This window comes from Novipirellula galeiformis, assembly GCF_007860095.1.
In the GTDB taxonomy this organism is placed as follows: Bacteria; Planctomycetota; Planctomycetia; order Pirellulales; family Pirellulaceae; genus Novipirellula; species Novipirellula galeiformis.
This window is the reverse complement of sequence record NZ_SJPT01000004.1, coordinates 1-57,671: the sequence shown is the minus strand read 5'-3', so window position 1 is coordinate 57,671 and position 57,671 is coordinate 1. Positions and strand designations below refer to the sequence as shown.

General features: G+C 55.4%; 40 protein-coding genes (1 of these 40 running past the window's edge). 19 read left to right on the top strand and 21 right to left on the bottom strand.

Annotation, left to right across the window (positions count from 1 at the left end):
• The 7 genes from Pla52o_RS11195 to Pla52o_RS11165 all read left to right on the top strand — a co-directional run.
• Positions 1–1,145, top strand: the 3' portion of a protein-coding gene (locus Pla52o_RS11195; protein ID WP_146594721.1) for a type II secretion system protein. It extends 94 nt beyond the left edge of the window; only the last 1,145 of its 1,239 coding nucleotides appear in the window; its start codon lies beyond the left edge, outside the window; its stop codon occupies positions 1,143–1,145.
• Entirely contained in the window at positions 1,142–2,305 is a 1,164-nt protein-coding gene (locus Pla52o_RS11190; RefSeq protein WP_146594720.1) for a pilus assembly FimT family protein, read from the top strand. Before Pla52o_RS11195 ends, Pla52o_RS11190 begins: the two co-directional genes overlap by 4 nt.
• Positions 2,302–3,507: a hypothetical protein gene (locus tag Pla52o_RS11185; RefSeq protein ID WP_146594719.1), complete on the top strand. Its 1,206-nt coding sequence runs from the start codon at positions 2,302–2,304 to the stop codon at positions 3,505–3,507. Before Pla52o_RS11190 ends, Pla52o_RS11185 begins: the two co-directional genes overlap by 4 nt.
• A gap of 65 nt (positions 3,508–3,572) precedes the next feature.
• Positions 3,573–8,957: a hypothetical protein gene (locus tag Pla52o_RS11180; RefSeq protein WP_231612264.1), complete on the top strand. Its 5,385-nt coding sequence runs from the start codon at positions 3,573–3,575 to the stop codon at positions 8,955–8,957.
• Positions 8,954–11,002 carry a PulJ/GspJ family protein gene (locus tag Pla52o_RS11175; RefSeq protein WP_231612263.1) on the top strand — a complete coding sequence of 683 codons (2,049 nt, stop codon included), beginning with the start codon at positions 8,954–8,956 and terminating at the stop codon, positions 11,000–11,002. Before Pla52o_RS11180 ends, Pla52o_RS11175 begins: the two co-directional genes overlap by 4 nt.
• Positions 11,003–11,150: 148 nt before the next feature.
• Complete coding sequence (locus Pla52o_RS11170) at positions 11,151–11,675, top strand: hypothetical protein (protein WP_146594718.1); 525 nt, start codon at positions 11,151–11,153, stop codon at positions 11,673–11,675.
• Between the two features lie 991 nt (positions 11,676–12,666).
• Entirely contained in the window at positions 12,667–13,779 is a 1,113-nt protein-coding gene (locus tag Pla52o_RS11165) for a GTP-binding protein (RefSeq protein WP_146594717.1), read from the top strand.
• A gap of 71 nt (positions 13,780–13,850) precedes the next feature.
• On the opposite strand, the gene Pla52o_RS11160 is transcribed toward Pla52o_RS11165, so the two are convergent.
• The 4 genes from Pla52o_RS11160 to Pla52o_RS11145 all read right to left on the bottom strand — a co-directional run bounded on the left by Pla52o_RS11160 (position 13,851) and on the right by Pla52o_RS11145 (position 20,220).
• Complete coding sequence (locus tag Pla52o_RS11160; protein WP_146594716.1) at positions 13,851–14,666, bottom strand: HAD-IIB family hydrolase; 816 nt, start codon at positions 14,664–14,666, stop codon at positions 13,851–13,853.
• Positions 14,667–14,674: 8 nt separating this feature from the next.
• Complete coding sequence (locus tag Pla52o_RS11155; protein ID WP_146594715.1) at positions 14,675–16,681, bottom strand: alpha-amylase family glycosyl hydrolase; 2,007 nt, start codon at positions 16,679–16,681, stop codon at positions 14,675–14,677.
• On the bottom strand, positions 16,662–18,875 hold the full coding sequence (locus Pla52o_RS11150) for an HAD-IIB family hydrolase (protein WP_146594714.1): 2,214 nt from the start codon (positions 18,873–18,875) through the stop codon (positions 16,662–16,664). Before Pla52o_RS11150 ends, Pla52o_RS11155 begins: the two co-directional genes overlap by 20 nt.
• A gap of 385 nt (positions 18,876–19,260) precedes the next feature.
• Positions 19,261–20,220 (bottom strand): PfkB family carbohydrate kinase, encoded by a 960-nt coding sequence (locus Pla52o_RS11145; RefSeq protein WP_197169175.1) that lies wholly within the window; start codon positions 20,218–20,220, stop codon positions 19,261–19,263.
• Positions 20,221–20,858: 638 nt separating this feature from the next.
• Between Pla52o_RS11145 and Pla52o_RS11140 the strand changes: the two genes are divergently transcribed.
• Both Pla52o_RS11140 and Pla52o_RS11135 read left to right on the top strand, forming a co-directional pair.
• Positions 20,859–21,704 carry a DUF1559 domain-containing protein gene (locus Pla52o_RS11140; RefSeq protein ID WP_231612262.1) on the top strand — a complete coding sequence of 282 codons (846 nt, stop codon included), beginning with the start codon at positions 20,859–20,861 and terminating at the stop codon, positions 21,702–21,704.
• 357 nt (positions 21,705–22,061) lie between these two features.
• Positions 22,062–22,424, top strand: coding sequence for a hypothetical protein (locus Pla52o_RS11135; protein WP_146594711.1), 363 nt, complete (start codon positions 22,062–22,064; stop codon positions 22,422–22,424).
• A gap of 201 nt (positions 22,425–22,625) precedes the next feature.
• Here Pla52o_RS11135 and Pla52o_RS11130 read toward each other — a convergent pair whose 3' ends face one another.
• A complete protein-coding gene (locus tag Pla52o_RS11130; RefSeq protein WP_231612261.1) occupies positions 22,626–23,057 on the bottom strand; it encodes a 6-pyruvoyl trahydropterin synthase family protein in 432 nt (143 codons plus the stop codon).
• Between the two features lie 293 nt (positions 23,058–23,350).
• Between Pla52o_RS11130 and Pla52o_RS11125 the strand changes: the two genes are divergently transcribed.
• Complete coding sequence (locus Pla52o_RS11125) at positions 23,351–24,310, top strand: SMP-30/gluconolactonase/LRE family protein (RefSeq protein ID WP_146594710.1); 960 nt, start codon at positions 23,351–23,353, stop codon at positions 24,308–24,310.
• Between the two features lie 279 nt (positions 24,311–24,589).
• Here Pla52o_RS11125 and Pla52o_RS11120 read toward each other — a convergent pair whose 3' ends face one another.
• From Pla52o_RS11120 to Pla52o_RS11110, 3 genes are all read right to left on the bottom strand, one after another.
• Positions 24,590–26,641, bottom strand: a complete 2,052-nt coding sequence (locus tag Pla52o_RS11120) for a cytochrome c3 family protein (RefSeq protein WP_146594709.1) — start codon at positions 26,639–26,641, stop codon at positions 24,590–24,592.
• A gap of 81 nt (positions 26,642–26,722) precedes the next feature.
• Positions 26,723–27,544 carry a hypothetical protein gene (locus Pla52o_RS11115; RefSeq protein ID WP_146594708.1) on the bottom strand — a complete coding sequence of 274 codons (822 nt, stop codon included), beginning with the start codon at positions 27,542–27,544 and terminating at the stop codon, positions 26,723–26,725.
• A 5-nt stretch (positions 27,545–27,549) separates the two neighbouring features.
• Entirely contained in the window at positions 27,550–29,355 is a 1,806-nt protein-coding gene (locus tag Pla52o_RS11110) for a cyclic nucleotide-binding domain-containing protein (protein ID WP_146594707.1), read from the bottom strand.
• A gap of 467 nt (positions 29,356–29,822) precedes the next feature.
• Between Pla52o_RS11110 and Pla52o_RS11105 the strand changes: the two genes are divergently transcribed.
• Positions 29,823–30,662, top strand: coding sequence for a hypothetical protein (locus Pla52o_RS11105; protein ID WP_231612260.1), 840 nt, complete (start codon positions 29,823–29,825; stop codon positions 30,660–30,662).
• 305 nt (positions 30,663–30,967) lie between these two features.
• Here Pla52o_RS11105 and Pla52o_RS11100 read toward each other — a convergent pair whose 3' ends face one another.
• Positions 30,968–32,062 carry a hypothetical protein gene (locus Pla52o_RS11100; protein WP_146594706.1) on the bottom strand — a complete coding sequence of 365 codons (1,095 nt, stop codon included), beginning with the start codon at positions 32,060–32,062 and terminating at the stop codon, positions 30,968–30,970.
• Between the two features lie 335 nt (positions 32,063–32,397).
• Here Pla52o_RS11100 and Pla52o_RS11095 point away from each other — a divergent pair, with 335 nt between their 5' ends.
• Positions 32,398–35,961, top strand: coding sequence for a LamG domain-containing protein (locus Pla52o_RS11095; RefSeq protein ID WP_146594705.1), 3,564 nt, complete (start codon positions 32,398–32,400; stop codon positions 35,959–35,961).
• Between the two features lie 263 nt (positions 35,962–36,224).
• Here the strand turns inward: Pla52o_RS11095 and Pla52o_RS11090 are convergent, their stop codons facing one another.
• Positions 36,225–37,415 (bottom strand): SGNH/GDSL hydrolase family protein, encoded by a 1,191-nt coding sequence (locus Pla52o_RS11090; RefSeq protein WP_146594704.1) that lies wholly within the window; start codon positions 37,413–37,415, stop codon positions 36,225–36,227.
• Positions 37,416–37,640: 225 nt separating this feature from the next.
• Entirely contained in the window at positions 37,641–37,949 is a 309-nt protein-coding gene (locus Pla52o_RS11085; RefSeq protein ID WP_146594703.1) for a hypothetical protein, read from the bottom strand.
• A gap of 179 nt (positions 37,950–38,128) precedes the next feature.
• Here Pla52o_RS11085 and Pla52o_RS11080 point away from each other — a divergent pair, with 179 nt between their 5' ends.
• On the top strand, positions 38,129–39,097 hold the full coding sequence (locus Pla52o_RS11080; protein WP_197169173.1) for a metallophosphoesterase: 969 nt from the start codon (positions 38,129–38,131) through the stop codon (positions 39,095–39,097).
• A gap of 722 nt (positions 39,098–39,819) precedes the next feature.
• Here the strand turns inward: Pla52o_RS11080 and Pla52o_RS11075 are convergent.
• From Pla52o_RS11075 to Pla52o_RS26855, 4 genes are all read right to left on the bottom strand, one after another.
• Positions 39,820–40,797, bottom strand: a complete 978-nt coding sequence (locus Pla52o_RS11075) for a hypothetical protein (RefSeq protein WP_146594701.1) — start codon at positions 40,795–40,797, stop codon at positions 39,820–39,822.
• Positions 40,798–40,966: 169 nt separating this feature from the next.
• Positions 40,967–43,993 (bottom strand): DUF4838 domain-containing protein, encoded by a 3,027-nt coding sequence (locus Pla52o_RS11070; RefSeq protein ID WP_146594700.1) that lies wholly within the window; start codon positions 43,991–43,993, stop codon positions 40,967–40,969.
• Between the two features lie 88 nt (positions 43,994–44,081).
• Positions 44,082–45,371 (bottom strand): M14-type cytosolic carboxypeptidase, encoded by a 1,290-nt coding sequence (locus Pla52o_RS11065; protein WP_197169172.1) that lies wholly within the window; start codon positions 45,369–45,371, stop codon positions 44,082–44,084.
• Between the two features lie 59 nt (positions 45,372–45,430).
• Positions 45,431–45,574 carry a hypothetical protein gene (locus tag Pla52o_RS26855; protein WP_197169171.1) on the bottom strand — a complete coding sequence of 48 codons (144 nt, stop codon included), beginning with the start codon at positions 45,572–45,574 and terminating at the stop codon, positions 45,431–45,433.
• A 169-nt stretch (positions 45,575–45,743) separates the two neighbouring features.
• Here Pla52o_RS26855 and Pla52o_RS11060 point away from each other — a divergent pair, with 169 nt between their 5' ends.
• The 4 genes from Pla52o_RS11060 to Pla52o_RS27770 all read left to right on the top strand — a co-directional run bounded on the left by Pla52o_RS11060 (position 45,744) and on the right by Pla52o_RS27770 (position 50,758).
• Positions 45,744–46,181, top strand: a complete 438-nt coding sequence (locus Pla52o_RS11060) for a hypothetical protein (protein WP_146594698.1) — start codon at positions 45,744–45,746, stop codon at positions 46,179–46,181.
• Between the two features lie 252 nt (positions 46,182–46,433).
• Positions 46,434–47,726, top strand: a complete 1,293-nt coding sequence (locus tag Pla52o_RS11055) for a Gfo/Idh/MocA family protein (protein ID WP_146594697.1) — start codon at positions 46,434–46,436, stop codon at positions 47,724–47,726.
• Between the two features lie 1,081 nt (positions 47,727–48,807).
• Positions 48,808–50,061 (top strand): group II intron reverse transcriptase/maturase, encoded by a 1,254-nt coding sequence (gene ltrA, locus Pla52o_RS11045; protein WP_146594696.1) that lies wholly within the window; start codon positions 48,808–48,810, stop codon positions 50,059–50,061.
• Between the two features lie 10 nt (positions 50,062–50,071).
• Positions 50,072–50,758: a group II intron maturase-specific domain-containing protein gene (locus Pla52o_RS27770; RefSeq protein WP_315852942.1), complete on the top strand. Its 687-nt coding sequence runs from the start codon at positions 50,072–50,074 to the stop codon at positions 50,756–50,758.
• Positions 50,759–51,111: 353 nt separating this feature from the next.
• On the opposite strand, the gene Pla52o_RS11035 is transcribed toward Pla52o_RS27770, so the two are convergent.
• From Pla52o_RS11035 to Pla52o_RS11010, 6 genes are all read right to left on the bottom strand, one after another.
• Positions 51,112–51,321, bottom strand: a complete 210-nt coding sequence (locus tag Pla52o_RS11035; protein ID WP_145121246.1) for an addiction module protein — start codon at positions 51,319–51,321, stop codon at positions 51,112–51,114.
• Positions 51,322–51,553: 232 nt separating this feature from the next.
• Positions 51,554–52,132, bottom strand: a complete 579-nt coding sequence (locus Pla52o_RS11030) for a hypothetical protein (protein ID WP_146594695.1) — start codon at positions 52,130–52,132, stop codon at positions 51,554–51,556.
• A gap of 855 nt (positions 52,133–52,987) precedes the next feature.
• Positions 52,988–53,617, bottom strand: a complete 630-nt coding sequence (locus Pla52o_RS11025; RefSeq protein WP_146594694.1) for a hypothetical protein — start codon at positions 53,615–53,617, stop codon at positions 52,988–52,990.
• 40 nt (positions 53,618–53,657) lie between these two features.
• Entirely contained in the window at positions 53,658–54,005 is a 348-nt protein-coding gene (locus Pla52o_RS11020) for a hypothetical protein (protein ID WP_146594693.1), read from the bottom strand.
• 863 nt (positions 54,006–54,868) lie between these two features.
• Complete coding sequence (locus Pla52o_RS11015) at positions 54,869–55,627, bottom strand: hypothetical protein (protein ID WP_146594692.1); 759 nt, start codon at positions 55,625–55,627, stop codon at positions 54,869–54,871.
• A gap of 43 nt (positions 55,628–55,670) precedes the next feature.
• A complete protein-coding gene (locus Pla52o_RS11010) occupies positions 55,671–56,189 on the bottom strand; it encodes a four helix bundle protein (protein ID WP_146594691.1) in 519 nt (172 codons plus the stop codon).
• Between the two features lie 272 nt (positions 56,190–56,461).
• Here Pla52o_RS11010 and Pla52o_RS11005 point away from each other — a divergent pair, with 272 nt between their 5' ends.
• Both Pla52o_RS11005 and Pla52o_RS11000 read left to right on the top strand, forming a co-directional pair.
• A complete protein-coding gene (locus Pla52o_RS11005) occupies positions 56,462–57,370 on the top strand; it encodes a site-specific integrase (RefSeq protein WP_146594690.1) in 909 nt (302 codons plus the stop codon).
• A gap of 3 nt (positions 57,371–57,373) precedes the next feature.
• Positions 57,374–57,671 (top strand): transposase zinc-binding domain-containing protein (locus Pla52o_RS11000; RefSeq protein ID WP_197169169.1); only part of this gene is annotated, 298 nt, incomplete at its 3' end.

Here is a 57,671-nt window from a genome sequence, read left to right as displayed (position 1 = left end):
GGATGGTGGTCTCAGCGGTCAGTGGCGTCACCTCGAGTGCTCGGCACGCGCGGACCAAGAACATCGTCGCCGTGATCGATAGCGTGATCCAAGAACAATACGATTCCTATAAGTACCGACCGTTAGCGGTTGAGGTGCCGGATCTGTTTAAAGCCACGGGCACCAACGCGCTCAAATCGGATGAGATTGGGCGTGAAGTCTTGGCGCGGGAAGCGATGCGGGTGCGGTTGATGATGGTTCGCGATCTGCAACGAATGGAATTGCCCGAGCGTTTTTCGGACTTTCTGAATCCTCCAGTCGACATTCTGGCTGCCTGCAATCCTGTCAAAATTGATGGTACGACCGGAGTAATCACCGGGACTCGCCAGGACCCCACGAGCCGGGCTCCATTGCCGGTTTCGTGGCGTGGGCCGGATAATCCGAAACGACAAATCTACAACAATCGTTACGTCTCAACGGCGACGGTCGAGCACCAAAGCGCGGAGTGTTTGTATTTGATCATGGCGACGAGTTTCGTTGGCGGGACGCCAGCGATTGACGCGATCCCCACTTCGAATATTGGCGATACCGATAGCGATGGGATGCCGGAGATTCTCGATGGTTGGGGACGGCCGCTTGGCTTTGTTCGCTGGCCGGTCGGGTACTTTGATCCAAATGGAAACATCGACACCTCGGCGACGGATGACTTCGACCTGTTTCGCGTCGACTTTGTGAATACCGGGACAAGCGACGCGGTTAAAGCGTTGGATGTGAATACTTCAAGTGGTTACGCACGCGAGTCACCCTGGCCGCTGCGGCCATTGATTGTCTCGGCAGGCGATGATGCTGAATTCGGCATCGCCCTGGATCCCGTCGGCTCAGCGGGGACGCCACTTCCAGCGTTCAATTATGTCGATTCGAGTTCCTGGAATCGATGGCCCATCGACGCTGCCCATATGGGGGTGGAAAGCGGTGGCCGCACGCCGCCGAGCGATTACTACATTTTTGCGGATCCCTACCTGCGTCGTTTCATCGCTGCGAATGATCCTACGGCGACGGGCCGCAGCGGTACGGCGCGACGTTTGCCAGGTGAAGTTTTGTCGGCAACGGATACATCCGAAGCGGCGGACAACGTGACCAACTACGAATTGCAGGTCGTGAAATGATTGATCTACGTCATCGCTCCGCAGCGATCGGCTCTACTCCCGTCGGCCGCTTCCGTAAAGACGCCAAGATGCGGCGACCGATGCTTCGTTGTTCGCGAAGCAATGAAGCGTTCACGTTGGTTGAGCTGTTGATTGTACTTTCGATTTTTCTTGTCCTGACGGCCGTGGCGCTGCCTACGGTGCGAAGTTTGGTCAGCGATCAGAAGGCCTCGAAAATGGCCCGTTCGATCACGGCGTTCTTCGATGAAAGTCGAGGGCTCGCAATCTCCAAAGGTCAATACGTTGGCGTGCGAATTGAGCGACTGAAGAATACCAACACCTTTGATTTTGGTACATCGGCTTCGATGCGCCTGCGTCGCCTATCGGGAGTCCCCCCGTACCGAGGCGATACCCCCGGTGCAAACGTGACGGTCACGGTGAACATCGGAACGGGGAAAGCCCTGTTGGAATTTCCTATCAACGATAGTTTTCTGTTGACTCTTTATGGCGATCCAAACGCACCGATTAAGAGTGGAGATCTAATTGAACTCGCCGGTGGAAGAACGTTTCCTCTGGAATTCCAGTCCATTAATGCAACGCACGTGGTCGCGAGTATCGATTTGCTCGGCAATCAAGCGAGCAGCTATTCAACGGGCGACATTCCAACGTTCCCATTGGGGCCTCGTTATATCGCAAATGGAACAGGTAAATACGCGATCCATCGTTCGCCGGTGGTTTCATCATCGGCTCCCTTGTCGTTAACACGCGGGTTGGCGATTGATCTGAACTACTCTGGAATCGGAGTCAGCGGAAATCAATTTGCGCCGGTGACATCCGCAGTCAATGAATCGATCGACATTCTGTTCGGGCCCGATGGACGGGTGGAGTATGCGTCCACAAACGGCATCGGTGGCAAAGGGCCGCCTGAGGGCATGATCTATCTGTGCTTGGGCACATCGGATGGTGTCCAGGATTCCGGATCCTTGTTCTCGACGCAAAAGGGGGCGGTGGCAAATGTGATGGACCCTGACTCGATCTGGATCGTGATCAACCCCAGCTCGGGGCGCGTCTTTGCCTCTCCCTTTGCGATGATCTCAGGCACGCCCGCAAACATGGCGGCGGCGTTGACCACCGCTCGCAGTTTCGCGCGTCTCTCGGACACACTGGATAAAGAACCATGAGCAAACCCAATCCAAAGTCATTGCTGAGACGTGCCGTCACGCTGGTCGAAGTCATCTTCGCTATCGGCGTGATCCTGATCGGTCTGCTGGGGCTGTTGTCGCTGATGCCACTGGCCGGCAAACGCAGTCAACATGCCGTGGGGCTAAGCGTTGCGGCGTCGATGGGTGAGAATGTGATCGCCGAGTTGAGCTCGCGAAAACTGCTCCGCGACGGTGCGCTCAGCTCGCTTGACGCTCGAACCCTTGACTATGATCCGTCACTCGCTCCCGATCAACAACTGGCTCTCGTGGGAGCGACGCGAACCCCGATCAATGCGTTTTGCATCGACCCAATGTACGCTGCCAAGGCGTCGACGGGGACCTTGTTTGCCGGGTTCAACGATCGCTTTTTCCCTTACTTCGCCGAGACTCAGGATCCGATGCTCAACCCGTCGAGCACTGGAACGGCGTGGCCAGCGTCACAACCACGATTGCCGCGGATTGGCTTTGGGACGACCAACGCCGAAATCACGCGAACGGTGGTCGAAAATTCGAACGATTTGAACATCACCATGCCTAAGGACCGGACGCTGGATTCGCGACTGATGGCGCTGCAATCCAACAGCGGACTGCAATATGGCAGGCGTGTCCCCTCGGGGGAATACAGTTGGATTGCCACGGTCAATCGCCTTGGCACGAGCCGCTTCGCTTCGTTGAGCGTGGTGGTGATGAAGAACCGCGACTCGTCCTCCGATTTCCCTACCGCACTGGAAACCGAACCGCGTCGAAATGGCGTCAACGAACGTTTGGCCTACGTCAGCTTCGCCAGCGGTTTCAATGGCGGGGCCGGCGGCATGGTTTATCTAGCGGGGGCGCAGTCAACGCTCGATTTGCTACAGGCGAACGATTGGATCATGTTGTCGCGAAGAGTCAGTGCAACGCAGTCGGTTCATCGTTGGTATCGCGTCGCTTCGGCCGATCGCGAGGCCTTGAACATTGTTACCGACTCTAACTCCGGTTCGATCGATACCAACCTGGGCAGTCACTTTCCGACGGCCAGTGGCACGCCCGTCTGGTTTCGCAAGGTATTACTCGATGGGCCGGATTGGTCGTTCGGCTTGAATCTTAGCGGGCCAACGAACTACGTGGACGACACCTTTGCAACCATCGTTCCCGGAGTGGTGGCGGTCACCGAACGCATCGTCCAGCTTGATCAATTGTAGAAGTTATGTCTCTCTTTTCTGCTTGCCTTCCCTCTTCTCACTTTCGCGACTTGCGAGCAACTGACATGAAACGCATCAAACGTAAACGCCACTCGGGCATCATCCTGTTGGTCGTTCTTAGCATGCTGACCTTCTTCAGTTTGTTGGTCGCTGCGTACCTTGTTTTCGCGACCCAATCGGAAAAAACATCTTACGTCTTGGCGACACGTACGATCAAACAACCCGATCCCAATGCGTTTATCGAAGAAGCGTTAATGACGCTCATTCGAGGAACGAATGACGTGAATCATCCGTTCTATGGCGAAGATCTACTAAGTGATTATTACGGCAGGAAGGATTCCCTCGCACTGCAAGTCGGCTCGGGATTGACTCCGACAGAAGCCGGCGGTTTTATTACGTTTCGGAGTGTCGTGGATACTTCGGCTTCCTCGGTGTTTGCGAACGAGGCTTGGGAAGACATCTACGCGGGACGAATCATCACCTTTACAAGCGGTGACTTGATTAACCAAACCTTCCGCGTCATCCGCTCTGCGCCCGACACTAGCACAACGCCACCAACGTTTCACGATTTTGTGATCCAGGCAAAGAACGGAATTCTAGCGAGCGATATTGCTACTAACGACAAAATTCGCATGAATGGGGTTCCGCGAAATTCGCCGGGACTCGGCTACGATGCTTCGGTCGCGGTCCCGGGTCACAAGGTCAGGCAAACAACCTCGGCCACCAATTTGCAACAACCGAGTAACCCGGGCGCCGTAGTAGGCGGTTCGAATCCCGCCATCGGATTTGATTTGCCGGTTAGTTTCCAACCCAACCATCTCGGCCGTAACGTTGATAAAAGCGCCTTGTTGGGCGATTTCGACGAAGAGTACGACGCAGCGGATTACTACAATTGGTTTTTGAGTTATCGCGACCCTAGTACGGGCAAGATGATTCCCTCCTTTCATCGTCCAGCGGTGATCAACTACATCGCCAATGCCGTTCAAGACTGGAGCGGTGCGAGCGTGAGTGACTTTGCAAATGTGACGGCCAGTTTGGCACGCGGAACGATGCGCCCGCTGCCAATCGCAGCAGGACAGTTCGGATCCGGTCTTCCTCAGGTAATGAATCAACGATTCACCGGAGGCAACAAGAGTTACCCTCTGCAGGCTCCGCTGTTGATCAACAATGCGAATCGGTTGGATCAACTTGTTAATACACTCGCTGGTGACGACGTCAACGCTTATGACGTCGACAATAATTTTGACGGTGTCACCGATAGCGTCTGGATTGATCTGGACCTTCCCGTCTTCTCGTCACCCGAAGGCAAATTGCTGAAGCCGTTGGTCGCGCCGATGATCGAGGATTTGAGCGGACGACTGAATGTCAACGCTCACGGCAACTTTGCTCTTATCAATCAGTCGACGATGCTGACTTCCTATAATGGTCAATTTGCCACCGGAACGGCGACGCCATTTCGACTGTTCAACGGGCGTGGCTTTGGTCCTGCGGAAATTAATTTTCCCGGGGCATCGGCAGCACAGTTGTCGGCAATTTTTGAAGCGAGATATTCCTCGGCTGCTGTCGGTACCGACAACATCCCCGGTAAAGTCGGAGCGGACGCGTTTAGTATCCTAACGGGGCGTTTTTGGCCGGCGAAACTCAACATGATGTCAGGTTATCGCAATTCAGTCGATCCGTATGGACGCGGCGGTAGCGGCATTTCTGCAGCGGGAAATTTGATTTCCGTGAATGTGGGAACCGATGTGACCACGCCGATCACGACCAACGAGGCGGTCAATCACCCCTACGAAATGGATCCCAACGGCAAGCTATCCGGTGACAGTCCGTTTACGGCCAGTGAGCTCGAACCGATCTTGCGAGTCAATGAATACGATACCGATTTGTTGCCCACGCGACTGTTGGACCTCGCTTATCCACTGATCAGCTCAAACATGGAGTTCACTCGGGCGCTAACCACGATTAGCAAATCCGATGATTCCCCCGCGTCGATGGATCCCTCGGCCCCGTCGGCCTACGCATCGTTCGCGCGAATCATCAACGGGACTTTGGCGAACGCCGAGCTAAAGAAGTTGATCGCACCGGAATTGCGGTTGGGGCGTAAGTTGGACGTCAATCGGCCGCTGGGCAATGGCATCGATGACAATGCTAATAACGTCATTGATGATCCATCCGAAGACGAATCATCGGCAGCCTTTCGATCACTCGCTGGCGCGACGATCCACAGCAACTTTAGTGGCGCGACGCCGGACTACAATTTTGAGGAGCCCGCAACCGTTTCAGCGCGTCAATTGTTAGCGAGACATCTTTATGTTTTGATGATGACGATCAGTCGCGAGCTCGATAGTTCGTCCACCGCTAAAAGCTTTACCACCTACGGCGATACGCTCTCTCCGGCAGTCCCGGTTTCAAGTCGAGAACGCTATCGCGCCCGACGCTTAGCGCAATGGGCGGTCAATGTCGTGGACTACCGCGACCCCGATTCGATCTTGACGGCATTTGAGTACGACGAAAATCCCTTCGATGGCTGGGGCGTTGACGGTAATTTATTAACGACCACTGAACCGAACCGAGGGGTCGTCTGGGGCGTCGAGAACCCCGAGCTCGTGTTCACCGAGTCGGCGAGTTTTCATGATGTTCGAGTTCGTGATACAACGATCGATTCGAGCGGAAAGAAGAAAGGGGATGACCCCATGGACGATGAAGACACCGATCAAGTGCGCATTCCCCAAGGCTCGACCTTCTTTGAACTGTATGCGACACGCGAACGCCTTGCCGCCTCTTCAGGATCACCATGGATCGCTGGGATTCCACAGGAGCTTTACGATGTGGCGGACAATGGAACCGCTGTTGATTATGCGTTGGATCTAAGTCGGACGGTAACGACTCACTTTGATGACCAGGGAGATGCGAATCCGGCGAATGACGTTTACGGTGATACCTCAGACCCGACGTTCGAAGTGCCGGTTTGGCGGATCGCGATCAGCGAACCTCATTTCGACCCTCCGGCGCCACCCGCGGTGCTGAGCTCACCGCTCACGCTGCGTGACACTTTGCCTGACACGCTTTCGTTCGAGCCTAGCCGAATGGACGAACTTGGAGTTGCATCAAACACGTTGGCACTGCAACGATTTGTATTCTTCAATCACTTCGGATCGGCTGCGGCGATGCAGAATGCGATCACGCCGCTGACGGACATCACTTCGCCGGATCGGGTCTATTTCAATTATCAGAACCGGTCCACCAGCCTGTTGCCGGAGCAGTACCTTTCCCTTGCACCACGCGTGATCACCTACTTGGGATCGAAGCCCTACAACACAGAGCCCACAGGGCCAAGTGGTCAACATTTCCGAATCAAGTCGGATGCGGGGGAAACGGGCTTGATGCAATATGACCTTGCGGCCGATCCGGTGACTCCGGCCAATCCGTTGACGTTTGAAACGGTGACGATCAATGCGACCAATCCGCCTACCGCTGGAACGATGGCTCGCACGCAAGACGGGCTGGCGCTTGTCATTGCCGGTTTTTCACCTGGGGCCTGGACGACGCCACTCCCCCAGGGAATTGGGCTGAATATCTCGGAACCGTTCGCGAGTAATTATTACGCGGAACCCACTCAGCGATATTCGACGACCATTCCGGGTTATCCTTTGACCGATGCGTACGTTGAAGTCGATGCGGGCGGGAATGCCGCTAATGGGATTCCACGGGGGCAACCCGAGGACATGCGTGTCAATGGACCGATCCGTGAACTCACGCATCACTTTTCCGATCCGGCTGCTGCCGACCCCATGTTAGGGACAGTGGAAAATGTGCGAACGGCGTTTTTACAACGGTTGGCCGATCCGACTCAAGGGTTCCACCCAGTATTGAATCCCTATCGCACGATCGACCAAATCGCTCTGGATTTGACGATTCTGAGCGGTGAGGAACGTCCTGCGGATGTTATCAAATCGGCTGCCGCGGGGGCTGGCAATCCAGGTTCAATCGAGGTGCCGTACCTAATCGGCAGTCGACAACGCGACGGGGTTTCCATTGATGGCACCGGAACAAACGTGCTGTATTCCTACAGCGCTCCGTTGCCAGGGACGGTGGCCAATGTCAACGGTGCGGTGAACGCCTACTTTGAGTTCGCCGGAGCCACCGCTCATCTGCAAACCACCTTCAACTATCTAAACAATGGTTTTGGTACGCCACAAACGGGATTGAATACCGGGCGTCCTACGACTCCTTTTGCGATGCACCCATGGTTGAATCGACCGTTTGCCACGCCGATGGAATTGATACTTGTGCCGGCCTGCTCTCAAGGACGATTGTTTGAGGAATTCTCCGTGGTCGCAGCCGGCGTCAATCCTGATATTTATCCGGACGCCGATCAAGCGTCGGCCATCGACAACGCAGAACGGGCCAGGCTGATGATTGCGCCATTCCGTCATTTGCTTAACTTCTTTCACAGTCAAGATCGAAGGAATTTTGTGCAGTCGACGTCTCCGTGGTCGACGGCTCCGACGGAGTTTTCATCGGAGTTTGCATCGCTGTTTGATTTCGTTTCGACCCCGCCGCAGTTCCGAGGCGAAATCGAGGCGATCAATCCCGCCGACATCACAGCAAACGCAAATCTTTCGCCATTGATGTCGGCGCCCTTTAACTTCCTTTACGACAACATTCGTACAGGGACCATCAACCTCAATACGATTGCCAATTCGTTGACCTGGGAAGGGTTGATGCAAGGGCACTTGAATTCAGGCGAAGCCGGGACGCCAGCAAGTCAGTTGTCGTGGTCGGCATTTCAGAGATCACGCCGCGGTCACGACGCATCGGGTACGACGCGAGCGGCCGTCAATGAAACACCGAATCCGGCGTACAATTACGATGTGAATCGGTTCGATCCGCGATATCCGACTCAGTTCGCAGGGGTGTTTCGGCAAGCACGCAATGCATCCCATGTTCCACTGGTTCGTGACTCGGTCACCACCGCGGACGCGGACACCACGAACGGGTCCGATGTCGACTCCCTAGTTCGCCGACCGGTGAATACCACCTTGTTGCGCGGCGGGGGAACCCTTGATGTGCAAGAAGGGCGAGCGACTTCGGGGACTCCAACCTCGACGGCGATGTTTGTTCGCAACACTGCACAGCAGCCTGTGGCGACCGCGGCGCCCTATGCCGACCGAAATCGTCATCCGTTCATGCGATATGAAACCTTGATGCGGATGCCCAACCTTGTCTCGGATAATTCTCAGGTTTATCTGGTCCGTTTGACGATGGGGTTCTTCGAGGTCGACGCGAATAATACGAACGACTTGGGTGCAGAATACAACGAGCAAATCGGCCAACAAAAACGTTACCACGCGATGTTTATCATTGACCGTTCCATTCCGGTGGGCTTTGTTCCCGGTCGAGACTTGAACGCGCGTGACACGGTTATCTTCGAGCGATTTTTCCAATGATCCACAACGTAAACATCCCCGAAATGACGTACCATCACTCAAAGCGTTGCACAGTACGTCAGCGTCGTTTGGCCTTCACATTGGTTGAGATGCTCGTCGCGATGACGGTCACATTGCTGATGATGGCGGCGCTCGCACGCGCGTTCGCCTTTGTGGGAGAACAAGTTCGCGATAGTCGCGCTAACTTGGGCTTGTCCAATGATCTGCGAGACTTGACCACGCGGCTCAAAGATGAACTAAGTCGCTGTACGGTAAAATTGACTCCCAACATGGGTGAACCGGACCAACCCGGTTACTTCCTGTACAGTGAAGGTCCGGTCACCGATGCAACGTCTTCGTTGTTTCGTGCCGCCCTGGATGCAGAAGGAAACATCGATTTACCCGACTCTCGCTATGGCGACTTCGACGACTACATTGCCTTCACGGCGGTTGCTCCGCCGAATAGCTGGTTTACCGGCAAAGTGCCTCGTTATGTGCTCGATCAAAAACGAGCTCAGCTGACCGGCGGGAGCTATACGATGCCAAGCCCAGCGATCGATGCGTTTGAACCGGTGATGATTCGCTCGAAGTACGCCGAGATTATTTATTTCGCCAGTCCTGAGTATTCGGGCGGATCGAGCAGCTCGGGAACAACCAATGCACCCAATGATCCTCAATACATCGACGTCGATGGGGACTCCACGTTGGCGGGAGGTTCCGGGGGACAAAACGGTCTGCCGGATCGAATCAAGATCCATCGACGCGTGTTGCTAATTCGACCTGATTTGAATCTTGCCAATGGAACGCTGCCGGTTCAGCAGTTGGCTTACGGTTCGGGGTCGGATGTCGTCAATTTTTTGCAACCCGATGCGTGGCCAACTGAAACTGCCTCAAACTTGAATCCCGGCGTTACCACGACCGATGCGTGGCTATACGGGATGGCTGGGGTTCATCAACAATGCGATCTTTCGGTTCGCCGAGTATTGAACTCGACGGGAGGGTTTACGAACCGGTGTGCTGCGAACTCGCTAACCGACCTGGCTCAACCCCATAATCGATTCGCTCACGTTCGCGTCCCCGCCAAAGTGATTGCCGGTTCAGGCACGGTGGACTACCCCACTTCGATGCCGGTGGTTGCGTTCGGAAGTGTGGCGACCATTTTGGAGTCTCAAACGATCGGTGGTAGCCCCACTCGGTTGGCACCACCACGCGCATTTAGTGCCGGGACGGTGGTTACGCCCACCCTGATGAGTGGTTTTTTGCGACCTGAGTTTGTCTTGGGGCAAGATGCGATTCATAAGGATTCGCCCAACGATGTTTGGGGCGTCGAGCGAATTGGTGAAGACGTGTTAGTCAATAACGCGTTGTCGTTTGACGTGAAGATTTACGATCCCGAAGTGGTTTCCTTCACGACCACGAACAACCTGGTGGTGGGACCTAACGATGCCGGGTACCGCGAAGCGCTTATTGAAGCCGTTTCCAATACGTCGCAAAGCGTTGCGCGTGGTGAACTCAGAGGAGGGTACGTTGACATTGCCTATCCTGTGTTGGCCGGTGGATCGCTTCGCGGTTGGCAAGCCCGTCGACTCGACCGACTGCAGGGAGCCGATTCGTCCGCGATTGGAACTGCATCTAGCTACTTAGTCACGCCGTTTTCCGGTGTCGTGAACTACACCGGCACAGCAAACAATCGCGACGCGTACGCAACATCGCTTTACAAGTCGGGGCGATTGGTCGTCAACAGTGGAAATATCTCACTCTTTCAACCCGCGTTTGATACTTACACCTCGCGTTATGAAACCGACGGATTACCTCAGGGAAGTCTTACCGGAACCAACCGAGGTACGCTCTGGGCGTTGTTGAGTGCATCTAATGCAAACACCACCGATTTGGGGAGCAATGGAATTGATGATGGAGGAGGCACGGGCGTCGACGATGCGTTGGAAAGTGAAACGTTGCCACCCTTTACGACCGCTGCCGAATCGATTGAAGTTTCGGTTCGATTGATTAACCCCTCGACGCGTCTGATGCGTCAAATGTCGGTGATCCACAGCGATACGCAATAAGGATTCTAGGCAATGTCGTTGATCGCTCCGCGATCTCGACGTCGACACCCACACGAAGTATGCCGCTCTGAAGTATGCCGATCTGATGAGACCGTAAGGATCGTGATGACGGTCCGCCTGTTGCCGCCGGGATCACTCCGCCTGAACTATGAAAAATTTGCTGCTCTTGATCGTCGTTCTCTTTGCAGTCGTGCTGCGAGTGGACTCGCTCCGCTCGGCTTCGACCCACGAGGCTTCGCCCGAGCTAATTCGTGCCTGTCAAATCGCGGAGCGTGCTGCGTTGGGCGAGCGAGTCGAAGGGAGCGAATCTGGGGACACCGTGGATCGTGCCGTCGTGCAGATGCTGCGTTTTGATTCCAATGCATGGGTGGTCGTGACCAATGGTGGCGACGGCCAACCGGGCAAGGCTGATGTCGATGACGATTTTAACGGAGTCGTCGATGACGCCTCCGAGCGAGGCGCGTTCGGGAGTGACGATCAATGCGAGGTCTTGTCCGTCGACGCCACGGTATCGCCTACCACGGATCCAGCCATCAGCGTCTTGAGCCGAGGTGGATTCGTCCCCGTCCAAGATCCCCAGCGATTGCAGTCCGACGACTCACCACGCCGCTTGATCGTCTCTGGTGAAGCGAGCGGAAAATCATGGACGTTCGCGATCGATGTTCCGCGTTAATGCAGTGTCCTTGTGTTGTTAGCAGAGCGAAGCCATGGCTAATTCTTGACTTTCCAACCTTCCTGTCCTTGGTCGCTCACGGGCGTTGTTGGTCACCAGCACGCGGTTCCTTTTGTCGCTCTTTTACGCCATTGGCGGGCATACTTTGGTTTCGGTTCTGCCCCCGAATCACGCTAATCGGCGCGAATGTTGCGTGGTCGGAGGGACGGTCACGTAACCTGCTTTGGCTGCAAAGCGGTGGTTTCGCCGTTGTAACAGGAAGATTGGTGGGACAGGAAGATTAAGCGTTTTGGCGTTAGCCACTGTTCCCACGTTCAACCGGGGCTAACGCTGGACCGTGGAAAAGTTGGGGTTGTGGGTTTTTGGTTTGCGCAATTTTCATCCCAACGGGATGACAGACAGTAGCCGGTGGTTTGAGCGCAGCGAACACCACCGGAAGGCCAGCGCGGATGTCCCAACTGACCCCGCAGGGTCGGCGGTGTACTACGGTTCGGATTCCGGGGATGTCGCTACGCTTATCCCCGGCTATTCTCTAAGAATCCCTTCGGGATGATGACAATGCCTTCAGGACAAAGATCGCGGAACAAAAATGCCTTGATGAAATGCTCTGTCCATACCAAAGTTTTAGCAGCCCAGGCTAACGCCCAAGCGGCTAATGGGATTTCAGCCTTTCATTCCTGCCTAACTGCTTAGAGCATTTTTTTGATTTAGCTAGGGTTATCCGACGGTGGACCGCGTTCCTGCGAACGCAGCTACGGTTTGCATCCCAGGCCATTTTTGACGCTAGTCCCCCATACTCCCCCCCTTGTCATCGATAAATCGAGTGAATTCAATCAAGTCGTTTCCGGTGGTGTTCGCTTCGTTCAATCCACCGGCTAATCTCTATCGTCTCTGCCGGGATGGTCGCTTATTTCGGCTTAACTGACTTCGGTCCAACAACGAGGCCCTGTCTCCCTGTCTCCCCCTCTCTCTCTCCCCCGTGAGCAACACGATGTCTTCGATTCGGTTCATTATGGTCGGCGGTTTTCTTGGCGCTGGAAAAACGACGACGATCGCACGACTGGCCCACGCCTACCAATCGCAGGGTTTGAAGGTGGGGATTGTGACGAACGACCAAGCCACCGACTTGGTCGATACGCATACGTTGCGTTCGCAGGGCTTTGAGGTGGGGGAAGTGGCGGGAGCTTGTTTTTGCTGCAATTTCAACGAGCTGACGAGCACGACCGCGAAGCTCGACGAGTGTGGTCGTCCCGACGTGATCCTGGCCGAGCCGGTGGGCAGTTGTACCGACTTGGTCGCCACGGTGGTGCAACCGTTGATGCAATTGTTTGGCGACCGTTTTGATGTGGCGCCCTATGGGGTGATTTTGAAACCGAGTCATGGTCGACGCATCCTAAGTGGCGAGGCGAAGGCGGGGTTTTCACCCAAGGCGGCCTACATTTTCAAGAAGCAATTAGAAGAAGCCGATTTTGTCTTGATCAATCGCGCCGACGAGTTGTCGACCGAGGAACTTGACGAACTGACGCGTTTGGTTGCGAGCGAAGCGCCGGATGTCCCCGTGCTCAGGATCTCCGCCAAGACCGGTGATGGTTTTGACGCGTTCTTGGAGTTGTTGGATCAACGGGGCGATTTCGGTCGCCGTATCCTGGATCTTGACTACGACATTTATGCCGAAGGAGAGGCGGAGTTGGGTTGGTTGAATATGAGTTTGACCGCAACGAGTGCATCGGAGTTTGTGCTCGATGAATTGATTCTCGATATCGTCAATCGGCTGCGGATCTCATTGGCCGAGGCCGCTGCCGAAACCGCCCATTTGAAAACGATTGGGTTGTGGGACGGCTTTCACGGTGTTGCGAATTTGGTCAGCAGCGACAGCGCGGCGGTCCTCTCGCTGGCCTCGGATTGCAAAACAAAATCCGCTGAATTGGTCGTTAACGCGCGGGTCGCGATCGATCCAGAGCAATTGCAGTCGCAGGTGGAGGCCGCGGTTAGAGAGGCCTGCGGTGCGCGGGATGTGCAAGTGGTGATCCGGCAAACGCAATCGTTTCGCCCCGGCCGCCCGGTGCCAACGCATCGCATCAGCCAAAGTGAGCTGGGGGCGTGAAGACTGGAGTTTCAGTCAGAATTCTAGACGCTGATGCTGCGGGGGGTGGAAGCGTTCCCACGCGGCAGGCGCTAGTGAGCGTTGCTGTGATATTTCAAGCCTTCCATCACGCCGCTCGTTGCTTTTTGGTTCGCTAGGAAAACGAAGTGTTCGGTGTTGGCGCGTTGGTGCGCCGCGCGGACGTCTCGCTTCAACGCGTCGCTGGCGTTTTCCACCACAATCGCTCGATAACCGGCCGTCAGTGCGGCCAAGTCGTTGCCGGAATCGCCGGCGAAGACGATCGCATCGGGATGAATCGTCATGTGCTCGGCCCACCAACGAAGTGCATAAGCCTTCGAGACGCCGCGGGGCAATAGGTCGATCAAACCGTCCCCGTTGAACGGATCGATGCTGGCGATGATCGAATAGGGAGCCGCGATGCGAGCCAATGTTTGCTGGAATCTGTCGACGATCGAATCTAATTGGGATGCGTCGGCATAATAGCTGAGTTTATACGGCCCCTGTTTCTCGGGCTCTTGGACCCGCGTCCCCTGGATCCCGGAAAACTCTTTGATCAAATCCGTGGTCGCGATCGAGCCGACGATCGATGCCAAGTTGTCCTGGTATGCTTGGACCCGTTCCATGGCGTTGTCGAGCGAGCCGCTGGGACCGGGACGACGCATGATTGTGGTCCCGACGTCGCAGATGATCCACTCGGGATGCGGCAGCGAGTACTGGAGAATGGCTTGTTCAACGGAGGCAAAATGGCGACCGGTGACGAACAGTAGCTCGATATCGTGGTCGTGCAAAAAACGCTCGATCTCGCCAAGGTCGCGACGGTTGTCGTGATCGTTTTCCAGCGGGATGAGCGTCCCGTCCAGATCGGTCGCAAGCACTTTTAAATCCATCGTTGGTCTCACACTCGCAATAACCAGAGGGTTTCGTAGGCTTCGAGCACAATGTCAGCGCTGGTGCCAAATTCGCGATCGGTCAATGCATCTTGGAAAAAACGTCCTAAACCGACGGTGCGGAGACGATTGCCATCGACCGATTGTGGTTGGTCCGAGAAGTTGGCGATCACGATCAAGCGATGACTTTCGTGGATTCGAATGAAGCTTAACAGGTGCACGTTACCAGTCGCGACGAGTTCCATGTTTTGTCCGGCGAGCGCGGGCAACGATTTGCGAGTCGCGATTAGTTTTTGCTGCGAACGGAAGATCCGTGTGCGAATCGAACCGTCACCCGAAGCGATTTTGTCGTCGAGTTCGTGCAAGAATTCCCACTGCATTTTGGGACGATGGACCCACCGCGTATCGCCTGCCTTGGCTGGATCTTTGACAAAGTCGTAATCGTTTAGCATGCCCCATTCTTCGCCCAGGTAGAGCAGCGGAATGCCCCCAATGCTGAGCGAGATTCCTTGTAACAGCAGCATCCGCCGAATCGACATTTCTTTTTCGTGTTCGTCGCCGACTTCGATCGCATGTTCAAGTCCCGCTAGCGAAGCGAGGGTACCGGCAATGCGCATATCGCCGGTTTGCACGTTTTCTTGAAAGGGAACGCCGCGGGCGAACGAGCCTTTGAATTGTCCGGTGTAGAACAAATTTAAAAATTGTCGATGATCGTAGGCGTTGATGCCCAGGGCGGCCGCGTCGGCGTCATCAAACGTCCAACCGATATCGTCGTGACAGCGCAAGTAGTTGACCCACGCGGTGTGGGGGGGCAATTTGTGTCGATGACTGAGCGAGCGACATAACAACCGCGTTTCGCGTGTCGCGAGCGATTCCCACAACAACGCCATCAACGTCGGGTTGTAGGAAATTTGGCATTCTTCGGGGCTGACGTACTTGACCACATCATCGGGATGAACGATCGCTTCGGATTTGAACAACAAGCTGGGCGTCGCGATGCGCGCCAATCGGCTGAAGGCTTGGATCAAGGTGTGGGCTTGGGGCAAGTTTTCACAATTGGTGCCCATCTGTTTCCAGACAAAGGCGACCGCGTCGAGTCGCAAAATGTCGATTCCCGTGCTGGAAATAAAGAACATCTCTTCGAGCATCGCCCGAAACACCGCTGGATTGCTGTAGTTCAAGTCCCACTGGAAACTGTTGAAGGTGGTCCAGACCCAGCTCTGCATGCCGTCGTGCCAGGTAAAGTTGCCACGCCGCACGGTGGGGAAAATTTCGCGGAGGGTTCGTTCGTACTGGTCCGGCAGCTCTCGATTGGGATAGATGTAATAGAAGTTTTGGTACTCGGGGTCGCCCGATTGAGCATGCTTGGCCCATTCATGATCATCCGAGGTATGGTTAAAGACGAAATCGAGGACCAACACGATGCCCGCTTTGCGTAGCTCGGAGGCAAGATTTCGCAAATCTTCAATCGTGCCGAGTCGCGGGTCGACGCTCCGGTAATTGCTAATCGCATAGCCGCCGTCGTTGTCCCCGGGACGGACTGCAAACAGGGGCATTAAATGGAGATAGGTCAGCCCGAGCTCTTTGAAATAGTCAATCGACTCGGTCAGCTTGCCAAGGTTCTCGCTGAACAAATCGACATACAACGCTCCGCCAACGATCTTTTCCGAGGTGAACCAATCGGGTTCGTTGATGCGATGGCGATCGAGTTCGCGGAGGGGCTCGGGACGGTCAAGCCAAGCGGCGGCGGCGGTCAGTAGAATTTGTTCGAGATGGAAAAAGAAGTCGTAGCGAGTTCCATACAACTCAAATAACAACGCAAACAATTCTTCCCAATGGTCCGCCAAACGCAGCCCGAATTCGTGACGCAATTCCTCGTCGGCGTCGTGGGCATCCCAGAACGCTTGCAACCGCGGTGCTAAGCGTTTTAAGGAAAGATCGGCCTCGTAAGAGAGTCCACTGGCGCGCGGGGTGATGCTGCCGTTGCGGAGCCCTTTAGGATTCGATCTGATCATTAGGAATTACGATGTTCTCTAAGAAGTTGTAGTACTCGATGCCTTCGATGATGCCACGCGCGTGCGAGTGCTCCGCAAAATAGACGCGGGGATGGTTCCGCAGTCGGTTTAATTCGGGGCTGTAGTTGGACACGACCACGCCTAAGGTGCGACCCAGTAACATGCCAGCATCGTTGCCGCTATCGCCGGCAACGAGCACGTTATCAGCTGAAAAGCCCCATTTCCACAGCAAATGGCGAATGGTCATTTCGCTGCCCCCCCGCACGGGGATGATGTCGAGGTACATGCCCAGTGATAACAAAACCTTAGCACGCAAACCGGCCGCCCGCAGATGTTTCTTGATCTGGGTCGTCGTGGGGGCCAACTTGGTGTCGATCTCGTAGCTGAGCTTGAATTCCGATTGGTGCGAGTCTTCTTGGACATAGAAGCCCGGCAATTCCTCGAGTACCCGGCGAATCTCGTCCGGTTTCCAAGCGTAGTCAATCTGCTTTCGCCAACTGCGATCGGGGGTCAATTTGTCACCGTAATGCAATTGCGTGCCGGCGTCGGTGTCGATCACATCGGGCTCGGGTAACCCAAGTTGAGAGAGCAGTTCCATCGCACTATCAAGTCGGCGGCCGGTCGCGATTCCAAACCCAATGTGTTGGTTCTGTTTCAGCAACTCCGCGAATTGGGCAAGTCCTTCCTCGTCCCCGGTCAACGTATTGTCCAAATCGGTGACAATCAATCGATCAAACTCGGGAAGTCGTCGTGCACGCGGCGATCGGACCAATGCGGGCACAGAGGAGTGTTCCAAAATATCGTCCAAGTCGCGTAGGTAACGCTTCGCGTGGTTGCTCCACGAATAGTGCTTGCGAGTTCCCTCGATCCCTGCGGTGGACCATGTTTGCCACTGTTCCGGTTCGGTCAACGTCCTCAGCAGTGCTTTCTCAATCATCTCTGGGTCGAGGGGATCGATCAACAATCCGTTGTCACAGTTCGCGATGATGTCGCGCGGACCGCCATCGTTGGTGGCGACGATCGGAAGCCCGGTCGCCCCCGCTTCCAATAATGTCAAACCGAACGGTTCGGTTAAGGCGGGATTGATGAAGACGCCCTTGCTCTGGGTTGCCAAGCGGTACAGATCGGGCACATCCTTGGAGGCGTGTGTTTTTGGATAGGCGACCCGTCCGTACAGATCATATTTATCGATTCGATGCAGCACACTATCAAGCACGCGTCGCTGTGGCTTGGGAAGTTGCAACATGTCGTCACGCGATCCCATTACCAAAACCAGATTGGCAAGCTTTTGCAGTTGCGGACTTTGTCCGTAAACATCGACAAGCATGGTTAAGTTTTTACGTTCATCCGGACGTGCCATGGTCAGAATCATGGGCTTGTTCGGGTCTCGCAAAAACGGATCGAGCGCGTCGGCAATTTGGGGGCGTTGCCAAGCTGAGTCGGCCGGTGAGAATCGCGACAGATCGACGCCGGGCGGGATCACCTCCATCCGTGATGGCACATAGTGATCGTACAGTTCGTATTGTTCTTGAACCTCTTGCGTCGTGCTGGTCACGACCATCGAGGCTGTTTCCAAGGCAATCTCTTCGGCTTCGGTGCGCAGGGGAAATTTGTAGCGTCGATCGAGTGAATCGAGATTGTCTTTGTTGACCGACAAACGTTGACGCTTAACGCGGCCCAGCGAGTGTCCGGTAAAGATAAACGGAACGTGCAGCAAACGCGCCAGTTGGCCGCCGGCGAGTCCCGCGTCGGCGTAGTGACCATGAATAATATCGGGAATGCCCGTACGGCGAAAATGGACCAATGTTTGGTCGATGAAATGATCGATGTAGGGCCACAATGCTTCCTTCTTCAGATAGCGTTTGGGGCCAAACGGGATACGCACTAATTTGGCGTTTTCACTGATCGGTTCTTCAAGTTGGGCGTACTCGTCGGAGACCTTGGGATCAATGATTTGTCGCGTCAGTAATTCCACTTCACGTACATTTGGCTGGGAAGCAAGTTCCTTAGCCAACTCCAGTACATAGATCACTTGGCCGCCCGTGTCGGCATCGCAGCCCAGTTCGGGTTCGTGAGCGCGGATCAATCCATGTAGGCTGATCAGCGTTATCTTCAAACCGTTTTCTCGCTCGAGAAGCCGCTTTTTTCGTGACGCTTGTCTCGAACTTGATCCTTCAATTTCTGTTTCAGGCATAACCTTGACGTTTCTATTTGAGGTGGGTGACGATTCTAAAGACGATGCTAAATGAGGGTTGTTTCACGCTTCACGGAGACGTCCATTGCGGAGACGTCCATTGCGGGGCTGGCACGACCGGGCGACGTGAGCCGAGTACGGATCCGCGTCAGTGTGGAAGGGGCGAATGCGGGCGTGAGCACGGTGTGTCGTTGGAAATACGGTGTGTCGTTGGAATACAGTGTGTCGTTGGAATTGGGGGGACGGCGCGTCGGAACGAAGCAGGTAGGCAGGAATCTTTCGGTAGATTAGCCGTTTTGGCGTTAGCCACGGTTCAAACGGTTCAAGCGGGGCTAACGCCCAAGCGGCTAATGGGATTTCACCCAAACATTCCTGCCTCTCTGCTCTAGTCGAGTTGGTAAATCGATGCGTCGGTCGACGTGGCCCCTCGCAGTTCGCAGATGCGAGCGGCAAAACGAACGGCGCGATCGAGAATGGTGGGGTAGGGCAGTCCCGTTAAAATTCCATCGATCACAGCGGCCGCGAAACCGTCTCCGGCACCCACCGTATCCATCATCGAAGCCGGTTGTGGTGCCGCCGCAAACCAAGTTTGCGTGGCGGTCACCGCGTAGGCACCCTGGGCGCCGCTGGTGATAAAATAGACGGCACTGCCGTATTGGCTGCAGAGTTTTTCAACGGCTCGATTCACTGCGTCTGTGGTTCCACAAGGGAGTCCACTGATCTCGGCCAATTCTTCGTCGTTGAGTTTGATAAAGTCGGCACCGCAGAGCAGCTCCGAAAGCCATTCGTGATCGAACCACGGTTGGCGGATATTGACGTCCACAAAACGCAGCCCATGGGGGCTGCGAATCAATTGAGTGATCGCCTCGCGAGTCCGCTGACCACGCCATGCCAAGGAGCCGTGATAAAGCAGTGAAGGGGGCGCGAGGACGCGGCCCGTTGCGCTGTTCGAATGCCCGCCCATCGATGGAGCGTCCGACTCACTGGCTACCGCAATGCAATCGATGTCGTCGTAGGCACAGGGGAAAACGATTTCGTACGACGGTTGTCCGCCTTGCAGCGTGACCTGGACCACTCCCGTTTTGTAGTCTTTGCTCGTTTGCAATCCCTTCAATTCCATTCCCCATGTCGCCATGTGAGCGCGGATTTGTTGACCCTCCGCGTCATCACCCACGGCGGAGACGAAGGTCGGGTGGCGTCCCATGCCTTGCAGATTCCAAGCGACATTGAAGGGAGCGCCTCCAAGAACATGACGCCCGTCGGGAAAGTGATCCAACAGCACTTCGCCAATAATCAGCGGAGAACTGTCTAGGTTGGGACGCGTTTTCGGAGCGATGGGAGACATTCGTTGCTGTGGAGGGCGATGTAGGTTTTGCATGCATTGTACCGATTTGGAGCGCAAATACAAATTGCCAGCTCCAGGGTGATGGCGAGTCCATTACGAAGGCAGTAGAGGTGTCGCCTGGAAAGGGGACACCCAAGGAAGGCGGTGGATTGGGTGGTGTCGTGATTGCCAACCTCGATCTGGAAAAAAGGAAACCCCACCGTCTCGCCACTCGGACGGGTCACGAACGTAAACGAGAATGGTAGCAAACGCCGTGCCTGAATTCTTTGAGCGAATTCTCGACTGACATGCACCTCATCCGATGCAATGCGCGGGCGACGCTAAGTTTCGCTCGATCCCAAAATTCAGGTATGACGGTTTTCGATTGTACGGTCTGCAATCGTGCGATCGAGGCGTTCATTTGCCGCCCTGGACGATGAAATGGAGTGGATCTGTCGTCAGCCGTTGCTTGGGAAACATTGCTGTGAATCCTCCTAAATTTCCAAAGATACTCCTTGCATCTCAAAAATGCGGGCGATACAAAGAGATGGACACAAGAGGGGGTTCGCGGCACCCACACGGGCGGTGCTGGGATGCGACTAAGCACGGAGCGGCGTTGGTAGCGTCGAACAGGCATGGTACCGCAGTCTTTTCGGGTGATGAAAATTCCGGTCACGATTCACGTCGCTGGCTCGCGATACGACCAACGGCGTTGTGTCGCTGGGTTTACGCTCATCGAGTTGCTGGTGGTGATCAGCATCATCGGCGTTCTATTATCGCTCAGCTTGTCTGGTGTTCAAGCAGCCCGAGAAGCGGCTCGGCGGGCGCAATGTTCAAATCATCTTCGCCAGCTTGGTCTGGGGCTGCATCAATTTCATGGGATCTTTGACACCTTGCCGCTCGGGAATGATCGGTTGTACGGTCGAAATCAATCTTGGTCCTCGGCAATATTGGCCCAGATTGAACAGACCGCGATCGCAGAATCTTATGACCGTAGCGTTGCTTGGGATGAACCGTTGCGGAACGCGTCGTTGATTTCGGCGGTCATTCCCACCTTTCGCTGTCCGTCGTCAATCTTTGACGGCGAGGGGGACACTGACTACGCCGGGGTGATGGGCAGCGCGCTGGCGTCCGAGCGTGCCAACGCAGGGATCGACCTGAACAATGGTGTTTTGATTTCTTCGACGCCCGTTCGTTTGAGGCCGGTGTCGTTCAGTGAAATTATCGATGGCACGAGCAATACGATTTTCTTGGCCGAGGTGGTCGATCGGATGCCGGATTCGTATGGGTTGTGGGCGGACGGTCGCAATACGATCTCGCACGATAACGGTGGCATCAACCTCGAGAACAGCGGCGAGATTTTTAGCTTTCACCGCGGCGGCGCCCAGGTTGCGCTTTGCGATGGAGCGGTCAGGTTTCTATCGGAATCGACAGATGTCAATTTGATCGGGGCGCTTTGCTCACGCTACGGATACGAACTGGTGAACGAATTTTTTGCCCACTAACCCTTCCAATCGCAAGCTTCATGCCTCGCCATCGGTCTTGCCCGCACGGCCGGAAACGCCGCAATGAAAAACCAGATGCAGATGCCGATGTGTGATGCCAACGGAACACGTCCGAGAATGAGTTCAAACGATTGCCGCCGGATCTTTGCGCCGTTTGCCCAATCCATCACCGCGTCCTTTACTAACCCGTCGCAATCTCGATTTACAAAGGAGTCAAGTTCGTCGCAGGCTGTTTAGAGAGCAGTGGACACGTTGTTTGTTTCGAACGACATCGAGTTCCATTGCCAATTTAGCTTTCCATTTGGTTTTCCACTTTGAGTTTCCATTCCTGTTTCGCAAAAGAAAGAGAGTGCTCTGATGTACAAACTATGTCTCGCTGCTTTGCTCGTGTTCGCAGTTCCTTCGATCGCTACGGCCGGTGGAGGCGGAGCGAAGGAATTGGGCAAGCTTTGGATTAAAAATCACAGCAAAACGGAGGTTGCCTACTGTAGTGTGGACCCCAGCCCTTCACTTCAAAATGCGGGACCTCATGACTTCGTAAAATACGGAGGTCGGATTTTGAATCCGGGCGAATCGACCGAGTACAAGAACATGAAGGAAGGCGATCACATGGTTTACTGCGTGCTGAAGCCTCAAGGGCATTATCCAACGAAGCACGAATTTAATTCCAAGAAAGTGTCAACACGGAAAGGCCAGACGGTCCACGTAAAGGCGTTTTGATGTTGAGGAAGGATCGCTAGCGATTGAATCCTGAGTAACACCGTAGAGCGCTGCAGTGCGAGGTGTTGCCAACACGTAATACCCTCCCGCGTGCGGGAGGGTCGGACGCGCTAGCGTCCGGGGAGGGTGCAACTTGCCAACGCTACGTCGATAGCGTGGTCGTCTTCACCCGAACTCGTTTCACTGCAGCCCCGGCGGAGTTCAATTCTTCAATTCGACTTCGGCACAAGTTTCTTCGCTTTCCCACAAGCGGACTTTGAAGGCCGAAGCCCCAGTGCCTTCTAGAATTTTTGGGCAAATCTCGTGGAGAAAATGGATCGCCATGTTTTCGGCGGTCGGGTTTGTGCCCAGTTCATAGATGCGATGCGGTTGGGAAGCGCGGATCGCTGCGAGTCCATTCTCGTCCTGGTCCCAAAGAATAAACGTGTGATCCCAATTCTCATTCAACCAACCGTTGCATCGCTCTTTGAGCAATTTGAAGTCTAAGATACGCCCCACCGCATCTTGGGACTGTCCGGTCACGTAGACCTCGACCACGTAATTATGGCCATGCAGGTTTTGACATTTGCCCTCGTGCCCCACCAATCGGTGGCCAGCGCAAAATGTAAATCGGCGCATGATACTTAATGTCATCGTTTGTCGTCCTCTAAGCGTGACTCGGTCGCAGCGCATGAACGCGTGCGTTTTCTTGCAATCTTGTTGTTCCCGCCGCAGGCGGGATTGCGATGCGGCGGAGGCAACCTTCGTGAAGGTCTTTGATTGGCATCATAGGGCATGGATGACTTGTCGCGAATCGCCCTGTTTCTTCGTGGCGAAGAACATGGCACACTATGGCCAATCGCAGTGCCCCCACGTCGCGGCGGTCGGTTCGTTCATGACCGTTTGCGTTGACAGCTATAGCCCTTGACAAGAGTGAGACCCGATCGATGCCCGAAATTCGCCAAGCCGTTGCACTTCCCGTCCCCAGCACCGACGCGCTGCGTTTTTTGCCCGAAGGCCCCTTCGCACTCGCCGATGGAACGTTCTCGTGGGTTGGCATCCAGCACGGCGCCCAGGCAACCCACGGTTCGCTAAACCTTTACGATTTGGCCACAGAAACGAATCAATCGTTTGAATTGCCCGGACGCCCCGGGTTCGCCTTTCCCTGCAAAACCGCCAACCGGTTCGTCGTCGGCTGCGAGCGGTCGCTCGGTTTCTTTGACACCGAGACGAAGGTGTTTGAGTCGTTTCAAGATGGCATCGATGCGAGCGTCGACAACACGATCATCAACGATGGCACCTTGTTTGAGGACAACTTGGTTTTCGGCACCAAGGATCTCGAGTTTGCCACTCGCAAAGCGGGGCTCTATCTGTACCGAGGCCGCGACGCAAAGCTGATCCAACTTCGCGACGACCAGATTTGTAGCAACGGAAAATCAATCGTCAAAGAGAGTGATGGTTCGCTTTCGCTCTACGATATCGATTCACCGACGCGTCAAATCGTTCGCTACCGTTTGGACATCGAGGCGGGGTCGATTGGCGAGCCGACAGTCGTGGTCGATTTGACGAGCGACGCTGCGGTGCCTGATGGTGCGATCCTAACCCCCGATGGGAAGCAGTTGATCGTTTCGATGTTCCTGCCCGATGTCGCCGAGTTTGGATCGACGCGGATGTACGATATCGCCACGGGCGAGCTCGTCTGTGTTTGGCAAACCCCGGGATCGCCGCAAAACACTTGCCCCGCCCTGGTTCGCTACGAAGGGAAGATCCAATTGATCATCACGACGGCGGTAGAAAATATGGACGCCGAAGCGAAAGCGAAATGTCCCAATGCCGGGCAATTGTTCCTGGCCGAAACCGACCTTGTTGATGACGGGGGACCGATCAACGATTGCTATTGGGCCTAAACCGAAGATTGCATGTGAACGAGCAAGCGTGTCTTTAACGCTCACTCCGCAAGGCGTTACGGCTATTGATTGACGCACAACCCGAAGCGTCAGCGAGTGCCCGAGTCAAAGAGACCGAGTCAAAGGGCCCGAGTCAAAGAGACCGAGCCCAACGGGACATTCCCTCACTGGTGTGTCGGGTTATGAAATCTCCAGGCAAAACCGTGAACGCGATCCGCTGCTTCCGATCTGAGACGGTGGGGTGGGCAATGCCTTACCTATCATTAGCTTTACCTCTCTTTAAAACGAATCGACGTGATAGAGATGGCACGTCGTGCACGATTCGCCTGCACCATGGGCGGTATGGCATGCCGCACAGGATTGCAATTTGATCGGTTCGAAGTCGGCGTGCGTCTTGCTGACCTCGTGGCAATGCACGCAATCGGTCAATCCGGCGATATTCATGTGCGGTTTATGCGAGAATTTTGTAAACGTGCGGCCTTGTCCAACCAAAGCAGGGCTGACCCAATTTCCGCCGCCCATCGACGCGCTCGGGTGACAGCTAATACAGGCCGCCACGGTGCGGTTGGCGAGCATCCTTGTTCGCAGCGGGTCATTCGCGGGCAATGCCGCCAACGTTTCGATCGCGGATCGAATGATCGGATCGGCATGGCCGCCGCCTCGATAGACGATGGCCAATCTCAATTCGTCGCGGTACCAGCCACCTTCGGCAAGCATCCGGTTGGGATCAAATCGTGTATCACGCTGTTTCGTGGTGCGTTGCTGATTCCCCGCGTCCAATGGATCGGAGTCCAGAGGGTCCGCGTCCAATGGGTCCGCGTCCAATAAATCCATGCTTAGCGGGTCTGAGTTTTGCAGGTCAGTGCTCAGCGGGTCAGGGGTAAGTAAATCGTCGTCCGTTAGTACGTCGTCGTTGCCGCCGAGCAGCAGATCGTCTGTCGTGGCGACCAACCGGAACGGGCTTGGGGAGCGTCGCTGATGGGTCAGTGGCACAGGCTTGTTTTCATTATGAAACCACAAGCGATAGGTATCCGCCAACATTTGAGGGGGGATGGAGCGAATGATGTTCCGCAGCGCAGCGGAGGAGACTCCACTCGCTTCGGCGCGCTGGATCAACGCGGCTTGTCCACGGGCGGCGACATCGGCTAGCAGCGTGCGGTGCGCCTGGGCGATGGTCGCAGCAGCGGCGGGTTGATCCGGCGAGTCGGCGAGTACGCGGCTGAAATCTCGCTCTTCGATGGTCCGCATCGCGGCAGCCACCTGTTTTTCGCTGCGCAGCAATAGTTCGGCCAACGGAGCGATCGTGCCATCGTAGAACCCCGTCGCCGCAACCGGCCATGATTCAAACGCTCGGGATCGTTCTTCGGGGATGGTCGGTAACGCAAACAGCTCGATGCCGTGGGTGGATTCGAGTTTGAGTCCCTTGTCATGGCACGATTGACAAGCGACTTCGTAGTCGACGGTGCGACGGAGTTCGTTGTTTTCGTTCTTGGGATGGCATTGTATGCAATTGAAGACGAGCGAATTTTCGCCTTGGTTCGATGCCGGGAAGTGCTTGGTCGCATGGGACGAGTGATCGAACGCGATCTTGCCACCACGCCCGTAGGGCCAATCGGACCATTGGGGATGCGAGGTGGCGAAGCTGCCAAATTGATTTTGATGGCAGGTTTGACATTGAGCGTCGGTCATCACCATCAGATTGGCGTCCGCGCCGCGGTGTTCGCGATGGCACGCTGAGCACTCAAGACGCTCTTGGTTCACCGCCGGGGAGGGGGCGTGATGGCTTACTTGGGTCGCCACCGTGTTGCCTGAGTTTTGTAAGGCAAGATCGCGAATTTGCTTTCGAGCCTCAGCGGGCAAATTATGTGCGAGCCGTGCTGTGGAGCGATCGATCGTGGTGTGATGGCAATCGAGACAGCGATCGGTTTGCGTGACGTGGTCGTGCCCGGCACCGGCACTGCGAAACCAAGACGTCGGCTGAATCGAAGCCTCGGCATGACATGCGGCACATCGTTGGCTTGACAAGGTGCCCGCCAGAATCTGTGCGTGGGGAGTGGCCAGTTCACCAGGTTTAAAAAAGTCGGCAACCCATTGGGTTTGGCTTGCCGCCAACAGGAAAGCGATGGCAAGGAATGACAATATTAGCGCGGCCGATTTTCGTGCGTTCGTCCACGTGCGCTGTGGACAACACGCTTCGGCCAATGGGCATGTTCCCAATCGTGTCGGCCCCGTGTCGCACTTTTTTCCAGACCGTTGGGCGCCGCAGACCCAGCGGTCTCCGGGGCGATCGATCGCAGGAGGCGACGGCAGATGGAGATTTTCGCGTGGCATCAGTTCTGGGGGACGTGTTGTTGCAGGAGGAATGGGAGAGGAAGGCCGCGAGCGGACAATGCAGTGCAATAATGCGTCCGTTTAGCTCGTAAATCGCAGCGCCACAGCGGCGTGGATAATCGCACCGGCAAACAACAACAGAGAGAAAATGCTGTGTAGGATCACCCACAATCGCAAACGTAATTGCAGCGCGTATTGGTAATCCAAATCATCGCGTCGGCGCACCAAGGCGGCAAACTGGCCCGCGGTCGATCGCGATTGCGATTCGAGGTAACGGTCGAGCTCTTTTAATTCGGATAACAAACGACGTCGGCGATGGCCGGTGGGCGCGACGACGTAAGCAAGCGTTGGCGAGGAATCGAAAAAGGGGGTTAGATACTTGCGATAGAAGGTTTTTAGTGCGGTCATCGCCGGTTCGTTGCTGGTTCCATCCAACAAGCGGTTGGCGGCCTTGGCGATTTCGTTCCGGTGCCATGGAATTTGGTCGTAGCGATATTCGCCATTGACCGCACTTAACCGCCGCGGCAACGTCCGGCTAGCGTACAGCCCATAAAAGCCGCTTGCGGTCACGATTAAAAACATCAGCGAAAGCGTGCATTCAAATTGCCCTCCGGCAATCAGCGCCGGAACATGGGCGACGTAAACGACCGTGGCGAATAGTCCAGTATAGAGATGGATCTGCGTCCAAGTGCTGACATTGCCCAGAGGTAACACCGGCAACCGCCGTCGAACCCCCAGCAGGATCAGCAAGCAGAGTGTTGCCAACAGGGTAAACCCCGTGAAGTGGCTGGCGTGACCGAGTCGATTGTGTTGCCATTGGTTGACGATCATCACGATCGCGGCGGCGATCAAGGTGACGGTGATGCCAATCCAGCGGCGGGTTCGGAAATGAATCGGTTTCATGCGTGCTAACTCCGTCGCTCTAACCATTGGGTGAGCGGCTTTGATTCGGTCAAATCAATCCGGACCAAGGCGTCGTGCGGGCACGCCGAGGCACATGCCGGTCCACTCGGTTGGCTGCTGCAGAGATCGCATTTGGTCGCCTTCGTAATCGGCTTCCCCGTCGCTTGGTCGTGATAGGGTTTGCCATCGCGATCCCGGATGTTGGCCATTTGAATGTTCTGATACGGACACGCATTGGCACACGTTCCACAACCAATGCAGATCGGTTCGTGGATTTCGACTACGCCGGTATCAACGTCGCGCGCGATCGATCCGGTGGGACAGCCGATCATGCAAACCGGGTCCTCGCAATGCATACAGGCTTGAACAAATTGCAATCGATCGTGAATCAATCCTTGGCGAGCGAAACGAGGATTGCCATCGTTCACACTGGCGCATGCCTTGACACAATCGTCACAGCGAGTGCAGCGATGCAAATCAATGACCATCGCTTCGCGGCCGTTGTTCAAGCGATTTTGAACAATGAATTCGATCAATTCGGTTTGTTGGTACTGCGTTCCCGTAGCGATCGGTAGATCGCGGCCGCCGTCCCGTTTTGATTTCGGCGAACGGGTCTGGTTGCGGCGGTCGGTGCCACGTTTTTCAGCTTGCGTGACCCATTTTGCAACCGAGGCAGGGAGTTCGCTGCGACGGATATGCGGCAGCACCTCTTCGGCAAACACTTCGGCGGGAATCGAAAGGGTGTCGAGAAAGCCGATCGCGCGAAGTGAATGTTGTAGCATTCGGGGCGGCATCTGCGGTGTCCGCAAGGCGTTGTAGGCCAATTCCTCGATGCCGAAGACGTGCCCCTTGCCGAGGTAGGCCGCGGTGCGATGCGAGGCCCCGTAAGATTGGGAGAGCCGTCCAAAACCACTCCGTACGATCACCAAATCGGTCGGCAAATGGCCTTCTTCGGCGACCAGCGGTTCCGATTTGATTTGTTCGGCTAAAGGAAGTTTCCGCTGACGTTTGTAATCGGTGTCCCACTCCATCCGCCCGTAGGATCCCAACTGAGTGCGGTCCGCGACACGCTGCAGTTTGTCTTCGGGCAAATAGCGAAGTAAGGGGATCTCTCGCAGATGGATCGCGAGCCATTGTTCGCGATAATGCGATTCAAGTTTTTCTGCGAACGCTTTGTCGCGTCGAAACATCCGCAAACCTTGCCAGCGTATTTCGAGTAGCGTGGCTTCGTTTTCGGCGATCACCGTTCCCGTGCGTGGCGAGCGGTACATCGCCGCGACTTCGCCGAACAATTCCCCGGGCCCAAGCGAAACGTGTTCGTGTTCACGCATGACAAGATCAAAGTCTTGTAAAAAGATCGCTTGCCGATCGTCCAACTGCCGAATCGTGCCCGCTGAATTGGTAGGGCAGGGAACCACTTGGTGAGGGTCGCGTGATTCGGCAACGTTGCTGCGAAACATAAAGCGACGTAGCGCTTCGGGCCAACTCAATTTCTCTGCGGGCGTTCGTCCCAATTCTTGTTGCGAGAGCGAATCGACCATCACCGAAACGCTACCGGCGAGGATCAGAAACGCGCTGTTGCCGTAATCGCCTTCACGCACCAAGACTTCACCCGCTTCGCAGCGAATCAAGCGACAATCATTATGCAGGATGCCTTCGAGTGGAATGGTCCGAGGAAAGGACTTCGGATTCATCGACGCAAAGGGGTCGCGCGAGCGCAACCATGCCACATCGGCGTCGTTCATCGACGCGTCCATCGGCTTGTCCCAGCGTTGGGGACGACGCACGGCTATCGCTTCAGAAGGGTTCATGGAGGATCTAGTACACCGCCACGTCGATGAAGGTCAATAGAGGTGCCGTGAAACGTTGTTTCACGCAGCGTTTCTGTGTCGCGATTCGCCATCGAAGCTGATAACTGTCTTCGCGATTCGTTTCGATCGGTTTGTTTCGATCGGTTTAGCGTGTGGTTCGCTTCCATCGATCAGCAGCGATGCTCTACTGGCGCGATCGGCTTCGGCATCGCGATTTTTGTCGGCGATTGCCTGGCTCGCCCAGCCTCTCCCGCCTCTCCAATCTGTGCGTGTTCACGAAGAGGGGCATTCCGCTGCGAGCGGCGTGGTTTTCTGAAGCCAAGTGCAGCATCGTTCCGATACTAGGTGGGATTGTAGTGGTCGTATCAATCGAGCTGGGGCGATAGGGCCAGGTCGATAGTGGGGGCCGGGCGCGAATTGGGTATCAACATGGAGAGCAGCTTGGGTATCAACATGGAGAGCAGCAAATGATGGACGTCACCCGCATTCAACCCGTCAACTCGGCGTTGCAATCGAGTCGTTTAGAGAAAGAGCATCAGCTGCAAAGTGTGTTCAGCGAAATTCTGTCGGGCGTCGGGCATGCGGGATATATGTCTGCAACGCCGCTTGAATCTGAGCAACCGATCGAGGCGGAAATTCAGGACAGTGTGTCGGGTTGGTTTGATCTGGAGATCCAAGGGCGTTATCGCGCCGCGGAAAAGCCACTGGAATTGGGCAAGCAGTTTGGGGATCTGGCCGTGCGTGCGTATCAAAGCGGAGCGTATGCAGAGCCCAAGGCGTTTTTAAATTCGCTTTCCGAATCAGAGTTGAAGACCGTCCAGAATGTGCACTGGTTGGCGGAGCCGATTGATGTCGATTCGTTGAGCGACGAGGGAGCGATCAATTTGCTGATTCCCCCACCGGCTCAAGTGGACATGAATCGCGACGGATTCACGCAATCCGGGGTGGGGATGGGATTCCGGTTCCCAGACAGTACGACGCCTGCAAAGGTCGCCGAAGCCTGGGAAGCCGCCACGGCGGGGATGAGCTGGGGAGAGCGATCGCTGTACGAGTTGCAAATGAAATTGCCGGTGCTGTTTGCGAATTTCCACCTCGATGACCAGGGGGCTTACTCGCATCATTATGAACCGGGCGATCCCGAATTCGTCAATCCGATGATGGCGGACGACTATTCGTACGGAACGGTGCCACGGGACTACCTTGCCTACTTAGAGGCCTACAAGACTCAGATTGATCCGCTGCGTTATGCACAGGATAAAGCGTTTTGGAGTGACTTTCAGAGTCGGTTAAACGCCAGCGAAGGGTGAGATTCGGGCGATGGATATTGGCTTGGATGATTGCCATCCCAACGCGAAGTGTCCGTTTTGAAGCTGCGTTATGGCCCGTTTTTATCAGCAAATTATAATCCGACGCGTTAGCGAGGGACCGAGTCAAGTGTGATATTCCCTCGCTTATGCGTCGCGTTATGAAAAACTCGCAACTTCAAAGCATTCGAATGTGGCGAGTCGATGCGATGGCGCGGTGGGCCTTCCCCGAATAGCTCGTTGAAGGCTCGTTATCCGACCCTCCCTGCTTCGCGGGGCGGGTGTTGCAGTACCGTTTCGCTGGTTCGTCAGCGGGCGCCGGGGACGCGAATCAGTTTCCACACATCACGCTGCATGTTGTTGCCCGCGACCATCCATAGTGCATTGTCGTAAACGAACACGCTCGACGCATGCCGCGGGGCCCACGGGGTATCGGGGACTTCAACCCAATGCACGCCATCGGCGGAGTACCAGACGTCGTTCCTGTTTCCGCCGTCTTGGTTGTAGTAGCCTTCCATGACCCACATTTTGTCGTCAAAAACAGCGACATCGTGATATTGGCGAGGCGCCCACGGTGCGGCCGCGGTGTGCTGTTTCCAGTGAACTCCGTCCGCCGAGCTCCAAACATCGTTGTAAAAATTTCGTGTCGGCGTGGTTGGCGTGTCGTAGGTTCCCCCGCCGAGCACCCAAATCCGATCTTTGAAGACCACGCTGCCGCCAATCATGCCTCGCGGCGACCAATAGGGTTCCTCCGGAGTCACTTGTTGCCACTTGACGCCATCGGTGGTGGTCCAGGCGTCGCGGTAGAACACCTCCTTTCTGGGCTCGGCAAAGCCTGGCATGGTTTGACCACCCAGAATCCAAATCTTGTCTTGGAAGACAAACGTGTAGTGCAGGACCCGTGGACCCCAAGGAACGTCTCGTTCCTTGTTGACGAGGTTCCAGTTCTTTCCATCGGTCGAATTCCACACGTCGTTGTGAATATGGCCTTGGTTGGCATCACCGCCAACGATCCACATCTTGTCTTGATAGACGGCATAACCGGCCGTATGTCGTCCCTCCCAGTCGCGGGTCGGATCGAAGTGCTTGTCCAAAAACGTGTTTGGCTTGACTAAAGACCACGTTGCACCGTCGCGGGAACTCCAGACCTCGTTATTGCAAATCATCGGAAAATGCACCTTGTCGCTGGGGTTCCATCCACCCAGCAGCCACATTTTGTCTTTGAACACCAATGCGCCGGCGCCATCGCGTGGAGCGTAGGCGGCCGATTGCGTCACATTGACCCATTGGTACTGCGGCTTTGCGTCGGGGGAAGCAGCTGTTTGTGGTTCCGATCCGGCGGCGTTCGTCAACGGGGTTAGAAACAGAGCACACGCGATGCACATTGGAATCGTTCGAAACATGACAGTCCTCTAATACAACCATGCGAAGCAGAGCCCTTCGCGACTCCGCGGATTTTTTGAAGTGACGCCATTGACGTTCTTCCATGAAATCATAGCCGAAGCGTCGGCGAGGAACCGAGCCAAGCGTGATATTCCCTCGCTGGTGCTTCGGGTTAAGAAAAACACGCCGCGTTCAAAACGCGGCGTTGACGTTTGAGAATGAGCCTTCCCGCCTAGGAGCTTCGTGTGGCGGTGCAAATCGATCGTGGTTGGGAAGGAGAAGCAGGTCGTTTCCGATTGCATTATGATGGTCCGCAGACGCTATTTTACAAGGCACGGTTATAAGGTTCGGCATCATGATGCGAAGTCCAGCGGTACTGACGTCGATGGAGTTACGTCAACGGCGACGCCAAACAATGTGCCCGGCGATCTATTGGGCGATCGGCTCGGTGCTGGTCTTGGCGTCTTGTTGCCGAGGCGAGAGCGCCGCTCCAACGCAGTTGCCTGGAGATCAGGTGCCTGGAGATCAGGTGTCATGCGGTTGGCGGTTTGATTCCTCAGCCGCGGATGACCGCAAAGTCGCGACCGACGACGGCTTGCCAGAGGCACTGCAGTTGTTGTTACGGCCCGGTGCGGTCATCGACCATCGCGGTAAATTTGGCGGTGCACTCACACTTGACGGCCGTGGAGGGAGTGCGGAGTGCGAAGATGCACCGCAATTGAATCCTCAACAACAACTCACACTGATGTCGTGGTTTCGCTTGGAACCGGGGACGTTGGAATCGCAAAAGATTCTGGTTGGGAAAGGAGCGACGCGACATGCGACGCCCTATTACCAGTATGCGATCGCCGCGACGGACCGCGATGACATTCCCGACACCCTCACGTTCTATCTGACCATCGATGGGACGCTACAATCCTTGTCGGCGCGTGATCTGCCGATTGATCTCTACGACGGATGGCACCATGTCGCGGGTACCTTCGATGGGAAAATGCTCCGTTTGTTCCTGAACGGTCGCGAGATTACCGCCGCCAAGGCTGACGGAACTCTGTCGACATTCCCCACGCCGTTGGTGTTGGGCGGTTATGGCAATCTACCCCGAACCGCCGCCCACGCTCTGGCCGGGTCACTGGATGACGTGGCCGTTTATGATCGAGCCCTTTCGGCGGATGAAATTTACGACTACTACTGGCGTCTACAGCACGACCTAGTGCTCTCTCGTCCGGGCAATGGAGAAGCCTTTGGAAGTGTCGCGGACGACCACTTTGCCGCTCAGTCCTTTGTGGCGCTCGGTCCGGGACTGCAATCGGCTGCGATTTGGATGGCCGAAGCCAACGACGATGAACTGCTCGTCCAAATTCGGGAATCCGATGTGGAAGGTTCTATCGTGGCCTCCGCCTCGTTGTCGGCGGGCACGGTGGGAAAACGCGAGATCCTATTTGATCCGCCCGTTGCTCTGCAGTCGAAGCATACCTACGTGTTGAAGGTCAGTGCGGGGGCGCCTGGTACGACGCGAGGCCAAGTACAGCGTCAGACGTCCGTCCCGGTCTCTGAGCACGGAACGCTGGCGGGGATGACCGCGGCGGGACGCAGCGAGCATGCGATGGCGCTCGAGCTCCGTTTCTTGCCGTATCAATTATCCAGCCAGACGCCGATCGCAAGCGCGCGTGTTAGCAGCGAGGCCGATATTCGTTACGAGGCGGCCGTCAACGAAGCATTGCGAGCCAGCCGTGACGTTTGGGGCGAAGAGCTGATCGCGCGACCCGATGGACCGACGTTCGACAACATCGTCGACTACTTGCGGCCGATGATGTGGATTGGCGACTACGTGACCACCTCAGGCATCTATTACCTCGTATTCGGTCGACATGAAAGTGTCACTGGGGGCGGTGATAGCGCGTTGCACGTTGCCGACGGCAGCGAGATCATTTCGCGGCATCATAAAAGCGGCCGACGAACCGCATTTTTTGTTGGCCATGAGGGAAATGAACGTTATGGAAGCGACCTGCAACGGCTCGGCGGCCCGCAACTCTACCAGGGTTATCAACCGGTGTTGTTGACCGAGTATCGGGACCGCGACGGAGGACGTTGGGAACAGGAATCGTTTGCCACGCGGATTCCCGAGACCGAGAGCCTGGTCAGCTTTGTGCGATTGACGCGGCTGGCGGGTACGGACAACGTCCGCCCGTCGCGTTTGCGTGTGCGAACGTCGCTCACCGATGCTGTCGTCGCGGGCGATCGCCTCGTCAGCGGCGATGCACCGATACTGGTATTCCAAGCTGGCGCGGTGTTTGAAGCTCCGTATTTGAGCTACACCTTTTCAGATCCTCATCGCGCCGAAACGGTGTATCTCGTTAGGCTGAACGAGCCCGCGGCGTGCCAGACGTTGAAGGTGGATGCCGAACGTTTTGACGCGGAACGCCAAGCGGTGTGCCGGTTCTGGGACGAACAACTCTCTCGCGGCGCCGTCTTCGAGGTTCCCGAAGATCGAGTCATGGACGCGCAACGCAATCTGCTAATCCAGAACCTGTTCATGACGTGGCGCTACAGCATCGGCAACGCCTACGAAAGCTGGTATCCCCAGGAATCGGGCGACGCGCTCAAGACGCTCGGCGAATTTGGGTTCACCGACGAATACCGCGACAACCTACAAGTCCTGCTGCCCCAGAAATTCCGTGGCGAAAACGAACGGATGGTTGAATATGCACATAAGCTGTTCTACACCGCGGATTGTGCCCAATTGACCGGGGACGTGGAGTGGTTGGCGACGAACCGGCCACTCATCAAAGGCTGGATCCAAGGGATGCGCGATGTCATGGCGAGTGACCCACAGGGGATGCTCGGTCCGACACGGGCGGGTGACATCCACACCCAACGATATTATTCGGACCATCAAGCGATCGGGTGGCGGGGACTGCGTGACATCTCGATCCTCTGCGCCGACGCGGGGTGGGATGACGAGGCGCGTGCCGCCGCGGAAGCAGCCGAGTCGCTACGTTCCGCGTTCATGAAAACGTTCAACGCCACCAAGGTCGACATGCCCGATGGGACGTTGTTCTTCCCAAAGGTGCTAAAAGATTCGCCGGCAATTCCCTATGACCCGATTACCGCAACGCGGCTGGGCAGCTACTGGAATCTCAGCATCGGTACAGCATTAAAATCGGGGATCTTTGACCCTCGCGGCGAAACGATGCGTCGCACGATGGATTACATGTTGTTGCATGGGGCGAGGATGCTCGGGCTGACTCGTTTCAACTATTACCCGATTCCGATCGGAGACCATCGGGAAGGAGGATTGCCAGGCTACAGCACGAGCGGGGCGGACAACGTCTACGGCGCAGGGATTCTCGATGGGTTGGCGGAACTCGACGAAGCCGACCAGATCGTGCTTAGTTTGTACGGTAAACTCGCCCACGGCATGACCCGCAACACGTTCATCTCGGGCGAAGGGGATTCGTTTGGTGTTGTGCCCGGCCAATACTATCGCGCCCTCTACTTGCCCCCGAGCAACACCAACAATGCGTTGTTTCTGAAGACGCTGCACGACATGCTCGTATTCACACACTTCGATGCCGCCGGGCATCCAGAGCAACTCCAATTGGCACACTTCACCCCTCGCGGTTGGCTAGAGCATGGCAAGACGATCCGCGTCGAGCGGGCGCCGACTCGCTTCGGACCGCTCTCCTTTACGATCGCTTCGAAAATAGAGGAGGGGCGTGTCGAGGCCGAGGTCGTTGTTCCCACGCGTCTTCCACCGCCGCAACTTTCATTGCGGCTGCGTGTTCCGGAGGGCCACATGCTGAAACAGGTCGAGGTCAACGGTCGTCAACACACGCGGTTCGATGTCGCCCGCGGCACCATCGATCTAAACGGCTTGACGGGAACGTTGCAGATTCGTGCCACGTTTGCATCCCGATAGAATTGGCGGGCCGTCGGAGCGAATCGAAACAACTTGAACGCCTGCTCAACTAAACGGCCTACTCAAGTAAACGGGACGGCGTGGGCGTGATGTGCGGAATCTAGACCATCACCCGAAGCGTCCGCGAGGGACTCGCCTTGGGGCTCTGACTCGCTCCGGTTCCTCGCTAAAGCCTGGTCCCTCACTAAAGCTTCGGGTAATGAAGGAAAACCCGTGAGGATCCAGTGCATCGCAATCTCACCGCGACGCACTTAGCCCTCGATTCAATTCGCCACGAACTGGATAATCCGAGCGGCGTGACCGAGGCTGTGCGTGTCGCCAGAGATCCTTAGGGTTACGGTATGTTTTCCTGGTTCCAAATCGGCAGCGAACATCACCGTGCGAGGGTAGTGCAGTCCTTTGCTGTATTGGTGGTACAGATCGATCGTTTGCCATGTCTCTCCGTCGACCTGTGCTTCGATGATTCCGGCATCAGGGCCGGCAACCACGTAGGCGCCGACCGCCGTGCCCTCGAAATTCAGTGAAACGGTGTCACCGGGTTGGTCAGCGGACAACATTGGAAGGTTGCTGAACCGCTCTCGCTTGCTGCCAGGCAACGACGCCCAGTCGGGCACGGCCAATGTCCATCCCTGTTTGACCTTTGCGGTGGCCGGATCAATGAAGCGTCCGCCAGCATAGCTGTGTGGATCGAGCGGCATCGCGGGAATCGTGTGCGGGCGGATTGCGGCGTCGGAGGCCAACGGCGACGCCCAGGCCTGAGACATCAATTCGTCGATCATCGAAGCGGCAATCGCATTGCCAAACGGCGCCGGGTGGACGCCCCCGTAACGCTGCCACGTCAACTCTGAGGCGGTAATTCGATCGGCCACTTCATTGGCCAACCCGATCGTTGGGATTTTGTAGTGCTCGGCAACCTTCGTGTGCGACTGGATCGTCAACGGCGTTTTGCCTTGCTGCAACGTTTCTAGCATCGATTCGTTGACAAAGAACGTGATCACAATGTCGATATTCGGGTTGTGGGTTCGAGCGTGACGAACGATCCCTTCCATTCCACGAATGCAATCGGCGGCCGAGTGATGTGCGTCTTGGTCATCGTTCACAGCGAACTCGATGAACAATAGATCGACGTCCCCGCGCTGAAGCACATCGGTATCGAGCCGAAACGCGCCCGTGGTCGAGCAGGTCGATGCGATCCCGGCGTCAATGAAGTTGAATTCCGTTTCCGGGAAACGTTCTTTCAAAATGTCACAAACCATCGGCCGATAGCCATCCATCTCGGTGATCGAGCCCCCGATGAACGCAACCGTTCCCGCTTTCGCTTTTGTGAACTGAATCCGCGCGTTTTGAAAGTCACCGCGAAGGGCGACATGATCGTTGCCCGTTGCGGAGGTTGAGAGCAACGTGAGGGCGGCGAACACGAGTCCGAAGCAGCTAGAATAAAACGATGTTGTCATGCATGATCCTCGATTGAAATATTAAAACAGCAGTCATCTCTCGCTGACACGCTTTGAAGTTGCGAGTTTTCCATCACCCGCAGCCATCAGCGTTGTCGTCAAACCGGAAGTCTTCATTTTACACCGTTTTGGTTGGCGGCAGGAACGCGTTTGATCAGCAGTTCTTCTTTTGTATCGAGTCGAGGTATCGATTCTCGTCGTAGGGGACGTGGCCATTCCAGACGCTCATCCGGAATCGTTGCCAACGCCGTTGCCAACTTTCGCACCGCTGCGGATCAAAATGGCGTTGTCCGTCGCGTGGGCAAGGCCAATGCCAATGTCGACGGCACGATGGTCCGACGGGGACAGTCGGGAATCAAGCTGGCTGCAACGCGGATCGATGGCTTGCTCGATCCGATGCGGCACGCCAGCCGCGGCTCGCAAAACCGAGTCGCCTGGGATCCGTACGACTTCGTAACCCAGTTCGGCCAAGTACGGATCACGTCGCCGAACTTCGCCTGAGTCTTGCTCGGCTTTTCGTTTGTTGTGGGGCAACTCGCTCGCTCGCTAGGACGCGGTCCGGCAATCGCAGCCGAACTTTACCAGGGTCCGAGTCGATTGCGTTATGATGTTAGACCGTCCACATCAAACTTAACAATCGAATACATGCTTTGCCAAATCGACGTTCGGACCGGCATGCCCTGACGCGACCCTTCTCCATTGAGGAAATGACCATGCTGAGTCCATTGCGACAATTGATTCCGACCGCATGCCTATTGGCGATTCTCTTCGCTCATCACGAAGCCTGCTATGCCGAGGAAACGGAGTCCGTCGCCGATCGTTTTTCCGTTGTGTTGCTGCCCGACACACAAAACTATTCCGAGAAATATCCAGACACCTACGTCTCTCAGGCACTTTGGATTCGGCAACAGGCGAAGCTTGACAACATTAAGTTCGTCATCCATTTGGGCGACATTGTGCAAACGTCTACCCAAGAGCCTGAATGGGAAAATGCAAATCGAGCCATGCGGCTACTTGATGGAGTCGTGCCCTACAGCATGGTACCCGGCAATCATGACATCAACATCAAGAGTCGTGACTCGACGATGTACAACAAGTACTACTCGCCCGAGCGATTTGCGGATCTGCCGTGGTACGGTGGGCACATGGGGGACACCAACGATAATAACTACTGCTTCTTTGAGGCCGGTGGCATGAAATTCATGATCCTGAGTCTTGAATTCGCACCGCGCGATGAAACGTTGGATTGGGCTGCGGAAGTGACAAAACAGTACCCGGATCATCGGGTGATCGTCGCGACGCATTGCTACATGCGACCCACGCAGCGAGACACCGGTTGCGCGACGGCGTACAAAATCGCGGGCAACAGCGGAGAACAGATTTGGCAGAAGTTTGTTCGCAAGCAGCCAAACATCTTTCTCGTCGTCAGTGGTCATGTATTGGGAGTAGGGCTGCAGACCAGCGTCAACGATGCCGGTGGCAAGGTTCTGGAAATGCTCACTGATTATCAAGGACTCCCGAACGGAGGCGACGGTTGGCTTCGTTCGCTGCAGTTTGTTCCCGACGAGAACAAAATCCACGTCAGGACCTACTCGCCGTTGTTGGATCAAGACAACAAGGCCCCTGAGGAGACATTCACCCTGGACTACGAAATGACCGCTGTCAAAGCGGCCGCTAATTGACTGGATCTGCAAAACGCGTTGCACGTCAATCTCGTGCAACCTGACCGTTGATGATACCGGCGTGGTTCCGCCCTGAGTTTGAGCACTGCGAGTGACTTTGGGCCTCGGTTACCTGGCGATAGAAAATGTCTTTGAATGCTCGACAATCCAAGTGCAACCGAAGCACGCCGATTGGATTCGACCGGCTAGGCATCACGGGGCTTCTGGCACGTTTGTCGTGAGTTCGACGTTGCGTACGGCGGGCTTTTTGGTGCAGGGATGTTCCGCCTTCAGCCAATTTCAACGCACATCTGTGGGGTTGAATTCGCGAAGATCGACACAACCATTCTGATCAAACCATCGGGCGACTGACTCGGGGCCTGCTGCAATCTGGGCCTGCTGCAATCTGGGCGAAAAGCCGAACGGATATGTCGCAAACGCGGACGCGGCGAGGGACGAAAAGGTCGTTGAGATGCATGCGTGCTCACCCGAGTTAGATGAACCACACAACGCCCTGTCCACGGACGGCGAAGAATCGACCTGCGAGGAGCAATGAAAAACAATCGGGACAAACGGGGGACTTATCATCTTCTTTAGTCCCAGCACGCCGAGAGGCTCGCGTCTTAACTAAAAAAACGATATGCCCCCCCAATGTTCATTTTGCAGCGCCGACGCAAAATACCAGGCTCAGCGTGATTCGCGATCGGAGCATGGGAGCAATTCTGTGGGCGATATCTCGATGGCTAATCCTTGGTTACCAATACCTTTTCCAGAATAACGCTGGAGGCTTTGAGGATGGCCATTTTTGATCCCGAGATCGGTTTGATTCCAGCCTTGGTGGCTCCGTCCTGCATGTCTTTGTCCCAGAACAGATGGGTGTGGCCGAGCACCTTTTCGTTTTCGTCAAAGAACAGAATGATGACTTTGCCAGATTTTTTATTGTACCCCACGCCTTTGCACAAAAAGGAATAACGCAATTCGTCGTCGACGATGAACACCGAACTGGTAGCCGCCGTTCCGCACTTCAGCACCGTGGTGTTGTCCGGGCGTCGAAAAAGTCGGCCTTCGGTATCCGGCCTCCATCCGCTCAGATTCAGTTCGCCATACCGGAAGTCGGGATTGCAGTTTACGGTTCCTTCGGCGTCCTCCACCTTAAGAACCATGCTTTCAACAAGCAGAGTTCTTTTCCGTGGAGCTAGGTTAAGGTGAAGCGTCTCGGCCGTCGGAGGAGCGTAGAAGACAAAGACGTAGTCGTGAAATTGTTGTGTGATGACATCGACGCTCTCAACTTTGACTTTTTGTGTACCTTCGACAAGATGATTGGCATGGAGTGCGAAAAACACGTTTTGGCCATCGTTGTCGGAGAAATGTAATTCGCACGCGGGAAAGTGATTGCCACGCGTGACGGCCGAAAAGTCGGCGAGTCGATCGTTGATTTCGACGGTATCCGCGGCGTCGATTGCCGCACGCATTGTCAGTTTGTATTTCTGTAAGGGTTGAACTTTAATCGGCTTGAGAGGTTGGGCATCAACCTTGCCGTCGATGACCAAACAACTTTGTTGGTCCGACGATTTTCCCAATGCCACTCCGTCCACCGTTGCCTCAAAGTGCTTTGCATAGGTGTCGTTGTCGAATGAAATATTCACGATGGTTTGTGCGTTTACGACGGATCCGGTCGCGAGCAAAAGCGATAGTGCGGAAAGGATTTTGACGTACGTCATGAGGTTGGTTCTCGGCATTGGTTCTATAGGGCGTGCGTCGAGAGCATTTTGAAAATGGAGGTGGGATGTCGGTCCGGTTCCGACCGGCCAACCATAAGCTGACCATTCGGAACCGGCGCTACGTCCTATCTAAAGATGCTCTAGCGGAAGCGATTGGAGGACAGCAGGGTTACTCATCGAACTTTAGCGGACTGCGTAACATGACGTGATTGTTGAATATCCCTCTGCCATCGTGGGTACTTTCTTCACGATCGGGACTTGCCGGATTAACGACCCGACCGAATTTGGCATCAAGGTTCGGCTTTCCAGACGTTGCTCCCAAATCGCTGAGTGGGACCGCGAGCATCGTAATCCACTTTCCATCGAGAGCCAGGTGCGTGACTTCCGTCGCGTTATTCCACGGGACTTCCGTGTTCCAGTTCTTTAAGAGGTAGGTTCCGCCATCTGGCCCCACCGCGAAATAGAAGGTGTCGTTGCCTGAGCGAAGAACGATTTCGACGCGATCATGCTGTGGAAAAGCACTGGTTCTCGTAGGTGACTTCCCAGGTTTCGCAAGCTCGTTGAAGGCGTCGATTTTAAAATACAACGTTTCCTTATCTCGCATTATGGCGATCGTAGTTTTGTGTTCGGGAGTCCGATCTTCTAGAAGTGGTTGCCAGTTCGAAATCCGCTGGAAGTCACCGATCTCATATGCCTTGTACCAATGCGGAGATTCGTACTGGTTCCATTGCTCGGTCGATTCGGGAACCAGAGGAGCGGGCAACCGGCTCAGGTCCGCCGCAAACATGTCAAACTTTGCGAGCGTTCGCTCTATCAACTTCTGTGACCTGGGATCGGATGCCGTTGTATGTGCTTGGACCAGCAACTCTCTCAGCCGTTTTTCCAGGCCTGGATTGACAATGAAATCCTCGAACATTTTTCTGGCCGCCGTGTGGCAGTTTACGGTTGTGGGATTCGACGCGTCGTGCCAGGAATCGTTGATCAACTTGTAGAACTCTCGCATCGATGGTGCGGCATCCCGATAGGTCCGCTGGATGTAGTCATCTCGCAGAGCGGCCGGATCCTGATCCGGATTCCACTGAAGTTTGGCGATGATCCATTTTTCGATGCCCTCTACATCCCATTGGTTAAGTTCGCCGGTATCGCTGGGATGCCCTTCATTGTGAGCGTGGATTCCGCCCATCGCTGCAAGCGCTTTGTAGTCGGGGCCAGCCGTATCGGCCAACGCGTTGAAGCCACCGGCATAGTAGTATCCGAAGAAGCCGAACTTCACGTCTTGCTCTTCACTCCACTGACGCATTCGCCTGCTCCAAACCGCTCCGCGTTCGGTCTTCTGGTCGAGAATCGGATAGCGTTCGTCTTTGGTGGGATAGGCTGCGAAGTGGGGGACGATGGCGGGGTGAAGTTTAACCTTGGGCGGCTCAGCAGCAAAAATGTACGCATGGGTGTGCAGTTCGATTTGTGGGTTATCTTTGACAAGGTCTTCCGCCATTCGATTGAGCATCATGTAGTTGCGGGTCGAAAAGAACAGCGGGTCCGCAACGCTGCTGGTTGATTTTGCGGACAATAGTGTGCCGTCCGCCAATTCAATGGGCTTCATGCATTCAAGGCAGTTACAAACTTCCCAGTTGTCTCCGACTCGCGAGATCAGGAACTCGAGTTGCTTGCCCGGAACGCTGCTGAGCATCTCGCGGGCAGTGTCGGCCATGACCTCCGGTACATCGCGGTGCGTGTAGCACGGCTGACGCCAAAGGTTGCGGAGGCGGTTGCCGTTGACCAGTGGGTACAGCGTTTCGTCTTCTTGTTCCAGCCCCATGAACTTCCAAATGTACCCGCCACCTTCGCCGATGATCGCTCCCGAACGCCAACGCAAATACGGGAACCCTTTGCCCAATTTCAATGGTGAGTTGCCGCCGTTGCGGCCAATCCAGTCCTGACTCAATGCCGGGTTGGGGTCTCCGCCATGAAAATTCAGTTCGCGAATCTTGAACGCTGGTCGAGAGCGAAAATCCGTCTCAACGAATTTGACTTCGGGAACGTTCGAGAAGATCGCGGCGAATTCGGGATGAGGACGCGGCCAAATGATGTCCGTGTTTTTTTCCAGCAACGCGTAAACACCAAACAGAGTGCCACGCGGATGACTTCCGAATACATAAATATGCTTGCCATCACGGCGCACCGCGTATCCGTCGGAGTCGGATAGGTACTTCAAATCGTCAGAATATTTGGCTGCCCAGGCAGACCCCAAAAAGATTTTTGTGTTGTCGGCACGGGACGGTTTGGCCAGAAGTCGAAGTCGTTTCCCAGTGATCTCGCGGATCCAATGCTGGAGCTCTCGGGCGGCATATTCTTCCCGTGGATCGCATCGACCGCGAAGGATGATCTCAGCCGCTAATTGCGGAACTTCGGCGTTTGCCCGCGGTGCGCTATCATCGACACGTTTCAACCCCACCGCGGTGATCGTCTTGGTGCGGTAGGCGGGGATGTGGTCAAAGCTTGTCTTGTAAAGCAACCTCAGATAGGCCGCAGCTTCGGGTGTTGTAAATTCACGCTTTCGATCATACGGGCGCGGCGTCAGAAGCCGCATGTCGGAGTCGTACGCCAAGACGTACCCAGGGATGGTTGAACCGGACGTAAACTGATAACGAGCGCCCGCTTCGATCGGTATCTGATCGGTCAGCGCATACCCATTGTGTTCGATCTTCAGGGCCGTCGTGCCGTTGACCTCGACGAAACGCGTGTTGTTGTGTTCCGACCAACCCGAATAGTTGCCTGGGCCCGCGGAGAAATCGCCGTTGACCAATAACGCATCGGGATCGATTGGCTCGAGCTTCACGTCGCTGACTTGAGGGGGTTGTCCGTCAAAACGAACCGAAAATTCTAGCGTTTTGGCTCCAGGAGGCGTGCGAAAGGAGTGAGTGTAGGAGGTGGTGCCCGACCCGAATTTCTGCCATTCGTATTCGTAGCAGCCTGCGTGAGGAATTTCGCCGTCGTGATCGATACTGTGCAGAAGCCACTCCGCCATTTCGCTACCAGCCTGTGCCGTGAATGTGAGTCGGTAGCAGGATTCCGACTCGACGGGAAGCTTTTCAACAACGACTTCGTCCGCCAGTGTCCCTGCGATGCTCAGAGCAAGTAGCAATGCGATCAACGCGGCTGCTTTGGATGTGTGGAACGAGTGAGTTGTGTTTATCATTTTGCGGGACCAAGGGGGGCGTTCTTATAATGGTTCACGATTGAGCACAGTCGATCGTTTTGATCGACGCACAAGGAAGCGTTCTCCGTTAGCGGATTTCTTGTGCTTTGCATCTTTCCTGAAGAAAACCTGCAATGCCCTTTGCAAGGCCAGCGCCAACCGATTCGTAACCCTTCGTCGTGCTGCGAGAGAGATTCCACGGTGTTTCGAGGCAAACCGCAATCGCGTCTTCATTGCCATGCTGAGTCACCCAGGTTCGAGACATTCGATGCCAAAGCGGGTGGTAGCCGGGGCCCGAACTTCGAGTTTCGCGAGTCAGCGGGATTTCGCCGTCATAGCGATCGTGAACGACGTCAAGAAATCGGTCTCGTTGCGAACGTCGCGCTGACGATAGTACATCGTTTGATGCGACATAAAAGAATGCGGTGCCATCGTTGGGGCTGGGATTATGGAGGTCGACAAATACCGCGAGTCGATTGTCATCGCTCCACGCTCGGACTTTCTTCTGGACGGCGGCAATCTCTGGGTAGTGCGGACGATCTGACCAGTCGCGATTGTGATCATGCGGTATCGATTCCTTCCCGCCGTCTCCCGTAGCGGCGCGGTCGACATCCAAGATTGGAACGACGTAGACTTCGGTGTTGCTACGAACCCAGGCTGCATCCTCTGAACCGCCGACAAGCCACTGGACGATCCCACGGGCCACCCAACTCGATCCGCTTTCCCATGCATGTTGCCTCGCGTGAAGCCAGATGACCGGGCGGGTACGGTCACTGTCATCGCCGGATGCAACACGGACGCCACGCACTTCTCGCCCCTCGAGAGTCTTCGCCAACACAAATGTGCGAACGGAATCGTGCTTTGCCGCGACCTGATCCATCCATCCATTTAGCGCGGTAGGTGTCGCGGGTGGGCCCCAGGCAATCCACAATTCGCTGCCCGGTGATTTCAACTCGTAGGTGATTCCTGTGCCATCTCGCTTACCCGCCGGCGTTCGGTTCCATGTCTTGCCATCGGAGGACCACGTGGCTTGACTGGGCAAAGCCCACGAGCCGTCCAGTGGCTTCCCTGCTCCTGCTACTCCATTCGGAAGAATCTGACTGGGGGCAAACACGCTGACCTTGAGTGCTTGATTATGGGTCAAACCACTCACACGAAAAAACCACCAAGCCGGCCATCCTCGCGTCGGATCGCCGTCAGGCATAATGCTGATGTGACCGTTCTTTTGATCAATCTCAAGGACGCGCGCCGAGCCTCCTTCAAAGTCCGCATCAACGACGAGTTGGGGTGCGTTGTTGATCGGATCAGCACTCGCGACGCTCCCCAGTGCAAGTAGACAGACCGAGATGAGGCTCGTGAGCGTCGAGGGGAATTGCATGGCGGGATAAACTTTGGGGGGAGATGGAGAAACGAAGTTTGGTGATGCATCCATGAGTTTTAGTCTTGATCGATTCTTCGATTTTTCAGCTTGAAGTCGGGGAAATCGACGGGGCTGCTGTCGTTGGCGACGGAAGGTTCACTCGATGCCGTGATGTCGCTCCAGACATCCGTGTCGAAAACATCCGAATCAGGCTTTGCCATGGTCAGACCTCAACGCGATAGGTGACGGCGAGTGGATAATCCATCGATTCAGAATGCGACCCTGAGTTAACCAGCGATAGGTCAACATCAGAGTCGCGTTTGTTTTCCCCGTCGCGGATCGTTCGTATACAGCATACCGACAATCCTGTAAGCAGGGAGGCAGGAATGATTGGGTGAAACCCCATCAGCCCCGCTTGAACCGTTTGAACCGTTTGAACCGCTTGAACCGCTTGAACCGTGGCTAACGCCAAAACGGCTAATCTACCGAAAGATTCCTGCGTACCTGCTTAGCGAAGTCAAAATGCGGAGCTGTGGACCGCTCGATCGTCACCTTTCGACGATCAACCCAATGGCTGGTCCCGTCGATGTTGAGTTGCAAATTGACCATGATTTGGTTGGGTGCCGAGTGCGTCAACGCAACGGACTTGCGATCGTAACCGGGCATCAGATACGGATCAGAGGGAACATCGGCGTTCACATCGGTGTTGAACCATCGTCCGCAATGCCTAACCGGTTTACCGCATTTTCAGGCGTGCTGCTGACACCTAAGAGAGCCTTGTCGGTGAAGTGTGTCGTCGCGGCTAGGGTCGGCACGGTGCACGAGTGAACCTGCTCGGTTTCTTGTCGGTGTAACCAGGCAGCTAAGCTTGCCATCGGAATGCTGAAGGGTTGTCTGCGGCGTGGTCGAGCAGTAAGCCGCTCGTTTTTTCCCTCGCAAATACGATCGGTTCTCGCTCACCTATTCGCTGGATTACCGGTTAGAATGAAACGCATGCATGCTGGGGAGCGAGACGCCCACTAGCATGCGGCAAACACACCTGGCAAGCCGTTCTCTGTCTCACTCCCCCCCGCTAAAAATATGACCCACCGACGCAACTTCCTATCCACCACGTTGGCCGCCGGCGCGGCGACCCTGGCGGCACCTTACTTCGTTTCCTCCAAGGCTCTCGGGGCTGACGATGGGGTCGCGGCATCCGAGCGAATCACGCTGGGGGTGATCGGGATCGGCCCCCGTTGTACCTACGATTTAAAAGCGATCTTGAAGCTCAAAGACGTACAGTGCGTTGCGATCGCGGATGTGCAACAGTCGCGACGTGATGCAGGTAAGAAATTGGTCGACGACCATTATGGGAATCAAGACTGCAGGCTGTATCAAGACTTTCGGGACTTGCTTGCGAGAGATGATATTGATGCGGTCCTGATTGCAACGGGCGATCGTTGGCATGCTGCTGCGTCCATCTTGGCTGCGGAAGCGGGGAAAGATGTCTATAGCGAGAAACCTTGCGGGATCACCATTCGCGATTGCCAAATGATTGACGATACATTCCGGCGGACGGGGCGAATATTCCAAGCGGGCACGCAGCGACGCAGTGTGCCGAATTTTGTCCAGGCCGTGCAGGTGGCGCAGTCAGGGAAGCTCGGTCAGCTGCAGGAATTGCAAGCGACTGCCTATTTGCCGACCTTGGACAACTCTTGGTTGCCCGCCGAACCGACGCCGGACAATGCCGTTTGCAACTGGAACTTGTGGCTGGGGCCGGCAGCCTGGCGACCGTTCAACCAAAAGTACGTCGATGGCGGTTGGCGTGGTCAGTACGACTTTGATAGTGGGGCACGTTTGCTGGACTGGGGCGCGCATACGCTAGACCTTTGCCAATGGGCCGCCCGCGCCGACGATACGATGCCCGTCAAATACGAACCATCGCAAACGGCAATTACCTGTACCTATGCGGACGGTGTTCGATTGGTCCTGGATTTCTTAGAGACTCCTTTTGGTGATCGCAGCCCTCGTTGGCTCACTCGTCTGGGGACCTGCCCCGTGCGATTTATCGGTGACGAAGGTTCCGTCGAAACAGGCGATGAAGGCGAGATCGTGGCATCGTCGCCGGCACTACAAAAAGAACTGGCATCGATCCAACGCGTGCGTGGTTTGGACGTAACGGCGCATGCTCGGAACTTTTTCGATTGCATCAAAAGCCGAGAACAAACGACGTGCAACGCAACCGTGATGCGACGGTCGCATGTTGCCTGTCACGCGGCGGCGCTTGCCTGGATCTTGAACCGGACGCTCGTCATCGATCCTGAAACGGAAACGTTCCAAGACGACGATGAAGCCAATCGCCTGCGGCAACGTGAAAAGCGAGACTGGGCGTAGGCTGATTGGGCAACCGGTTCCGGCTTAATGCGTGGCTGGCGTGATCACGGCTGAAACCTTCTCTTCATTTCCCTCAAACCCGATGGCGGCACGAGAGAGCTCGGAATTCCAAACTTGCTCGATCGCGTCATCCAAACCGCCATTATGTTAGTCCTCACGCCGATCTTCGATCCGGGATTTTCTGGATTTTCGGAAAAAGTTTCGGTTATCGACCTTATCGCTCGGCGCAAGATGCAGCCAAGCAGGTACAGAAGATCATGCGCAGCGGTCGACGCCGATGCGTCGATATGGATCTGTCCAAATTCTTTGACCGAGTCCAGCATGACGTGTTAATGGCACGGGTGAGCCGCAAGGTTCGCGACAAACGATTGCTCCAATTGATCGGACGCTGCCTGCGCTTTCGGAGTCACGATCGATGGAGTATGTCAACCAAGCGAAGAAGGAACGAGGTAAGGAGGTCCGTTGTCACCACTACTTTCCAACATCTATTTGGATGATCTGGGCAAGGAACTGGAGCGACGCGGATTGTCTTTCGTGCGCTATGCTGACGACTGTGCGCCAGGCAATGTGTGTGCGAGATGAGGGTAGGTCCCTCGCAGCCGGTCTGCGGAGGCAGGCTGCAAACCACCGTAAGCGGCTGTGGCCAAAAGCCATGGTCGTGAGCGTTACGGAAAAGGCGAGGCTTGACCTTGTCAGGTAGGAAACGGAAAGACGAATGCAAATGAACCACTGATGACCCGTCGAAAGCGTAGGAACGACGTCAAAACTGGGAGGTAGTCGTTAACCCAGGATGAGTGCTGAAGGTGATCCGCTTACTGTCAGCACGGCGTCCGGCGTAAAGGTGGCGTGAATCCGTTTCAGGCTCGTGTGTGTAACCTGGGAACCTAACGCCTCGATGTTTGTGACTCGTCGTCACAGAAAGGGAGAAGTCCAAGTGGCAGCCCCACAAGGACCTGAGTACCAATGCGAGGCGCAGGGGCGGACTGGTCTGTAGTAGTGTTGAAGCATCTGTAATGGGTGTGGAGCGAAGGGACCAGATTGTCCAGCCAATGAATTGAACCAACTATCAAAGGAGGAGTTCATGACAGAAGCAAAGCCGTATGTGATTTCCAAGCACGTCGTTTGGGAAGCGTACAAAAGAGTGAAGGCGAATCGTGGAGCGGCCGGAGTGGACGGACAGTCGCTGGCGGACTTCGAGAAGGACTTGAAGGGAAATCTCTACAAGCTCTGGAATCGAATGTCGTCGGGCAGTTACTTTCCACCACCGGTTCGCCTCGTGGAGATTCCCAAAGCAGGCACGGATCAGACTCGACCGCTGGGCATTCCGACCGTTTCGGATCGGATCGCGCAGATGGTTGTGAAGCTGGTGCTCGAACCGCAGGTCGAACCGCACTTTCACGCTGACTCGTACGGGTATCGTCCTGGCAAGTCGGCGTTGGACGCCGTGGGGATAACACGCCAACGTTGTTGGCGTCGCAGCTGGGTGATTGATTTGGACATCAAAGGCTTCTTTGATAATCTCGATTGGAACTTGGTCATGCGTGCAGTACGGCATCACACTGATGTACCGTGGATTCTACTTTACGTAGAACGCTGGTTGCGAGCTCAAGTGCAACACGCGGATGGGCGCCTGGATGAAAGAACGAAAGGATCGCCGCAAGGGTCTGTGATCAGTCCCTTGTTGTCGAATCTGTTCATGCATTACGCGTTCGATGAATGGCTGCGGCGTAACTTCCCAGACGTTCAATTCGCTCGCTATGCCGACGATGCTGTCGTGCACGCTCGAAGCCTCGCTGAGGCCGAAGGGCTGCTCGCAGCAATTCGGAAGCGTCTGGCAGAATGCCACTTGGAACTTCACCCTGTGAAAACCAAGATCGTGTACTGCAAAGACGACGACCGACGCGGCACGCATGAACACACCTCGTTCGACTTCTTGGGATATACGTTTCGTCCTCGTCGCGCCAAGAATCGGAGAGGCAAGCTGTTTGTCAGCTTCCTTCCCGGTGTGAGCAACAAGGCGGCGAACTCGATCCGGGCAACGATTCGTTCGTGGCGGATTGGTTCGACACGCAACAACCAGAGCTTAGAGGACATTGCTAAGTTCGTTAATCCTTTTGTACGTGGCTGGGTGAACTATTACGGTCGGTACTATCCGTCTGCATTAACACCCACCTTGCGGAGCCTAGAACGCAGTCTTGTGTACTGGGTACGCCGCAAGTTTAAGCCACTGCGCTACCATCAACGCAACGCAGTGCATTGGTTGGGCCGTGTTGCTCAACGTGAACCGCATCTGTTTGCGTTATGGTCGCACGGAATTCGTCCTGCGTCTGGATGATAAGAGCCGGATGAGCCGAGAGGTTCACGTCCGGTTCTGTGAGGGCCTGGGGGTGCGATTCCCCCGGGCTACTCGACTTGTGATCTTCGTAAAGTCGGATGCGGCCGCGCATCGAGTTTACGCGAGCGTCGAGCGATTTCTGACACTGACGTTGAAACTACATGTCAATCACGACAAACGCAGCGTCTGTAAGACGCAAGTGCTTGAGTACGTAGGCTACGAATTCCGTGGCTATGGCGGACCGTTTCGCGTGAGTCGAAAGAAGCTTGATGCCTTCAAACGGAGTGTCTCGGAAATCTTTCGTAGGAACCGCGGCATATCGATGAAGAAGCGTTTTGCGGAGTTTCGTTCTTATGCGATTGGTTGGCTTGGGTATTTCCAGTTGGACCAAGTCAAGACAACTTTCAGTACGCTCGACAAGTGGCTTCGGCGACGCGTTCGAGCATGTTACTCAAAGCAGTGGAGGAAGCCGAAAACTCGGCGTCGCAACCTGATGTCGTTCGGCTTGTCGTACCGGGACGCCCGGCCGTTCGCGTTTAGCGGCAAAGGGGCATGGCGTCTTGCCAAGACGTCAGGAGTCCAGCGTGCGCTATCGAACGAATACCTGAACAGTGAGGGTTTACCCGAGTCTAGCAGAGCGTTGGCAACAGCTTGCATCCTCGCGACGAACCGCCCGCGTAGCGGACCCGCATGCTAGGTGGTGTGGGAGGGGCGCCGGAGCAATCCGGCCCCCTATCCCGATGCGATGGTTATCCGTTCGGTGATGGCATAGTCCGGACGAACCAATCCGCCCGATCGGACGCGGCGTGACGCAAGCCATAGAACGAAGGAACACCATCATCAGAAGCAAAGACAACAACGTAAGGAAATCGGTCAACCAGTGCGCCACGGAAATCACCGCCGATCCGACCAAATGAGTCAGGGCGATCGACGACATTGCGAATCGCAGACCGCACGTTAGCCCGGAAGCGGTTGCCAAGCGTGGAAGCGATAGAATCGTAGTGAGAACAAGCAGTAGCCAAGTCGACGGCGAAGAATGGATGGTAGCGCTCAGTCGCCATCGACACGCCGCCACACTTCGTCAGCGTCAATTGCGATAGAAGGGTCCGCAAGCATTTCGTCACGCCGGCGTTGCATTTCGGCAAGCTCGTCGGGCGGTAGCGTTAGCGGAGCCGAAGAAGCCAAGTCGTCCCAGAGTTGCGTTACGATCGCGAGCTTCTGGTCGGGCGGTAGAGAACGAAGTGATTCTTGCAGGGTCATGGTTGCGTCCTGTAATGGAGGAGCGTTCATTGTACCACGCTAAATTCCCGTGGCGAATAGGCGGAAAACGCAACGGAAACGTGAGATCCTACGTCAGTGGGCTAACACGGACACATCCAGTCGGGCGAACGCCAGCGATAACCGGGGAAGGGTGATCGTAGCGGAGGCGGGTACAATGCCGAAGGCAACCCGCCGTAGCGGAGAGCACACTTCCTCCGGTTCATCGCAATCGTTATCCGCTGTTGCGAGGCAGGTAACGTATTGCGATCTCAGCAAACGGGGTGAATCCGTCCCGCTTCTCCCCTTCAAGCAGCAGGAGAACCAGTTCATGCTCGGCCTGGTCTTTGTCATCTGCCCGGAGGTTCATCGGACGAAGCGACCTCACGCCACCATTCGCGTCCTTCAGTGGACGAGGAATTAGACTGCCAGAACCCGTCGTTGCATTCCCGAATTTACACTGCACACGCATGTCAACTCTGTCGTCACCCTGGAACAATGCGTGAGGTGCAAAACCATCTTCCGGCATGAAACTCAGCAGTAGTTCGAAATCCTCGTATCCGCGATCTGCTTCGAAAGCGTAGCTTGCTATGACTTTCATCTCTGAATCATTAGTTGGTTTTTCCCGAAGGATTACCTCAAACTGTGGCGATCGAACAGGGAGCTTAAATTTATATAAATCCAACCCGAGAGTATGAGCAACATCGCCACCATTCGGAAGCAACTGTTGGACGACGGACGAACGCTCCTGAGCATTAACTGTGAATGCTAGCGATGCAAAAACGAGCGGCAGAAGTAGTTTAGCGACATTCATGGAAGATCCTTCGATAAGAGCTAAGTCGGATAACGACCCGCATCACGGGGCGGCAGGAGTTGACGTTGATTTTAAAAACGCTGGCGACCGCCGCTCCCGTGCCTGTACGCCCAGCATGGGCGTGATCTTGTGGGGTGCAAGTCCCCTGTACTTAGTTCCGGTTTCTTTCAAGGAGTCAGTATACCAAATGAAATTCTAACGAAAGAGAGTACGAGGCGAATTGCCAGGAAGACGCGGCAACTGCGCCGGAGGTGACAATCCGTGGGGAGGAAGCCTGCGAATGTGTCCCTAAATCTGGTTAGCCGCCGAGAACAGTTCCAGTTCAACGATAACCGAATCGGACGAGCTTCAAAGCTAAAACCGTCGTCAGACACATTCACGCCAAGACCCGCCAGGTTACGTACAGAAACCACATAGAGGCCGATGACTCGCGGTGAGTGGGCATGTGACCACGAAACCGAACCGGAAGAGTGAGCATAGGTAGATGTGGCACTTGGGCGGGGACAGATCACGATCTTAACTGTGGAGATCCAGTAGGCGTACCTGGGAGTAGGGCTTGCCCGAAAGCCAGGGCCGTGCATTGGAAAGTTACTCGGTGCCAACTGGAAGTCAGCAGAGGGCATCGTAGTTGTCCCACGCGGTCAGCGAAGGCCCGAAGGGAACGAGCAAGTACGTATTTCGGTCAACTCATTGTGGCGCTGGCTGTTGTTCAATGGCTTGAGTCGTCGTGGCAACATGACGATTTAAAACTCGTGCTCGGGCCGCCGGATGCGGACCCGCATGTCCGGTGGTGTGGGAGGGGCGCCGGAGCAATCCGGCCCCCTATCCCGATCGGATGGTTCGCCGCAATTCGTGCTACCAGAACCGCCACCACGGACGCGACGATTGTGGTTTCCGATTGCGTTCGAGCATTCGTTGGAAGCGGGTGCGTGCCGCTTCCGGAAGATGCTGGTCAGTCATTTCGGTGAATATGTTTGGAAGCAGTGCCAGTTTGACGAAGTTTTCGCTGGCGGCTTGAGACAATTCGGCATCCAGCGATTGCCAATCAGCAGACGCCAACACCGCGAATCCAGCCGTATCGCCGCCGTAAGAACACACCAACAAACGGATTTCGTAGTCTGGTTGAAGCGCGCCGTTCAAGGCGCGAATCGTGACGTCCCTATCGCCTTCATCATTTGCCAGTGGAACAGTCGTCTCGTTGCCATTACGGATGATCACAAGTGTGTCGTCCCGCCATTCGCCCCGGATCGCGATGTTGCCGAGGCAGTCAGCGCAGTACCGCACAATATCGGCATCGTCTTCGCGCCAGTCGACGGCAAAGAAATGCGGACATTCATTCTCGAAGAACGCATCGTCAATGGCACCTTCGTCGCGCTCGGTCAGCCATTGGCGAAGTGATTGTTCCATCGTGGTCTGTCTGTTGGCGAACGGTAGCGATATGCGGGCGGCGGCGCGCGAGTTAACCATTGCCAAAACGGCGACCACCGCCGCTCCGTATCATCGCATGGTTATCGCAAAACGGGAATCAGTCGTCATCAAAGTCTTCGTCAAACACCTCTAACTGATGACCATCTAATTGATCGAACAGAAAGAGCATTCCCTGGATGTGCCAAATAGCCGTGCGAACGGACGGACGCTTTTGAGCGGGATTCTCGCACCATTTCTCAATTTGCAATCGATCTTCGCGACGTTCGACTTGATCCTTGGCAGATCGAATGAAATCAAGTTGTTCTTCAGATGCAGTTTCAATTAATGGGACATGACGTCTGACCGTCGGGTCAAAGAGCGTCACGCGAGTTTCGCCACATGCCTCAACAGCGTCGCGTAGATAGTGAAACTCAGATGGCACGCGATCCCAACGAACAACCGTCATGATTCGGATCGACCTTTTAGGTTGAGATGAAGTGAAGTGTTGATCGAATTGATTGCGATAACGCCGAGCATCACGGGGACGGAGGAGACGATGTTGGTTTCAAGCCGGACAGCGCCGACGTCTCCCGTGCATGCGGATGGATATTTGGAACCGGTGAGACCGCCCCACCCGGTCATTGATCTGGAACAACGTATCACCTCATCCGTGAAGTGCCAAATCTTCGAGGGACGCCGCAAGTGATCATGCCTCGCCACACATTCATTCGTCCGAGCAACCAGCGCCACGAAGAAGCCGCTAGTCCAAATATCGGCAGAAATCACGGAGGACGGGCGAACGACTTGCAAGCAAATGAGAAAACGGACCACCCGTCCTCCCGTGCATTTCATGGTTCTGCCCTTCTAGCTTAACACATCGGCTCAGTTTTGAACGTGTGTTCGGCGTAGAGACAGCATCCCCGAGACGACCGCCCACGGTAGCATGATGAACATCACGATCGGAACTCCAGCACGGATTGCGCATCGCAAATCATCTCGATAGGTGAAGTCGGTCCGAAATGTTCCGGTCACCGGATCCACCTCGTAATTCTGCCGAATCGAATATTCAAAATAGAGCGCAAGGAAAGCCGGCAAGGCAAGTGTGAGTGACCAGAGTATTCCACGTCCAAACGCACGTGCAAGCGAAGCTTTACGTTGCGTCAATGGCAACGAGCGTGTCTCGGTCTGCGGTCCCGACCGGCTTGGAGCGTATGGATTCGTCAGCTGCGTCATAGTTGGAACAGTCGATGTGCCGACAGCGGCTTGTTCGTGGCAGAACGCCCCGGATCAGCGGGGACCGGGAGTTGAGCATCCATTCGAGAATAGCAACTACCGGTCCGCCGGTGCATCCGATGGTGCGCCACTCGTCGCATCCGCAACGAGCACAACCGATTTAGCGTTCTGCCCCGTGGACGTGGCCACAAACTCAACCGTTCCTTTCGTGAAATTGCACTCTGCCTGTGGATCTGGATCACAGTTTGTCACTACGGTCGCGTCTATCGTAACGGCAGCCACTCCAAAAGGCATATCATCGCTTAACAGCACGCGATACTTCGCAATCGTTTTACTTCCAGTGACTTGCTTCGTAGACGTGCCCGACACAACCTGACATTCGAGTCTATTGCCAGCATATGTGACGGCCTTCGTTTCGTCATGTTTGGTTTCATTCTCGAAACGCGCGGGCGCAATGAGCATGAGACGAGGCAGGAATTGGTCCCACGCCTCATCCCGAAACGGTGCGGCTTCGTTTTGACGGACCCAGACCTGCAAGGCTTTTCCGAGAGGATCAGAAAGGACATGCTCGTTCGGCGTCAGAAACCGATAAGCTTTTCGCATGGACTTGTCCGGGAGTTGCATAACGATCTCAAACCAAGAGCACGGCTGCCCTTCGGCAGCCTCGCTACCAAGTGACTTGATCGTGACGTCAATTTCGCGTTTGGTGCCGTCATCCCATTTCTCTGACATCCGATAAGTGGCCCACGAACCTTCGCTCGGCAACTGACGAAGCAGTCCATCCGAATAGGCACTCGTGGGAAGAATCATCGCGAAGGACAAGATTGAAATGAGCATTCGAAGATAGTGAAGCATTCAGCACCGTTTGAAAAGAGATTGCTTTGGCGAACGGTAGACATCACGGAGGACGCGCGGTGGACATTGATTTGGAGAACAACGGCGCCGCGTCCTTCGGTGCAATTCTTGGTTCTGGCTGTTCTTCGTGCTCGTACTCGTACTCAGCATCGCGGTACTCGTGCTCGTCAGCAGCATTGTACCGCGCGCTGGATTCGGAGACAGCGTCAGCGCGGGCGATCAGTCGCATCAGCATCGAAACAATCCGTTTGAGCGTTCGTTTCAATTCACCGTGTTGTTCGCCACCAAGCCCGTCCGTTGCGAAGAGCACATCCTGAATCGAAGCGCATTCTAATGCCGATCCGCGGGCAATATCGAGAAATCGATTTCGATCCTTGAGGCTGCGTTTGCCATTGCCTTCGGCAATGTTCAGCGGAATCGATTGTGCGGCGCGAAGCCATTGGTCGCGGGCATGACGATGAAGTCCGTTTAACTCCTTCGCGATGGCGAACGATGAAGCGACGTAATCGATCGACAGTCGGTAAACGTCGAGTCGATCGTGGTCGAAGATTGGTTCGGTCATCGGTGCCCCATTTCGAGTACGAGTACGAGTACCGGCTGCGCCTGAGTACGAGTACGATTTCTTCATTGCCAGAACGTCCGCGATAACCGAGTCGCGGCGATTGATTATCCATTGTCAAAAACGACGACTCCGCGACTCCGGTTCACGGGATTGTTCAAGTAAGCCGCTATCGCGGCGGGGTGGTTGGGTTTTTCGATCGTTAGTTTAGCAGGTGCTCACGGCGCAGGCATGTTTCCTTGTTGTTTTCTTTACCCTCTCAACAAGGTTCCACCATGGTCAACTACGACAACCTCCCTGCCGCTTCTCCCTACTTCGACGGCAAGCTCTATCAGAACATGAACGACGACCTGCAGCTCGCAGGCATGAGCAAACGCACCGTGCACGGCTATCTCCGAGCCGTTCGGCAACTCGCCGACTACTGTGAAAAACGTCCCAACCGAATCACCGAAGCCGAACTGCGGCGATATTTTCTGTACCTCAAGAACGAAAAACAATTCGCTTACGGATCGATCCGAGTAGCATTCTCTGGCATCAAGTTCTTCTACTCGCGAACCTGCAAGCGGAATTGGCAGACGCTCGCCACGATGAAGCTGCAGCGGTCCAAAACGATGCCCGAAGTACTCACCATCGAACAGGTGCACCGCATCATCGACGCCTGCCGAGTCGAGCGGATTGCAGCCTTCTTTTGGACGACCTACTCGATGGGCTTGCGGCTCGAGGAAGCTCGCAACCTGCAAGTCGGTGACATTGATTCCCAGCGGATGATGGTTCACATTCATCGAGGCAAAGGCGCCAAAGATCGCTACGTTCCACTGCCGACTTCCACACTTCACTGGCTCCGGCAACACTGGGTGACTCATCAGCATCCACGGTTCCTCTTCCCCGCCGAGGGGCGTAATCACAAACAATCGTCTACGGCCGACACCCCGATCCAGACTTCGACTTTGCAAAAGGCGATGGGCAAGATCGCGGTGGAGCTGAAGTTTACCAAGCGTGTCAGTATCCACACGCTAAGACATTCTTATGCCACGCATCTGCTCGAAGCAGGCGTCTCCTTAAAGGTCATTCAGCAGTATCTCGGTCATAGCAGCCTGCAGACTACGATGATCTACCTGCATCTGACCGACACCGCCGAGGCTAACGCCAGAGAAACGATCGAACAGATCTTTCGCAGACGTTAAGCGATGCCCACCGTTGCGAGCTGCCTCCGACAGCACGCACCGGCACTGCTGCAAGCTTTTGGCAACCGAGTGCCGCTTCCCATGCGGATCGTCCTGGATGCCATCACCCGCTGCCGCACTGGCGAGTTGGGCCGTGTCCTGATCGAATGCGAGAAGTGTCAAGCGAAGCACCTCATCGGTCGCTCGTGTGGCAATCGTCACTGCCCCAACTGCCAGAAGCACAAGACGCAGAGTTGGCTCGCCAAGCAGTCGGAACGACTGTTGCCGGTGCATCACTTCCTGGTCACTTTTACGGATCAAA

What these genes read in the sequence shown, in the direction of transcription:
- Pla52o_RS11190 (WP_146594720.1), top strand. Translation starts at nt 1,142, where the DNA reads ATGATTGATCTACGTCATCGCTCCGCAGCGATCGGCTCTACTCCCGTC.
- Pla52o_RS11185 (WP_146594719.1), top strand. Translation starts at nt 2,302, where the DNA reads ATGAGCAAACCCAATCCAAAGTCATTGCTGAGACGTGCCGTCACGCTG.
- Pla52o_RS11180 (WP_231612264.1), top strand. Translation starts at nt 3,573, where the DNA reads ATGAAACGCATCAAACGTAAACGCCACTCGGGCATCATCCTGTTGGTC.
- Pla52o_RS11175 (WP_231612263.1), top strand. Translation starts at nt 8,954, where the DNA reads ATGATCCACAACGTAAACATCCCCGAAATGACGTACCATCACTCAAAG.
- Pla52o_RS11170 (WP_146594718.1), top strand. Translation starts at nt 11,151, where the DNA reads ATGAAAAATTTGCTGCTCTTGATCGTCGTTCTCTTTGCAGTCGTGCTG.
- Pla52o_RS11165 (WP_146594717.1), top strand. Translation starts at nt 12,667, where the DNA reads ATGTCTTCGATTCGGTTCATTATGGTCGGCGGTTTTCTTGGCGCTGGA.
- Pla52o_RS11160 (WP_146594716.1), bottom strand. Translation starts at nt 14,666, where the DNA reads ATGGATTTAAAAGTGCTTGCGACCGATCTGGACGGGACGCTCATCCCG.
- Pla52o_RS11155 (WP_146594715.1), bottom strand. Translation starts at nt 16,681, where the DNA reads ATGATCAGATCGAATCCTAAAGGGCTCCGCAACGGCAGCATCACCCCG.
- Pla52o_RS11150 (WP_146594714.1), bottom strand. Translation starts at nt 18,875, where the DNA reads ATGCCTGAAACAGAAATTGAAGGATCAAGTTCGAGACAAGCGTCACGA.
- Pla52o_RS11145 (WP_197169175.1), bottom strand. Translation starts at nt 20,220, where the DNA reads ATGTCTCCCATCGCTCCGAAAACGCGTCCCAACCTAGACAGTTCTCCG.
- Pla52o_RS11140 (WP_231612262.1), top strand. Translation starts at nt 20,859, where the DNA reads ATGAAAATTCCGGTCACGATTCACGTCGCTGGCTCGCGATACGACCAA.
- Pla52o_RS11135 (WP_146594711.1), top strand. Translation starts at nt 22,062, where the DNA reads ATGTACAAACTATGTCTCGCTGCTTTGCTCGTGTTCGCAGTTCCTTCG.
- Pla52o_RS11130 (WP_231612261.1), bottom strand. Translation starts at nt 23,057, where the DNA reads ATGACATTAAGTATCATGCGCCGATTTACATTTTGCGCTGGCCACCGA.
- Pla52o_RS11125 (WP_146594710.1), top strand. Translation starts at nt 23,351, where the DNA reads ATGCCCGAAATTCGCCAAGCCGTTGCACTTCCCGTCCCCAGCACCGAC.
- Pla52o_RS11120 (WP_146594709.1), bottom strand. Translation starts at nt 26,641, where the DNA reads ATGCCACGCGAAAATCTCCATCTGCCGTCGCCTCCTGCGATCGATCGC.
- Pla52o_RS11115 (WP_146594708.1), bottom strand. Translation starts at nt 27,544, where the DNA reads ATGAAACCGATTCATTTCCGAACCCGCCGCTGGATTGGCATCACCGTC.
- Pla52o_RS11110 (WP_146594707.1), bottom strand. Translation starts at nt 29,355, where the DNA reads ATGAACCCTTCTGAAGCGATAGCCGTGCGTCGTCCCCAACGCTGGGAC.
- Pla52o_RS11105 (WP_231612260.1), top strand. Translation starts at nt 29,823, where the DNA reads ATGATGGACGTCACCCGCATTCAACCCGTCAACTCGGCGTTGCAATCG.
- Pla52o_RS11100 (WP_146594706.1), bottom strand. Translation starts at nt 32,062, where the DNA reads ATGTTTCGAACGATTCCAATGTGCATCGCGTGTGCTCTGTTTCTAACC.
- Pla52o_RS11095 (WP_146594705.1), top strand. Translation starts at nt 32,398, where the DNA reads ATGATGCGAAGTCCAGCGGTACTGACGTCGATGGAGTTACGTCAACGG.
- Pla52o_RS11090 (WP_146594704.1), bottom strand. Translation starts at nt 37,415, where the DNA reads ATGACAACATCGTTTTATTCTAGCTGCTTCGGACTCGTGTTCGCCGCC.
- Pla52o_RS11080 (WP_197169173.1), top strand. Translation starts at nt 38,129, where the DNA reads ATGCTGAGTCCATTGCGACAATTGATTCCGACCGCATGCCTATTGGCG.
- Pla52o_RS11075 (WP_146594701.1), bottom strand. Translation starts at nt 40,797, where the DNA reads ATGACGTACGTCAAAATCCTTTCCGCACTATCGCTTTTGCTCGCGACC.
- Pla52o_RS11070 (WP_146594700.1), bottom strand. Translation starts at nt 43,993, where the DNA reads ATGATAAACACAACTCACTCGTTCCACACATCCAAAGCAGCCGCGTTG.
- Pla52o_RS11065 (WP_197169172.1), bottom strand. Translation starts at nt 45,371, where the DNA reads ATGCAATTCCCCTCGACGCTCACGAGCCTCATCTCGGTCTGTCTACTT.
- Pla52o_RS26855 (WP_197169171.1), bottom strand. Translation starts at nt 45,574, where the DNA reads ATGGCAAAGCCTGATTCGGATGTTTTCGACACGGATGTCTGGAGCGAC.
- Pla52o_RS11055 (WP_146594697.1), top strand. Translation starts at nt 46,434, where the DNA reads ATGACCCACCGACGCAACTTCCTATCCACCACGTTGGCCGCCGGCGCG.
- ltrA (WP_146594696.1), top strand. Translation starts at nt 48,808, where the DNA reads ATGACAGAAGCAAAGCCGTATGTGATTTCCAAGCACGTCGTTTGGGAA.
- Pla52o_RS27770 (WP_315852942.1), top strand. Translation starts at nt 50,072, where the DNA reads ATGAGCCGAGAGGTTCACGTCCGGTTCTGTGAGGGCCTGGGGGTGCGA.
- Pla52o_RS11035 (WP_145121246.1), bottom strand. Translation starts at nt 51,321, where the DNA reads ATGACCCTGCAAGAATCACTTCGTTCTCTACCGCCCGACCAGAAGCTC.
- Pla52o_RS11030 (WP_146594695.1), bottom strand. Translation starts at nt 52,132, where the DNA reads ATGAATGTCGCTAAACTACTTCTGCCGCTCGTTTTTGCATCGCTAGCA.
- Pla52o_RS11020 (WP_146594693.1), bottom strand. Translation starts at nt 54,005, where the DNA reads ATGACGGTTGTTCGTTGGGATCGCGTGCCATCTGAGTTTCACTATCTA.
- Pla52o_RS11015 (WP_146594692.1), bottom strand. Translation starts at nt 55,627, where the DNA reads ATGCTTCACTATCTTCGAATGCTCATTTCAATCTTGTCCTTCGCGATG.
- Pla52o_RS11010 (WP_146594691.1), bottom strand. Translation starts at nt 56,189, where the DNA reads ATGACCGAACCAATCTTCGACCACGATCGACTCGACGTTTACCGACTG.
- Pla52o_RS11005 (WP_146594690.1), top strand. Translation starts at nt 56,462, where the DNA reads ATGGTCAACTACGACAACCTCCCTGCCGCTTCTCCCTACTTCGACGGC.